Origin of the sequence: Actinomadura bangladeshensis (genome assembly GCF_004348335.1) — a bacterium.
GTDB lineage: Bacteria > Actinomycetota > Actinomycetes > Streptosporangiales > Streptosporangiaceae > Spirillospora > Spirillospora bangladeshensis.
The window spans coordinates 1-46,644 of record NZ_SMJW01000027.1 but is presented as its reverse complement, the minus strand read 5'-3'; the positions used below and the strand labels follow the sequence as shown (position 1 = coordinate 46,644).

The window sequence follows — 46,644 nt, the reverse complement described above, 5'->3', positions numbered from 1 at the left end:
GCGGCCCGTCACCGGAAGGAAGATCGTGGCTGGTCATCGTCACTCTGCTCAGTACCCGTTCTCGCCCTGTTCACATCAGTTAGGGAACTTCATTCCCTCGTGTCCCACCTGAGCCTGACACAGAGGGCCTCGGCCACACCAGCCCGATCAACTACGAACAACAGACCGATAAGGTGGCTCAAGCCGCATAACAACCGGTGTCCACACTTCGGGGGGAACCCCCGTCTGGGTGGAGGCCAGGTCAGGTGCTGTTGTCGACGACGCGTGAATACTGGCTCTGGCACACATTCCGTGATCTGGGCATCAGTCGGTCAGCAGGATGCGTTTGCGGAGAAGGTCGAAGCCTGCGCGGCCGAACATCTGCCTCTTGATCGTTTTGATGCGGTTCACGTGTCCTTCGACGGGGCCGGAGCTGTAGGGCAGGGTGAGGCCGGCGGTGACGGCGTCCTGGTCGCGGCGCAGGCCGGTGACGAAGGAGTGCAGTTCGGGCAGGTCGTCGCCGAGCACACCGGTCATCCAGGCTTCGAGGTGCCGACCGCCGCGGTTCATCATGATCTCGGCGAAGTGGCTGACATGCGTGCGCAGGGCATTCAGTTGAGGGGATGCGGCGCAGAGCGCGTCGAGCCGGTGTTGGTCGCCCGGGTCGAGGTGAGCGGGGTGGCGCAGGAACCAGCCGGTGGCCTGCCGAACCGTCGTTGCACGGTGCCGGACGGGAGCGGCAGGCGGTGTGGTGGATGGGGCGGCGGGCGGTGCGGTCCGCCATGGCTGGAGGTATTGGCGGACGGTGGTCGCGGCGCCGCGGTACCCCTGGCTGCGTAGTTCCTGGTAGAGCTGTGCGGCATTGGTGCACCCCTGGCCCCAGCGGCGCCGCAGATAGGCGTCGTAGGCGGCCAATTCCTTGGTGCGCCGACCGGTCCCGGTGTGGACCAGGAGGTCGTCGGGATCTGCGGCGCGGGCGAACCGGCGGACGGTGTTACGACTCAATCCCAGCTCGCGGGCGATCTGCTGGCGGCTGCGGCCTTGGTCGATCAGGGCATGGACGGCGGCGTGCCGCTGGCGGGTGCGGGCCGCGACCCGGTCCCGCCTGGCCTGCGGTACCGGGATCGATGCCGATGCCGACGGCGGCGGCGACGGCGCTGACGGCGGCGCTGACGGCGGCGGGGCGCAGGCCACCGGGTCATCGTCGGCCTGGGCCGCTGGACCAGGGACGAGAGCATGCAGCTGCCGGCGGTGTCGGGTGACGGTTCGTTCGACGGCGTCACCGAGGTTGCGCCACAGATGCCACCGGTCAGCGACCTGGATCGCCTCGGGTGCGCCGCGGGAGATGCCGTCGGCGTAGGCGCCGGCGCGGTCTCGGCAGACGATCTCGACACCGGGATGGGCGCGCAGCCAGTCGGCCAGGGTGTCGGCGGTGCGGTCGGGCAGGACGTCCACGGGCTTGCCGGTGGTGATGTCGATCAGGATCGTTCCGTAGATTCGGCCGCGGCGCAGGGCGAAGTCGTCCACGCCTAATATGCGCGGTCCGGCCTGGTCAGCGAGGTGCTCTGAAGGTTCGGGCAGGCGGCGGATCAGTCGTAGCAGCGTCATCCGGCTCACCGCGGTCACCAGTCGTCCGGCCAGGCGGGCGCCCGGGCGTCCGGCCAACGCCAGCGCGATCGCTCGCAGGGCCTCAGCGGCCGCCACCGACCGGCGGCCGTAGCGCACGGTCAGCCCGGGGACCTGCTCGGCGAAGGTCTTCTTGCCGCAGCCGTCGTTGCGGCACAGGAACCGGTGAACCTGCAGGTCGATCAGCAGCTCACTGCCACCGACCGCGGTATCGGACAGACGTCGCTCATACCGGCTGTGCCGGTGCCGTGACCACGTCCCGCAACCCGGGCACGCCGCCTCGGCCGTCGCGGTCCTGGCTTTGAGCCGCACCGCCGCACCGGAACGAACCACCTGGTCAACGCACACGCCGGCCAGGTGAGGAAACAGGACGGCAAGCAGCTCCTTGATCGACACACCGGCCGATACTCATGATCGCTTCCCGCCCTACGGGCAAGAACGCCCAAACCGTGACCTACCCCAACAGCCCGATCACGGAATGTGTGCCAGAGCCAGAATTCGGCCGTCGTTGACAGCTGTGACGGCCGGGATCCGTTTGAGTTCCCATTGACAGCGGAGGGTTCTGCAGGCAGCCAGCTGCCGTACAGCGGGAATACCGCAACAGAGGCTTACGACTGCTGACGTCGGCTACCACCCGTAGACAGGTCTACCTGCGGTGATGGGGTTGGCCGCAGGATGGCCGGTCTCTTGTAAACAGGTTGTCCGCATCTCAGCTCTACGATCGCCACAGTTTCTCTGAGGTGTGCTGTGTGGTTGGGGGATCGCAGCCGCACGGCTTCCGGTGCTCGGGCCGTGGCCGGCCCTGCGCTGCGGGTCGGCTTGCCCTCGGATGATCGAGTGCTGTCGCCGTTCCGATCTGGGCAAGGGAGCGCAGGTCAGGGGCTACCGCGGCGGGCCATTAGCGGGCCATTAACTGGGGTGACCGAGGGGCAATCACGGTCACCTGCGGTCCGGCGCTACGCCAGGTCAGGGGTACCAGCAGGCAGGTTCGGGACTATTCCCAAGCTGACAGCGCCCGTTCGGCTGCTCGATGTTCGTGTGCCGAATATGTGCTGAGACTTGGCAACGTGAGAGAGAATTCGCAGGTCAGAGCGGTTTGGCGGCGGGACTGTAAATCCGTCGGGTCGCTACGGGCTGAGGTCAAGGGGCTGACGCGCCGCTTCTGGTGCTCGGGCCGTGGCCGGCCCTGCGCTCCGGGTCGGCTTGTCCTCCGACTACGGGCTGGCGGCCAGCGCGAGCTACAGGCAAGACGCGGACGGGGCCGCACCCTACGCGGGGCGCGGTCGACCTGCTGACAGGTAGGCCAGTCTCGGCGATCATGGATGAGTGGTCCGCCGGGAGCAGTATGAGAGGTTAGAGCGGCATCTTCGCTCAGACGGCCAGGAGCGAGTCGACATGACGTTCGCAGAGGTCTCCACGGTGATCGGCGCACCGTTGCCGCGTAGCGCATTTGTCCATCAAGCTTGGTGGGCAACCGACCCGAAGCACGCACAAGCCGTCTGGCTAGATGCCGGCTATCAGGCCCGCTCCAACCTGACCGCGCAGCGCGTGACGTTCATCCAGACCGTCTGAGACAGGTCACCGGCCGGGTAGGCAAGAAGTACAGCACGGAAGTACCGCAACAGAGGCTCACGACTGCTGGCACCGGCGACTAGGCGCACATGGGTTTACCTGCGGCGTGAGTGGCGATCTTGGGGCGGCCGGTCTCTTGTAAACAGAAGGCTATGGGTTGCCGGCCCCGCGCACGCGGGGATGGTTCGGTCTCCGACGCGTTGGCCGAGGCACTCGCACGCCCCGCTCGACAACCCGGACGCCGTCACCACCCTGCCGGGCTCGTTGCGGGAGGCCAGGGCTGGCGACCGGGTGGCCGCCATGGCCGACCGGTTGCCTCAGCCCAAACCGGCCCAGCCGCGCACCTAGGACGGCCGTCCATCTGGTCCTGGTGGAGGATCTCAGCGAACATCTCCCGCAGGTGCACCACCGTCAACTCACCCAGCAGCAGTCCACCCGGACGCGTAACCGGCCACCGTCGACGCCGCACCTGGATGGTTCGCCAACCACCGCCCCAGCCACTGCGCCACCGTCAACGCACTGCCCGTCGGCGCACGCAACCGACGCAGCTCCTCCTCAGCCGCCTTCCGGGTGGGGAACCCGCCCCGCCGGACCCGCCGACGGATCCCGTCCGGACCGCTGCCCAGTTCCAGCCGCAGATACCAGCTCCCGTGGCTCCGCTCCCCCGCCAGCCGGGGGCATCTGCCACCCACCGCCCGACCCGAAACCCGATCTTCACACCCACACCGGCGGTACACGCCACCAGCACCACTAACACGTCCCATCCGACCATCGTGAGCTCCACCCGAACACCCCGGGCGAGACAACACCACCCTCAACCAAGCCAGACGTCACCAACGCCACCCGCCACGTCCACTCCTGCAGACAGCCTTAAACCTCGTCACAGAGACCGGGACGGCTCACTTGGCGGTCACAGTTAGGGATGCCGAGGCGCCGGGCTGAGTTGTACCGAGTACGGGCTGAGCCGGATGTGGCCAACAATGCAGGTGTGACCGCTCAGCGACTTGATGAAGTCCGAAAAAGCGCTCACGGTGAGGAGGTGCCGCTCTTTTCTGGAGGTGGGCGTGGCACCGTCCCCCAAACCCGAGACCAAGGCCGCACAAGCGATCGTGGCAGAATTCGGCCGGACGGTGTCCCAGAAACGGGGGCTGGGCGGAGCCGACGAGGACCAGCTGCGAGGCCCCCTCGAGATACTCCTGCGGAAGCTCGGCACATTCATCGGCGTGGAGGCCGTTCCCTATGGCGAGGTGAGGCTCGGCTCACTCCGTGCGCGGCCGGACTACGCCGTCAACATCGGGCAAGTACGGGTCGGCTATGTCGAGTTGAAGAAGCCTGGCAAGGGTGTGCCAGGGGCGGCGGAGTGGCGTCCAGGGAGAGGTGACCAGGAACAGTGGAGTAAGCTCTGCTCGCTCCCGAACGTGATCTATACCGACGGCGTGACGTGGGCGCAGTACTCGTACGGCGAGCGGATTTCGCCAATCATCAGGCTCGCCAACACGATTTCCGACCTGCGCCGCCCCTCGGCGCCTGACGTCGCCGCCCTGGTGGGCGTCCTTCGACGGTTCCTGCTCTGGGAGCCGGAGTCCCCTCGAACGTTGACCTCGCTGGTGGGAATTCTCGGAGGCTTGTGCGGCCTCTTGAAGGACGAGGTTTACGCTGCGATCACCGGCCCGCCGAAGAAGCGGTCGCAGATGCAACTGGCATTGCTCGCCGACGACTGGCGGGACCTGCTCTTCCCTGGTCTCGACAACGAGCGGTTCGCTGACGCTTTCGCGCAGACAATCACGTTCGCGCTGCTTCTAGCCCGTGTCGACGGCATCGACCTCCTAGGCGAAAGCTACTACGAGATCGCCCAGAAACTCGGGAAGCGGCACCTGCTGATGGGGCAGGCGTTCGCCGTGCTCACCAGCGGCGTGGACGACGAACTGGACACGATCGAGACCCTCCGCCGCGTCATCGACGTCGCCGACCTCAATGATCTGGACGTCAACCCGGCGGACGCCTACGCCTACCTCTACGAACGCTTCCTCGCGACCTACGACCCCGCGCTGCGCAAGGACACCGGCTCCTACTACACCCCCATCGATGTCGCCCGCCATATAGTCAGATTTGTCGACGAGGTACTGCAAGAACATCTCGGCAAGGAGTGGGGCTTCGCCGACGACGACGTCGTGATCGTGGATCCCGCCATGGGAACTGGGACCTTCCTGGTCGAGGTCATCAGCGCCGTGGCCGACCGCGTCGGCGACCAGCTCGGTCCTGGGATGCGCGAGGATTTCGTCCATGATCTGGTCTCGAAGAGGCTCATCGGGTTCGAGATCCAGGTCGCCCCGTATGCCGTCGCCGAACTTCGCATTCATGGCTCCTTCAAGACCCGTTTCCAGGTGGAGACGCCCCCCAAGGCGCGACGCTTTCTCACCGACGCGCTGGCCAACCCGAGCCAAGTGCAGCGGAAGCTTGGCGCCCCGTATCGGGTGATGGAGGAAGCACGCGACGAGGCGAACGACATCAAGCTCAAGGTTCCGGTGATGGTGGTCATCGGCAATCCGCCACACGTGGAGAACGCGAAGGGCCGCGCCCCATGGATCGAACAACCACGCCAGGGCACACCAAGGCCCCCGTCCGTCGCCGCGCGCCCCTCCATCGACGAGTTCCGAGCCGAGGGTCTTGGCCGCTACGAGTCCGACCTGCACGGCATGCCCTGGTACTTCCTACGCTGGGCGACCTGGAAGGTGTTCGAGGCCGAACAACGCATGCCGGCGGGCGTAGTCGCCTTCATCGTCCCGTCCAGCGTGACCAGAAGCCGAGCCTTCAGCGGTCTGCGTGAATATCTGCGACGCAAGTGCAAAGTGGGCTGGGTCATCGAACTCACCCCGGAGGGCAACCGCCCGCCAATGCCCACGCGCATCTTCGGACCCGATGTAGGTCGGAAACTCAGCATCCTCGTCTTCGCTAACGCTGCCGCCGATTCCGATGACAGAGAAGCAGCCGACGTCCGGTATATCGCGTTGACCGGAACGAGCGAGGAGAAGCGCTCGGCGTTGAAGGAACTGAGGACGACAGGTCCATACTGGCAGCTCTGCAGCAGCGAATGGCAGGCCGCCTTCCTCCCTGCCGGCGACCCGATATGGACGTCCTCCCCCTCACTCAGCGATCTCATGCCTTGGCGCTCCAGGGGAATCACCCCGGGCCGGACCTGGGTCTACGCCCCAACGGCCGACCTGCTACAAGACCGGTGGCGTGCGCTTCTCTCCGCGCCCGTCAGAGAGCGCCGCGAACTCTTTCGAGAAAGTCGGGACCGAACTTTGCACAGCAAAGTCAAGCCGCTGCCCGGCTTCCCGCCAGCCCTTCGACCGCTGACCGAAGAGTTCGGTCCCTGTCCCGAGCCTATCCACGTGGCCTACCGCTCATTCGACCGACAGTGGCTCATCCCTGATAACCGGCTCCTGGTCATGGCCCGCCCCCCGCTCTGGCAGGTCCGATCCGAGCACCAAATCTATGTCTCTGAACAGGACGCCCACGAGATAGAGGACGGCCCGGCATTGACGTTCACCGGACTCATACCAGACCTCGACCACTTCTGCGGCTGGGGTGGCGGCGGGGTGCGCCCCCTCTGGCGCGACCCCACAGGCAACGTTCCCAACATGACCGACAAGTTACTCAACCACCTCAGCGGTGTACTGGGGCTCTCCATCACCGCGCCCGATGTGCTGGCCTACATCGCGGCTGTGACCGCACATCCCGGATACACCCACCGGTTCAAGCAAGAGCTGCAGCAGCCAGGCGTCCGAGTTCCGATCACCGCGGACTCGACTTTGTGGAACAACGCGTTGACCATCGGCCACGAGGTCCTCTGGCTCCACACATACGGCAGCCGCGTCACTGACCCCGCCATGAGCCTCAAACGCTCAGAGCGCGCTGTCGTCGAGCGCTTCGGCATCAAATGTCTGGCTCCCGTGAGATCACTCCCCGAGCAGCTCCCCGAACGCCTCCACTATGAACCCCACACCCAAACGCTTCACGTCGGCAGCGGAGCTTTCGCACCCGTGCGGCAGGAAGTCGTCGACTACACCGTCTCCGGCCGGCGCGTCATCTGGCGCTGGTTGAACGACCGGACCACCCGGCCCCGGAACAAGCGGAGATCGTCAGAGCTCGACGACATCACGCCGACCGCCTGGAGCCGTAACTTCACGTTAGAATTCCTGGCCCTTCTCTCCGTCTTGACAGGGTGTGTGCTTCTGCATCCGGAACAGGCACGACTCCTGGACGAGATCTGCGCAGGTCCGCTGATCAGCACCAGCGACCTCAACGACGCTGGAGTCCTTCCCGTCCCCCTCGCCGCCACAAAGCCGCCGTCTCAGCACCATCTAACTTCTCTTCCCTTTAAGGAAGCTGACCTTTGACCTAGCCTCCCCGCCAGGTCTTTTCCCGCTCCCGCTGCCGTTGCCGTTGGCCATGTCGGCTCGTTGTCGGCTCGGCGGTTCCGAACCGGACCGGCACGCGGCGGCATTGTCCGACATGAAAATCGGGCTCGACGCGGACGAGCTGATACAGAATGGCCCCCAGAACACCATCCTGATACGACAATTTCGGACTTTTAATCCGTAGGTTGTGGGTTCGAGTCCCACGCGACCCACCACCCTGACCAAGGAAAACGCGAGATTGCCCGGCTTGTCCACCGCCCGGCATGCCCCACTTCCACCCGTCGGGGTCGTCCAGTGCCTGAGTTCGACAATGTCGACCAGGCGGTCAGCGCCCGCCGCGGCGGGCGACCCCGATGGGTGGCGCGGTCCGGTCCGCTACCTCGAACACGCAGGTGGGCGACTGCGCCATGCGGGGGGACGATCGGGCGGTGTTGTCGAGTTCCAAGCCTGGTTCACTTGTATGTCGGCGCCGCTGGAGTCGGTGCAGCGGACCGCAGCCTCGCCGCGAGCCGCTCTCCCATCAGTGCGATGGTTTCGGCCAACAGTTCCATGTCATCGGCCATCGAGCGGCCCTCCTCAGCCTGAACCGCGAGGAACGTGCCGTCGATCCCGGCCATGCCGATGTACTCGAGTCTGTCGGCGACCGCCCGGGCGATCTCCGGGCCCTCGTCGTGGAAGGACTTCCGGATCATGTGATTCATGTGGCGCCTGCCCTCGCGGCGCACCTTGTCGATCGTCTCCTTCACCTCGGCCTCGGCGTCGGCCTCGTCGTTGTCCTCGCTGAGGATCAGGAACATGTGCAGGCGGAGGAACTCCTCCCGCTCGGTCAGCACCCCGGCCGCCCGGCCGAGAAACCAGCTCAGCCGTTCCTGGGGGGTGCCCCCGGCGGGCGGGTCGGCGTGCGCGGCGCTCATGGCCCTGAAGAAGTCGTTCATGCCGCGCTCCATCACCGCCGCGAGCAGTCCGCCCTTGGTGTGGAAGTGGTGGAAGATCACACTCTTCGCCAGCCCGATCTCGCTGCTGACGACGGAGAGCGGTGTGGCTGCGTAGCCCCGCTTCCCCATGATGCGTGAGGCCGCTTCAAGGATGTCCTCGCGTGAGCGTTTCCCCCGCCGGTTGCTGACCCGCTGCCTGTCCACCCCTGAAGCATACGGCGGCGAAACACGTCGCACGGCAGGGCGGACAAGCCACATACGGGCCCGCTTGCCAAGGGGATTCTGCAAACCAGAAACCCCGATCTGGCGGTTGACCGGAACCTGCTGCGGCCGTGACACTCCTCACCAAGAAATCGACCGCTCGGTCGAACTCTTGGAGGAGCATCGCATGCCTGAAGACTTCGACGCCGACGTCGCGATCATCGGTTACGGTCCGACCGGTCTGGTCGGCGCACTGTCGTTCGCCACCAAGGGAGCGTCCGTGATCGCCTTCGAGCGGGACCACGACATCTACGCCCGCGCCCGAGCCGTCACGATCAACGACTGGACGATGCGGATCTTCCAGGACCTGGGCATCGACGAGCAGATCGAGAAGGTCATCGAGCCGCAGGACCAGCTGCGCTGGAAGACCTACGACGGCCAGGAGATCCTCCGTGCCAAGCAACCGCCCTCAGCGCTCGGAACGCGCAACACCAAGCCGCGCTTCTTCAGCATCTACCAGCCGACGATGGAGGCCGAGCTGCGCCGCTGCGCGGAAGAGGCCGGCGGCATTGAGGTCCGCTACGGCGCCGAGGTGATCGGCGTCGAACAGGACGACACTGGCGTCACGGTCACCGCTCGTGATGGCGCGACCGGTGTGGAGACCACCACCCGGGCCCGTTACGCGCTCGCTGCGGACGGCGGCTCCAGCCTGACCCGGAAACTGCTGGGCATTCCGATGCTGGGCGACACCGATCCGCAGCTGTGGATCGTGATCGACTGCCGCGTCAAGCGCTGGTGGCCGGACCGCGACCTCCTCACCTTCTGGAGCGACAAGGAGCGGCCGGTCGTCGACATCGCGCTGTCCGCGGGCAACCACCGCTGGGAGATCCCGCTGAGGCCGGGCGAGACCGAGGCCGACTTCCAGACCCCGGAGCAGGTCTGGCCGCTGCTCGACGCGATGGGGATGACGCCCGACGACGTGGAGATCCACCAGCACGCCTTCTACCGACACCATGTCCGCGCGGCCGAGACCTGGCGCCTGGACCGGGTCTTCCTGGCCGGCGACGCCGCCCACCTGATGCCGCCGTGGGCCGGTGCAGGGATGCAGTCCGGCATGCGCGACGCCCACAACCTCGCCTGGAAGCTCACCCGGGTCCTGCGCGGGGAGATGGACGTGGCGATTCTCGACACCTACGAGGCCGAACGCCGCCCCAACGTCGAGTTCTTCACGCAGATCGCCGTCCAGTTCGGCCGCGTGATCAAGCAGCAGGTCTCACCCGAGGAACTCGAGGCGATGAACGCGGTGCCGGAGAACACCGTGACGCCCTACGAAGAACCGATGATGGCGCCGCCCGTCCTCGACGCCGGGGGCTGGCTGCGCGGCGAGGTGGAGGACGCCTCCATCGTCGGACGGATGATCCCGCAGCCGGTGGTCGGCGACACGGTGGGCCTGATGAGGCGGCTCGACGAGCTCCTCGGTGACGGCTTCGTCCTCCTGGGCGCCGACACCGACCCCCGGACGCTGCTCAGCGCCGGGGAGAAGGCGGAGTGGGACGCGCTGGGCGCCCGCTACCTCACCATCCGGCCGAAGACCGCCTACACCCAGGGGCCCGACGAGCTGGTCGATCTCGAAGGGGTGCTTCTCGGCTGGTTCGCCCGCTACGGCGTCCAGGCGATCGCCCTGCGACCGGACAAGTTCGTCGCCGCGTCCGACAAGGCCGGGCTCGCGGTTCCGGCGCTCTGACCCCCACACCCGAGAGAAGGAACAGATGTCTGGAGTCAAGGAGCTCGCCTACGTCGTGTACGAGGTCAGCGACCTCGCCGGCTGGGAGCACTTCGCCGCGGACCTGCTGGGGATGCAGGTCGGCCACAAGGACGCCGGCTCGATCAGCTTCCGCACCGACGAGAAGGCGTATCGCTGGCTCTGCACCGAGGGGCCGGCCGACGACCTGGCCGCCACCGGCTACGCGGTGGAGAGCGGCGGCTCGCTCGACCGGATCGTGGAGAAGCTGCGCGGCGCCGGCGTCGAGGTCACCGAGGGCGGCTCCGCCCTCGCCACCGCCCGGCAGGTCGACCGCATCGTGATCACCGCCGACCCCCTCGGCAACCGGCTCGAGCTGGTCACCGGCTTCGCCGACGCCGAGACTCCCTTCCAATCGGACGCCCTGCTCGGCAAGTTCGTCACCGGTTCCGGCGGCGCGGGCCACGAGGTGCTGGTGTCCAAGGGCGTCGGCCGCGAGGAGTACCTCGCCTTCTACATGGACATCCTCGGCTTCAGGATCAGCGACTTCATCGTCGAAGAGGTCGCTCCCGGGATCGTCGCCGACGTCGTCTTCCTGCACTGCAACCCGCGCCACCACTCCGTGGCCTTCGGCAACATGCCGCACCCGAAGAAGATGCACCACTTCATGGTCGAGGTCAGCGACATCCGCGACGTGGGCATGGCCTACGACCGGTGCATGGACGCCAAGCAGCCGTTCGAGATGACGCTCGGGATGCACCCGAACGACCGCATGTTCAGCTTCTACGTCCGTACCCCCTCCGGTTTCTCCGTCGAGTACGGCTGGGGCGGGCTGCTCATCGACGACGAGACCTGGCAGGTCGAGACCCTCGGCAAGCTCAGCAGCTGGGGCCACCGTCCGCCGGAGATGGTTCACGGCCTGCTCGGCCAAGCCCCCTTCACCAACATGCCCCCGGAAGGTGCCCGCTGATGGCTCTCACCGAAGCGGACGTCGCCAGGGACGTCCGGACCAAGAGCTGGAACATCCACTACAACCAGGCCGGCCCGGCCGACGGTCACCCCGTCCTCCTGCTGCATGGCGGCGGTCCCGGCGCCACCGGCTGGAGCAACTACAACCCGAACATCGAGCCCATCGCCGCGGCCGGCTTCCGGGTGATCGCCCCCGACCTCCCGGGCTGGGGCCAGTCCGACGAGGCCGACTTCGCGACCTACGACCACGTCGAGGTGATCTGCGAGCTCCTCGACGCGCTCGGCATCGACAAGGCCGCCTTCGTCGGCAACTCGATGGGCGGCCATGCGTCGCTGCGGATGGCGATCGAGCGGCCCGAGCGCGTGTCGCACCTGATCACCATGGGCGCCCCGATCCAGATGAAGCCCATCCTTTTCGGTGCCGGCGGCGGCCCGACCGAGGGGCTCAAGGTCATGGCCAGGACCTACGCCGACCCCAGCCCCGAGCAGATGATGCGGCTGGTCGAGATCATGGTCTACGACAAGGAGCGGTTCGCCACCCCCGAGCTGTCCGAGCAGCGCTCGGCCGCCGTGGCCAAGCGCCCGGAGCATCTCGCGAACGTCGCCAAGCACGCGCCCAAGGCGCCGATCACGATCTGGGCCGACCCCGGGCGGCTCCCGGAGATCTCGGCGCCGGCGCTGCTGATCCACGGCCGCGACGACCGGGTCGTCTCCTTCGAGACCGCGCTCCTGCTGGCGGCAAGCATCCCCGACTCGCGGGCACACATCATCAACCGCTGCGGCCACTGGGCCCAGCTCGAGCACGCCGACGAGTTCAACCGGCTCGTGGCTGACTTCGTCCGCAATCACTGAAGGGGCCCAGAGGCGGGCCCCGAGTCCCCCGGGGCCGCCTGTGAAGGAAGGTCTCCCGGCCACCGCCGTGCGCCTTTCCGCAGAGCCCGAACCGGAGGCTTCCCATGGTCCGTGTGCAGACCCTCAACAACATCGCCCTAGCGGTGCCCGACCTTGACCGGACGGAGGACTTCTACGTCGATCGCTGGGGCTTGGCCCTCGTCAACGGCGACGGCGACTCCCGGCGTCGGTACTTCCGCACGCTGACGTCCCCGCACCACGGCCTCTCCCTGGAACAGGCGCCCGCCGGGGCGGAACGGGGCGAGCTCGTGCATATCTCCTTCGACGTCGCGACCCGTGCCGACCTCGACGGGGCCGTCGAGGCGGCCGTGGCCGCGGGCGGCCGGGTCGAGCGTGAGCCCGGGGAGGCCGTCGGACCCGGCCACCAGGCCGGTGCGGCCGTCCGCGACCCGGACGGCAATGTGGTGCAGTTGCTGTACGGGGCGGAGTTCACCGAGGAGAGCCACCGGGCGCGGATCGTCGCGCCCCGCAAGCTCGGCCACGTGGTCCTCAACTCCCCCCAGCGAGCAGTACTGGAGCGCTTCTACGCGGCGCTCGGGCTGAAGGTGAGTGACCGGACCGCGCGCGGCATGTCGTTCATGCGCTGCAACCGCGATCACCACAGCCTCGCCGTCTGCGACTCCGAGCGCACCGGCGTTCAGCACATCGCCTTCGACGTCGTCGAGATGGACAGCGTCATGACGGCACTCGGCGCGCTCACCCGTGAGGGAACGGCCTGCGTGTGGGGTCCCGGGCGTCACGGGCCCGGCCGCAACATCTTCACCTACTACGCCGACCCGGCAGGCGTGTTCATCGAGTACTACGCCGAGCTCGAGCAGGTCGAGGAGGAGATGGAAGGCCCGCTTGAGGCGAGGTTCTGGGGCGAGGAGTGGAAGGGCGACACCTGGGGGTACGCCGGCCCGCCGCCACCGAACTTCACGAAGTGACCTGGTCGCTCTGTGAGCGACCGAAAGAACAGGTGCGAAACACGCCTCAGGGCGTGTGAGAAGGAGTGTCGATGTTGACGAAGCAGCAGACGGCCCGTCCGGCCGCCGGGCAGGGAGCCCGACCGTGATCACCGCGGCGGAGATCACCGGAATGTACGGCATCATCCCGACCCCGGCGCTGCCCGGCGCCGAGCGGCTCGACGCCCGGAACACCGTCGATGTCGACGAAACGGCCCGGGTCGTCGACCAGCTCGTGCGCGACGGAGCCTCCGGGATCATCGCCGTGGGCACGACGGGCGAGTGCCCGGCCCTGAGCGAGGAGGACTTCGACGTCGTCGTCGACACGGTCGTCGAGGCGGTCGCCGGCCGGGTGCCCACGTTCGTGGGCGCGACCGGTGCGGGCGGCCATGGCACGGCCCGTCGGCTGCGGAAGGTGGCGGGCTCCGGCGCCACGGGCGCCCTCCTCGGCCTCCCCATCTGGCAGCCGCTGACCACCGAGATGGCGGTGGACTACTTCGCCCAGGCGAGCGAGGCGTTCCCCGATCTCGCGCTCATGGTCTACGCCAACGCCCGTGCCTTCCGCTACACCTTCCCCGTCGAGTTCTGGCAGGGGGTGTCCGCCGAGGCGCCCACCGTCACCTCGGCGAAGGTGTCCCGGGCGCCGCACCTGGACCGCATGCTGGAGGCCACGGGGGAGAAGGTGAACTTCGTCCCGAGCGACATGGTCGTGCACGACTTCGCCGCACGTGCGCCCAAAACCACCACCGCCTGTTGGGCCACCGCCGCGGCGATGGGACCCGAGCCCTCGATCGCCCTGATGGACGCGCTGGCGCGTGGCGACGCGGAGGCCGCCGGCAAGGCGGCGGCCGACATCGCGTGGGCCAACGAGCCGCTGGCGCACCTCTTCGCCGACCAGGAGGTCTTCGCCTCCTACAACACTCAGATCGAGAAGGCCCGCATCGCCGCCGCCGGCTACTGCCGGCCCGGCCCGGCCCGGTCCCCGTACCACCACCTGCCGGAGGAGTACGCCGCCGCGTCCGCCCAGTGCGCAGAGCGCTGGCGTGAGCTGCGCGCGCGGCTCACCGGGGTCGGGACGAACACCCAGAAGTGACGAGGAAGCCCATGTCAACCCCTGCCACGACGCCCTACTCGGACGAGTACGCGCCGCACCGGGCGACGCTCGCGGCGATCCGCTCCCGCGATTGGGGTCTGCTCATCGACAACGAGCTGCTCCCGGCCGCGAGCGGAGCGACTTTCACCACGTTCGACCCGGCCACCGAGCTCCCTCTGGCGGAGGTCGCCGACGGCGGTGAGGCAGACGTCGAAGCCGCCGTACGGTCGGGCCGGCGCGGCTTTGAGAGCTGGCGCCGCTACTCGCCCCAGGGGCGGGCCTCGGCACTCCGCGAGCTTGCCGCGCACATCAGGGCCAATGCCGACGAACTCGGCCTGCTCGACGCCCTCGACGGCGGCAGCTCGGTCACCGCGATGCGCAAGGACGCGCTGTGGGCGGCCGACCATCTCGAGATGTTCGCCGACTGGGCGTTGATGATCAAGGGCGAGACCTACCCGGGCGCCGGGACCGGTCTCCACTACTCGCGGCCCGAGCCCTACGGGGTCGTCGGCCGGATCATCCCGTTCAACCACCCGATCTTCTTCGGGGCGGGAAAGCTGGGCGCGCCGCTGATGGCGGGCAACGCCGTCATCCTCAAGCCGCCGCCGCAGGCACCGCTGTCGGCGATTCGGCTCGGCGAGCTGATCGCGGAGGTGCTGCCTCCCGGCGTGGTCAACATCGTCAACGGCGCCGGCCCGGCCCCGGGCGTGGCGATCGCCGCCCACCCGGAGATCGAGCGGATCGCGTTCATCGGCAGCGAGCGCACCGGGCGGGACATCCAGCGGGTCGCCGCGGGGGTGGGCGTCAAGCACGTGAGCCTGGAGCTCGGCGGCAAGAACGCCATGGTGGTGCTGGAGGACGCCGACATCGAGGCGGCCGCCCAGGGCGCCGTGTTCGGCATGAACTTCACCGCCACCCAGGGCGAGTCCTGCGGATCGAATTCGCGGCTCCTGGTGCACCGGTCGATCGCCGACCAGATAGTGGCGCGCGTCGTCGAGCTCGTCGAGCAGATCAAGGTCGGCGTGCCGGTCTCCGAGTCCACCCAGATGGGCGCACTCGTCTCCCGCGAGCACTTCGAGCGGGTCAGCCGCTACATCGGCATCGGCCGTGAGGAGGGAGCCGTCGTCGCCATCGGTGGTGGCCGCCCCGCTCACCTGCCCGAAGGCCTGTTCATCGCGCCCACCGTGTTCTCCGGCGTCACGCCCGCCATGACGATCGCGCAAGAGGAGATCTTCGGTCCAGTGCTCTCGGTGCTCACCTTCGACACCGACGACGAGGCGGTCGAGATGGCCAACGGCGTCCGCTACGGCCTGACCGCCAGCGTGTGGACCCAGGACGTCGACCGGGCGCACCGGTTCGCCGAGGATCTGCGGGCCGGATACGTGTGGATCAACGACTCCTCGCGTCACTTCCCCGGACTGCCCTTCGGCGGTGTCAAGGCCTCGGGCCTCGGCAAGGAGGAGAGCCTCGAGGAGATCTTCTCCTTCACACAGTCCAAGACCGTCAGCATCCCGCGCAGAGGTCGACAATGCTCCACCACGTGATCTCCCTGCGTTTCCACGAGGGCACCACAGACGAGCAGATTCAGCGGATGGCCGACGGCCTCCTGGCCCTGCGGAACCAGATCGGCACCATCCGGTCGATGCGGATGGGCAGGGACCTGCGGATCCGGGCGGACAACTTCGAGTTCTCCTCGCTGACCGAGTTCGACGACGAGGCCGGCTATCTCGAGTTCCGTGACCACCCTGCCCACCAGCAGGTGGTGCGCGAGCTCATCCAGCCCATCATGGCCGAACGCGCCGGCGTGGTGTTCCTCAGCTCATGACCGCACAGCTCATGACCGCACGCAACGAACCACCCGGAGTACCGACCTCATGACCACGCTCACAGCGGCACAAGCAACGGACCTGGTCGCCGCGAACCGCATCCTTGTCCGCCAGGGCGTCCTCGACGCCTTCGGGCACGTCAGTGTGCGGACCGCCCCGCACGCCGACACCTTCTGGCTGTCACGGAACCTGGCTCCGGGGTCGGTGACCGCGTCCGACCTGCTCGAGCACGATCTGGACGGGCGCACCGACGACCCGCGCCGCCCCTACCTGGAACGCTTCATCCACGCCGAGATCTACCGCCGCCGTCCGGACGTCATGGCGGTCGTGCACAGCCACTCGCCCTCGGTCGTGCCGTTCAGCGTCATCGACACCGGATTGCGGCCGGTCCTCCACATGGCCGGGTTCCTCGGGGGACGGACGACACCGGTCTTCGAGATCAGCGACGTCGCCGGAGACGCCAGCGACCTGCTCATCACCTCGCCGTCGCTCGGTGCCGCACTCGCCAGGACGCTCGGGGACGCGGCCGTCGCGCTGATGCGCGGCCATGGCTCGGTCGCCGTCGGCGGTTCGCTGCAGGAGGTCGTCTACCGGGCGGTCTACACCGAGGCCAACGCGCATGCCCAGGCCACGGCGCTCGCTCTCGGGAACCCGCGGTACCTCTCGGCCGGCGAAGCGGCGGCGGCGAACGCGACCATCAGCGGCCAGGCCGTCCGAGCGTGGGACGTCTGGTGCGAGCAGGCGCGCCCTGGCATCCCGGCAGAGGACCAGGCGCCCGGCACCGGGCAGGAGTGAGCCCGGCATGCAGTTCCATCACTTCGGATACGTCTCGGGCGATCCCCGCGTTCAGCCTGCCGCCGGTGTCGGGCTGAACCGTCCCGACGGCCTCCCCGACGAGGTCGACGTTCTCATCGTGGGCACCGGACCGGCCGGAATGATCACTGCGGCCCAGCTCTCGCAGTTCCCCCGGATCAGCACGCGTATCATCGAGCGCCGTGCGGGGCGCCTGCAGACCGGTCATGCCGACGGGCTCCAGGCGCGGAGTGTCGAGACCTTCCAAGCGTTCGGCTTCGCGGACCGGCTGGCCGCCGAGGCGCACCACGTCACCGAGTTCGCCTTCTGGCAGCCGGACCCGGACGATCCCACGCACATCGCCAGGGTCGGCCGGTCGCCCGACGACCCCAAAGGTCTGAGCGAGTTCCCGCACATCCTCGTCAACCAGGCGCGCGTACTCGACTACTTCGCCGAGTTCATGGCGAACTCGCCGACCAGGATGCGCCCGGACTTCGGCGTGGAGTACGTGAGCCACCAGGTCCTCCCCGGAATCGAGCACCCGGTGCTCGCCACCCTGGCCTACTCCGTGGGAGAGACCGCCGGCAAGGAATTCCAGGTCCGTGCGAAGTACCTCGTCGGGGCCGACGGCGCGCACAGCAGGGTGCGCCAGATGATCGGCTGCCAGTTCGAGGGCCACAGCGCGAACCATGCGTGGGGCGTTCTCGACATCCTGGCTGACACCGACTTCCCCGACATCCGCCTGCTGTCGACCATCCAGTCGAGCAGCGGCGGCAACATGATGGTCATTCCCCGCGAAGGCGGGTTCCTGTTCCGCCTATACGTCGACCTGGGTGAGGTCCCCGCCGACGACGCGGGAAAGGTGCGCGGTACGCCGGTGGAGGCCGTCATAGCGAAGGCCGCCGCGATCCTGCATCCGTACTCGCTGGACGTGAAGAAGGTGGCCTGGTTCAGCGTCTACGAGGTCGGACACCGGCTCGCCGATCAGTTCGACGACGTGCCGCCGACGGAGACCGGCGATCGTCTGCCGCACGTGTTCATCCTGGGCGACGCCTGCCACACGCACAGCGCCAAGGGCGGCCAGGGAATGAACGTCTCCCTGCAGGACGGATTCAACCTCGGCTGGAAGCTGGGCCACGTCCTGGACGGACGGGCGCCGGAGGCGCTGCTCACCACGTACGGCGCGGAACGCAAGGTCATCGCGAAGAACCTGATCGACTTCGACAAGGCGTGGTCGTCGATGATGGCCAAGAAGGCCGACGAGTTCGCCGACGCCGCGGAGTTGCCGGAGTACTTCAAGTCCACGGAGGAGTTCCGCACCGGATTCCGGACGGAATACGCCCCATCGATGATCGTCGGCCGCCCGATGCACCGTGACCTGGCCAAGGGCTTCCCGATCGGGCAGCGCTTCGCCTCCGCGAGGGTACGACGCGTGGCCGACACCAATCCCGTACATCTGGGGCATCAAGCGACGGCCGACGGGCGCTGGAGGATCTACGTGTTCGCGGACGAGGCGGCACCCGGCGGTGACGGCTCCGCAGTCGCCGAACTCGCGGAATGGCTCACCACGTCCTCCGACTCGCCGCTCACCGGGCTTCCGGAAGGCGTCAGGCCCCACGACTGGTTCGACCTTGAGGTCGTCTACCAGCAAGACCACCACGCGATCGAACTCTCCCAGGTGCCCGAGGTCTTCAAGCCGAGGGTCGGTCCGTTCGCCCTGGCCGACCTCGAGCGGGTCCACGCCACGATGCCGGAGGACGACATCTTCGAAGCGCGCACGATCGACCGTGGTGGTGCCGTTGTCCTCGTGCGACCAGATCAGTATGTCGCGCATGTCATGCCTCTGGCGGCGACCGGCGAACTGGCCGACTTCTTCACACGGCTGCGCAGGTGAGCCCCCGGTGCAGCCCGAGCAGGGCGCTCTGGACGGGATCGGTCAACTGCCCCAGTGCGTCGATACGCCCGCGCAGGAAGTCTTCCGCTGCGGTCAGGAGGCTCGTGCCCCACTGTTCTTGGCTGGCCTCGCTGGTGTCGATGACCTCTTGCCCCTCGTCACCTGTGAGAGCACCCTCGTCGGCCATTGTTTCCTCCGGCGCAGAGCAAGTCCTCCACGCCGCCTTCCCACGTCGCTCGGTTCAGTTCGACCCAGCCGAAAGCCGACAGCCTCACAGCCACCTGGTCTAGAACCTCGTCGGTGTACTCGTCCATTTCGCTGGTGCCGTACAGTCGTTGGAAGGCTTCCTCGGCCCAGCCTTCGCTCGCGTCGGCCACAGCTGCCGTGTCCCCGGCGGCGATGACCGGCTCCAGCAGCGGTGCAACGTCCAGGGAACCGGCGTCGGGGCAGCCGCCACCGTGGCACCAGTACTCGCCCGGGCACGACAGGTGCACACGGTGAACGGTGTCGACGGTGTCCGTGCCGTCGGACGCCCGAGTCACGCACAGCAGGTAACTGTGCAGCGGGCTGGGGACACCGACCAAGCCCTCGACCGCATGCAGCGCCCCGCAACTCGCTCGCCACGCCCGGATCCGCCGCGGCGGACAGCGGCGGATCCGCCCCCTCGGCCACCACCGCGTGCCTTCCGGAACCAGGGCCTCGTTAGAGTAAGCGTCCCCAAGCGGACGGTCGTGGCAGGTCCGCGCTCATGAGTGAGGCCCAGCACCGCGTGCAGGGCCGCCCCCCACTCCCCGATCCCACCAGGCATCATGGCCAACTCCGGCCGCTCCCAGTCCTCGGCGGGCAACAGGACCGGCACCTCACCGAGTTCAGACAGAGCCGTGATCGTCAGAGGACGCGCGGGGTGCGTCCGGCCAGAAGACTCTTCGGTCTTGGGCATCGGTATGCGGTTGCCGTCCATGTCCAGGCGCGGAATCCAGGGAGGCCGGCGGTCTTGCCTTCGCCGGATCTGGTGGGCCTGGCTCACCAATTCGTCCTTTGACGGGTACGAGCGAAGGAAGCCTTCAGCCACCGGTCGCACCAAAGCGTCCAGATCAGCTTTGCGAAGCTCCTCCGGACGCTCAGGGACGTCGATGAACACCTCTGGGGGTACCAACTGCGCGAACCGCGCCTCTAAAGCAACGACGAACTTCGCGGTGAAGTCCCCTTTGGTCGACTCGAACGCTGCCTGGACCGGCGCCCAGTCACCGTCCCTGACCAGGGTCTCCATCATCGCCAGCAACAAATCATTCTGACCGTACGGGCGGAACATGACCACCCCCTAACCACCGACACAGACACGACAGGGCAGTTCAGCCCGAGAAGGCAACGGCACCACCTACAGTTCGGCACCATGGCCGACAACAAAGCCCCGGCAGTTCAAGAGTCCTGCTAGAGCCCGCAGTGTCCATGCGCCGGCAACGGTGATCTGGTGTGGGTTTTCTGGGCGACTCCCCTCACGGACACGAACTCCCATGGTTGTCAGGCGTGTTCGGTGGCCGTCCATGTTCGCTCGTTGTCTGCTCGGCGGTTCCGAAACGGACTGGCACCGAGTGGAAGGTGGCGGCACGGGGATGGTGCTGGACGTGGACGAAGCGGCACAGTCTGAGACTGAGAGCACTGTTCTGATACGAGAGCAGCCGACTTTTAATCCGTAGGTTGTGGGTTCGAGTCCCACGCGACCCACCACCCCTGACCAGGGCAAACACGGCTCTGACAGCCCACCGGTGATCACGCCTGGGGCCGGGATGAGGCCGCTCTGGGGCCCGCGGTACACGCAGGCCAAGCCCAACACTCCCGCGTCCTCCCCCATTCTGATGGGGGCAAGGCCGCACAGGCCGAGCCCGGGTGCGGGGCCACGCCGCTTCGGGGCGCGGGGCGGTCGACCGGCGCCGCACCAGGCCCGCCCTGGTATGACTCGCCGCCGGCCGTTGACGCCGGGCCGGAGCACGGCCCCGGCGCCGGGTGGTCCCAGGCACCACATCGGGACCAGGTTCTGCTCCTCCAGGGGCAGGACGGTGTAGGCGTTCTCGACGACCTTGCCCAGCGCCGGGTCGCACGGCTCCCATCCGGTGTACGGCCCGGCCTGTGCGGCCCCGGCGGCCACCAGGTCCTGCGAACCGGCGGCCTCCTTGCGGGGGTCGCCGGTCAGCGCCGCCAGGATCGACCGCGCCGACGGGCGCGTGCCGGTGGCGGCGAAGACCATGATCGCGCCCCAGGCGAACACGTCCGCCTCGGCGCCGGCCCGCTGCCCTGCGTACACCTCTGGGGGCATGTACCGGAGCGTCCCGACCAGCCCGCCGCCCTGGGAGGCCGAGCCGGTGTCCAGCACTCGCGCGATCCCGAAATCGATCAGCCGGGGACCGTCCGGGCCCAGCATCACGTTGCCGGGCTTGAGGGTCGCGGTGCACCACCTTGGCCTGGTGGATGGCCGTCAGCGCGGTGGCGATCCCGACTCCGAGGCGGTGCAGATCGTCCGCGGCGAACAGGCGCGGTGCCCGCTCGCCGGTGCCGGTGACGGCGGCCTGCAGGCTCTGCCCGTCGATGTACTCGCTGACGATGTAAGGCTGCGGCGGTTCCAGGCGTACCTGGATGATCCGGGCGGTGCAGAACGAGGCGACCCGCTGCGCCGCACGTGCCGCATCCCCGAGCGGGCGGTGTACGACTACCTGCGCGACGCCTACGAGCGCAACCAAACCACGTGACAAGGTTGATACTGGCAGGAGTCGTTGATCAAGTGATCTGTATTCGAAGCGGCGGTCTCAGAGGTGGTCACTTGGAGTGGTCGTCGGGGGCGTAGTGGTTCCACGTTCCGCCGGCGTCGGCGGCGACTCGTGTCGTGGTGACGTGGTGGCAGCCGAGGGATTTGGCGATGACGGGGGCCGGGGTCTGGAGAACGAGCTGGCGGAGGGCTGCTGGCCGGGCGGCGCCGGTGAGGAAGCCTGCGCGGCGTAGGTGCTCGCGGATGCCGCTGGGGTTGGCGGGTTGACCCGCGCGGCGGCCGGGGAACAGCCACCGAGTGCCGGTGTTGGTCGCGGTGTTGAGGTGGGGTCGGTCGTCGGCCAGCTTGAGCAGGAGGGTGGCGAAGGGTTCGGGCACCGGGGTTGGTGGGTTGCCGAGGCGGAGGTGTAGTTCGCCGTCTTGGTGGGTGAGGTCGTCGAGGGTGAGACGAACGATCCGGGTGATGGGCTGGGCGTAGAGGAGCGTGAGACAGGCCGCGACCCGGGTGGGCAAGGCTAGGCGCTCGTCGGTGAGAGCTCGCCGGAGGAGTTGAAGGCGGCGGCGTTGAGACATAGGTGCTGCCTTGGCGACCGTCGGGGTCGGAACCCGCAGCTTGGGCATGTGGCCGTCGTGCATGGCCCAGCGCAGGAAGACCCGAAGCGTGTTGTGCTGGTGCTGTGGATGAGTGGCGTGCCAGGCGTCGAGCAGGGCTTGTGTGCAGGAGGCCAGGGTCTGGCCTGAGGTGTCGAGCCAGGTCAGGAACCCGTGGGCCGCCTTGAGCTGTTCGCCGGCGAAGTTGCGGGAGCCGGGTGTGAGTGGCTTGATCGCGGCGCGGGCGCGCATGCGGGGTAGCTGGTGCCAGGTGGCGAAGGCGCGCAGCAGTCGTTGGTGAGGGTCGTCGTGGAGTTCGGCGAGTCGGTGAGCGAGCCAGGTCTCGTGATGAAGGAGCTGCTTGTCGATCATGGGCAGTGCCCCGCTGGCCATGAGCAGGTCGCGCAGGTGAGCGACGGTTCTCCAGTTCGGGAGTTGGTGGAGTGCCTCGTGGGTGAGCGGGGTAGTTCCGCGCGCGAGGTCGCTGATGAGGCCGCGAACGTGGGAGCGTCGCAGCCAGGTCCAGGTCGATTTGGGGTTGGGTGAGGCGATCAGCCGGTCGGCGAGTATCCGGAGCGCCGGGGTGATCGCGCCGGTTCCGTCGTCGAAGACGGCGTGGACCAGGTCGGTCAGGGTGCATCGGGTGCAGAGCCGACCTGAATAGAGCTGGCCCTCGAATCCGCAGCGGGAGCAGAAGAAGTCACGCGTGATGCGTGCGCAGTCCCGGTAGATCTCGGCGCCGTGGCTGTCGCGGCCGGGCAGGAGCCGGTCGGTTCCGCAGCTCGGGCAGGTGCCGTAGGTGTTCTCGGCCCGGTGCAGGCAGGTCCTGCAGATCGGCCCGTCAGACCAGTTCGCGGCCTTGGCGGCTCTTCGGCCGCAGCGGGCGCAGTCGCGGATGTGGTGGCGTTCGTAGCGTTCTCGGGCGAGGCGGCGGGTGGAGCTCACTGGTCGGGGCGGATCCGGGCTCGCTTGGGCCTGATCGGGGCGATCTGCGCTGAGGTGCCGCTGGTCTCGCCGGTGGCGGTCCGGCGGGGCGCCGCGTTCTCCGCCTTGGTGGCGATCAGGTCGGAGGGGGTGCAGTCGAAGATGTCGCAGAGCGCGGCGAGGATCGCCAGGGAGAGCCGTTCGGGCGTGTGGGTGACCAGCCGCCAGGTCTGGACCGAGGACAGGGTGATGCCGCGGTCGGCGAGTGGCTGGGCGAGGTCGGTGGCGGTGAACATGCCGTGGGCGGCCATCGTCTCTCGCAGCCGCCATTGGTAGCTGACCTGGCGTTTCATCGGTTCGTCCTTCTGGTGCTGAGGGCGGCGTTCACGGTCGATTCCATCGCTTGGCGCAGGGTTCGGGTGCGGAAGTCCGAGGACACGCAGGTGTAGAGGGAGGTGGTGCTCGCGTGCTCGTGGCCGACCTGCTCCTGGACGAATCTAGGGTCCCAGCCGTCCTCGATGAGGTGGGTGACGTAGGAGCGGCGGAAGGAATGGAAGTCCAGGCCAGAATCGAGGCCGAGCGCGTCGCGGTAGGCGGCGAAGCGGGTGTTGATCTGGGAGAACCCGATCCGGGGGCTGCGTTCGGATGGCCAAAGAGCCGTCGAGGTCGCCGCATGGGTGAATCCCGGCCGGGCTTCGGTGACCCATTGGTCGAGGTTGTCGATGATCCAGTCCATCCCGCCGATCCCGTCGCGCGGGCCAACGGTCAGGACACTGCGTCGTTTGGGTGGCGAGCCCTTCATCGCCTTGCCCCAGCGGACGTAGCAGACGCCGAAGTCGCCGAAAACGTGGGCGTGCGGGTTGGGGCCGAAGTCGACCACGTCCAGCATCCGGGTTTCGCGGCGGCGCAGCCCGTAGGCGTAGGCGGTCTTGAACAAGGTGGCGTCCCGGAACGCCGGGAGCCAGCCCTTGCGGCCGGCGCCGCTGACCCGGTGGATCTGATCATCGGCGTGGTCGAAGAAGGCTTGCAGCTCATCGCGGGTGAAGGCGCGCTTGGCGGGATCAGCTTCGTTTTCTTGCAGGTGGACGGCGGTGTTCCACTCGTGGCAGACCTGGATCGGGTGGGTGCCGAACCGGCGCTGGCACTCGCCGGCCCAGCCGTAGGCGGGGTCGGTGAGGAAGGCACAGAACGAGCGGACGGCCTCGGCGTAGTTGCGCAGCGTTGAGTGCCGCAGGTGCCGGACGGCCCGCAGATCACCCAGCCACTCGTCCACCATCTGCGGCGTCCAGTTCCACGGGAACGCGTCGGCGTGACGGGAGAACGCCTTCACCGCGTTCTCCCGTCCCTCGATCGTGGAGAATGCGAGGTTGCGGGCGAGCTGCTGATTGCGCCATCCCTCCAGCATCGCTGCGGCGACCTGTTCCTCGGGACGCAACAGCACCGCCCCACCGACCAGATGCAGGCCCGCCGCACCCGGCGCCGTCCCGTCATGGCTCACGCTCCGCCACCCTCCACCGATTACATCAGACGAAAGGTTATTTCATCCGAAGTAATCGTCTGGCAAGTGTGCAGGTGGGAGCATAGATCGGTGATCAAGGATCTGACCGAGATGAGCGAGCGCGAGTACTTCGCCAACGTCAGACGCCGACCGGGGATGTTCGTGGTCGGCGGCCGGCTTGCGGGCCTGGAGGCATTCCTGACCGGCTACGACCAGCACGCCATCCGCCATGGCGGGCCCGGCCTGCAGGGGTGGACGGAATGGCTCATCGCCCGCCGCGGCGAGACCTGCAATCACGGCTGGTCAGGACACGTGCGCCACATCGCTCTCCCCGACGGCTGGGAACACTGGGACCTACCTCCAGAACAGGAAGAACGCGTCATCGACGTCCTCTTTAACCTCCTCGACGAGTACCTCGCCGAACGCGAGACAGACTCCACGGCTTGATCCCGATCCGGCCCCCCTGGATAAGCGACGTGTCGGATGATCGCAGATTCCATCAGCCGCAATAGCAACTACTTCCAGCATCGGAACGAAAATCCGCGCTAAGCCGGACCCGCCGGGTCGGGCTAGCGCGGAAACTCGTTCCGATGCGCGTGAGCTAGGTGTTCGTGCTGAAAATGGGTGGTCGGCGATTGGATCGGGTAACGGTCTGATCTTTGGGGCGGGCGCTGGAGCGCAAGTACGGCCGGTCAGGCGTTGAAGACGGCCTCGGAGCGGTCGCGGTTTTCGTGCAGGTCCCAGTACAGGGGGGCGATCTGCTCGGGCGTGGCGGTCGGGCCGGCTTCCGGGGCGGCCACGACGCCCGCGCCGATCCAGACGTTGATCGCCACGTGCCCGGCGTACACGCCGGTGCCGGCCAGTTCCTTGTTCAGGTTGATCACCCAGTTGCGCAGAGCCGCCTGGGCCGCGTTGGCGTTGCCGAGCATCGGCACCGGGTCCACCGAACCGCCACCGGTGGTGAACAGCAGGGTCCCGGCGCCCTTCTCGCGCATCGCGGGCAGTACCGCCTGGACGGCCGTCACGGCGCCGTAGAAGCCGTACTCGATCATCGGCTGCAGATTGTCGACCGTGACCTGCGAGGGAGCGGCCAGGGTGAGACCGGGCACCGGAGAGTGGGGGGCCGGTGAATACTCCAGTACGTCGATGCCGCCGAAGCGGGCCTCGGCCGCGGCCAGGGCATCGGTCAGTGAGGCGGGGTCGAGGATGTCGGCGGGGAACCCGGCGGCCGTGACGCCTTCCTGGCCGAGCTGGTCGACCAGCGTTTCCAGCTTCTCCTTGGTGCGGGCGATCAGGGCGACGTCGAAGCCGCGGCCGCCGAAGGTGCGGGCGATGGCCAGGCCCATGCCCGGGCCGGCGCCGACGATGGCGAGAGTGGGCACGTGAGACCTCTTTCGTGTCGTGGCCGCCGGGACATGCGGAGACCCGATGCCCGGTCGGCGTGTGGATCAGCTGTGCAGATCGGACGTGTGGCTCAGATGCGGGCGGCCTGGTCGGTGGGAACCGCGCAGCCGTCCGGGCCGCGGGTCGCCGCGCCGTACTTGGCCAGCGCGAATTCGCGGACGCTGAGCGTGCGGTCCTCGGGGAGGCCACTGCCCAGAGGGAACGAGCGGTGGACCACCTCCATGCGGCCGCTGTGCTCGACGCACTCCACGGCCCGAGCCAGCCGATGGCCGCCCAGACCGCACCAGGGCCAGGCGATCTCAGCCCAGATCTCTGCCTTCACGGCCTGACCTCCTATTCCTACTGTTTGTGCGTAACGTCATTGTGGGCCAGTACGGAAGGCGATACAAAAGGCACATCGGTGTGCGCGACGGAGGGGAACGGGCGCTATGCAGGACAGCGCGGGTGTCGGGATGGCGGCTTCGGTCGGACCGTGCGCGAGCATCCCCGCCGAGCACATGGACTTCATCCGCCAGGTGCTCGACCGGGTGGGCGACAAGTGGAGCATGTTGATCATCGCTGTCCTGGAAGGCGGCCCGATGCGCTACACCGACGTGCAGCGCCAGATCCCGGGCATCTCCCAGCGCATGCTGACCCACACCCTCCGCCAGCTCACAAAGGACGGGTTGATCAGCCGTACCGCCTACGCCGAGGTGCCACCGCGCGTCGAGTACGCGCTCGCCCCGCTCGGCGGCGGCCTGAACGACATCGTCAAGCAGCTGATCAATTGGGCGGCCGACCACCACGACGAGATCCGCGCCAACCGTTCCCGGGCCGGCACCACCGCCTCCTCCGCGTCCCGGTCCTGAGTCGCGGGCCCGCCAAGGCCCACCGCCTCCAGCGACCGGGCCACACCGCTTTCCACTGCGAAGTTCAGCAAGCGGCGCTCAGCGTCCTATCTCCCCCGCTTCTGGATCCGGCGTGGAGCTTGGAGACGATGTTCCTTACCCATCGTCACGACGGCCAAGGAACACCTCCGTCACCGAGAATTACCTTTTCGGCGGTGCGAAGCTGCACGTCACTGGGCCAGCCCCACAGCCGGAGTCTGAATGACACCGAAAGCACTGCTCTGATACCAGAACGTCGGACTTTTAATCCGTAGGTTGTGCGCGGGCGGCTCCCCGGCCCTGCGGCTGCCGGTGCGCGCCGTCCGCCAGGGCGGCGCACTTGAGCTGGCTGGGGGGCGAGGTCGCCGTCATCGTCCGCGCCGGCACTCCCCACGGGCTGCCGACACGCTGCCGCTTCGCGATGCCGACCGTGACACCCGCGTGTCGTTGCGGTTATCCGTGGAGCGTCGATTGCGCGGGTTCGGGCCCTCTTGGAGAAACCCGGGCATAGGGGAGCACCCATCGTGCCCAACGGCAGCCTGACCACTAAACAGGGCCGAGCGGCGGCCGGGCCGCCGGTGCCCGCGATCGGAACGGTCAGGCGCGTTCCGACGCCGCGGGCCGGCGTCCCTCCGGGCCGGCGGTGCGGCGGGCTTCGTGCGCGGCGGCCAGCAGGAGGTAGGCGCTGGCCGTCCAGGTGTAGGCGCGGTCGCGGAGGCCCGCGCCGGTGAGGGCGTCGAAGTTCTCGGCGAAGCCGGAGCGTTCGCACAGGGCGCGGAAGCGGGCGCTGATCTCGTCGGCGAGCGCGGTGCGGCCGGCGCGGCGCAGGCCGTCCTCGATCAGGACGGTCGCGGGGGCCCAGATGGGGCCGCGCCAGTACCCGTCGGAACGGTAGTGCGGCGACGCGGGCAGTTCGGTGGCCAGGCCGAACTCGGTGAGGTGCGCGGAGATCCGGTCGGCGAGGGCGTCCGCGGCGGACGGCGGGAGGTCGGCGCCGAGGACGATCGGCATCAGGTCGAGCAGGCCGTCGGTGTGCCAGGTGTCCCCGGAGCCGACGCCCCGCGTGGCGAAGCGGTCGCCCTGCCAGAGGCGGGCGAAGAGCTCGGCCTGCAGCTCGTCGGCGGTGGCCGTCCAGTGGGCGGCGGGACGGCCGAGTTCGGCGCCGAGCCGCGCCAGCTCCCGCATCTGCAGGATCAGGAACGCGCTCAGGTCTGCGGTCTCGACGACCCGCTCGGGGTCGAAGGCCGTCGCGTTGTCCCAGCCGCTGTCGTTGCCGTGCTCGTAGTGCGGGAACGGGCTGCCCTGGGCGCGGCGCGCGGTGAGCCAGAACTGCGTCCACTTCTCAAGTTGGGCGTAAACGCGTTCGAGCTCGGAACGGTCCAACCGCAGGCGGCGGCGCAGGTGGCCGAACGCCCAGCCGTGGATCGGCGGCTTGACGTAGTTGAAGAGGACCTCCGAATGCGTCACCGAGTCGGGCAGGGCACCGGACGGGTCCTGGTGGTCGAACAGGATCTGGTACTGGTCCCAGGCCAGTCCGGGGTCACCGGCGGCCAGGGCGAGGGCGTTGAAGCAGTGGTCCCAGCTCCACACCTTGTTCATCCAGTGCTTGGACATCAGGACGCCCGGACGTCCGAGGAAACCGGCGGGCCGGACGGTGGCCGACCACAGGACGTAGGCGGCCAGGTCGGCGGCGGGGGTGTCCGGGTTGCGCCAGGGCGCGATGGCGTCCGCGAAGGCCGCGAAGGCCGACCGGGACGCCGCGGCGACGGCGTCGAACGGCGCGGACGGGGAGTAGGGCGGACGGGCCGTGCCGTACTCCTCGATCGCCGCCTCCCAGTCCCCGCCGCCGGCACCGAACGTCAGGCCGCGTCCGGCCTCCCCGAGGGCCTGGGCGCCGTGCGCGGCGGCCTCGCCCGCGATCAGCGTCACGCGGTAGCGGCGTCCGGTCTCGTAGGAGGTGAAGACGTGGACGCCGGCGGCGTCGTAGAAGTAGGTCCCGGTGAACGGGGTCAGCTCGGTGATCGCGGCGTCCAGCCGCAGCGCGAGGCCGGAGCCGCGGAGCCGCACCGTGTCCGGCGACTCGAACGCCGCCTCGATCGTGCCGGACGGATGCGCCCAGGCCAGCCGACCGGGCGTGGCGGTGATCGCCGTGGCGGCCCGGGCGCCGTCCTCCATCGGGGTGAGGCGCAGCACCGGGTTCAGCCCGCCCTGGTGCGAGATCAGGTGGAGGTCTTCGGCGTAGGTGGCCAGCGCGGTGACGGGCGAGAGGGCAAGCCAGGAGCCGAAGGTGCTGAACGGGATTTCCTGGACGGAGAAGGAGGGTCCGGGCGTCATGGAGAAGCGAACTCGTTTCTGAAGAGGGGGAAGGGAGTCAGTCCTTGACGGCGCCGGCGGTGGCCCCCGCGGCGATGTAGCGCTGCGCGCCGATCAGGATCAGCGTGGTCGGGACCGACGCCACGACCGCGGCGGCCATGATGGCGTTCCACTGCTGGTTGTTGTTGCCGATGTAGTGGTAGATCCCGAGGGTGATCGGCCGGTACCGCCCGCCGCCGTCCAGCGTGCTGGCGAAGATGAAGTCCGACCACGACCACAGGAACGCGAACAGCGAGACGGTGACGACGCTGTTGCGGCTGATCGGCAGCACGATCGACCAGAAGGTGCGGAATGTCCCCGCGCCGTCCACGCGGGACGCCTGCAGCAGCTCCCGGGGGATGCCCGCCATGAAGGCGGTGAAGATCAGCACCCCGAACGGGACGGCGAGCGTGGAGTCGGCGAGGATCAGGCCGGGCAGCGTGTTCAGCACACCGAGGTTCAGGTAGATCGCGTAGAACCCCATCGCCATGATGATCCCGGGGATCATCTGCGCGGCGAGCAGCAGGAAGCTCAGCGCCCCGGAGCCGCGGGGGCGCAGCAGCCCGAGCGCGTAGCCCGCCGGAGCGGCGATCACCACGGTCAGCAGCACGGTGCCGAGCCCGACGAGCAGGCTCGTGCCGAGGTAGGGGAGCTGCTGGTCCAGGACGGCGCGGTAGCCGTCCAGGGTGGGGTGCGCGGGGAAGAAGGACGGCGGGGTGCGCCGCATGTCCTCGTCCCGGGTGAGCGAGTTGTTGAGCATCCAGTAGACCGGGAACAGCATGATCGCGGTCAGCAGCAGCGCGATCGCGGTCTTCCACCAGGATCTCGTCGCGTTCACGGTGCCGCGCTTCACAGGGCCTCCCGCTGCCGGCGCTCGAAGCGGATGTACAGCAGGCCGAACGCCAGGGCCGCCAGCACCAGCAGGTTGCCGACGGCGGCGCCGGGCCCGAAGGACGGCAGCGGGTTGGCGAACCCGAGCTGGTAGGACCAGGTGGCGAACGTCGCGGAGGAGTCCGCGGGCCCGCCCCGCGTCATGATCCAGATGAGGTCGAACACCTTCAGCGTGTAGACCAGGCCGAGCATCAGCGTGATCGCCGATACGGGGCGCAGCAGCGGGAACGCGATCCGCCAGAACCGCTGCCAGGCGGACGCGCCGTCCAGCGCCGCCGCCTCGTACAACTCGTCCGGGACGGACTGCAGCCCGCTGTACAGGATGACCAGGTTGAACGGGATCCCGATCCAGATGTTGGCGATCGTCACCGAGGCCAGCGACCAATGCGGCGAGGTCAGCCAGTCCACCGGCCCGATCCCGCCCAGGCCCAGCAGCCAGTTGACGGCGCCGGCCTCGGAGTTCAGCAGCAGCGTCCAGGTCGACGCCGACACGATCAGCGGCAGCAGCCACGGCACCAGGAAGAGGGCCCGCAGCACCACCGAGAGCTTGAAGTGCCGGTTGAAGAACACGGCCAGGCCGAGCCCGATGAAGAACTGGAACACCAGCGACACCAGCGTGAACACCGCGGTGTGCCACAGCGCGGGCCAGAACGTCGCGTCGCGCACGACCTCGGCGTAGTTGTCCAGCCCCGCGAACGGCGCCCCGCCGTGGACGAACGACCGGACGTTGTAGTCCCGCAGGCTCAACTCGACATTGCGGTAGAGGGGATAGGCGTAGAACAGGACGAGGTAGGCCACCAGCGGCAAGAGAAAAGCCCAGGCCGTCCAGTGCCCCGAGCGGCGATGCGCCGCCTTCGGCCGAGCGCGGGAGGCGGCGCGGCCCGCCGCTTCCGTGGCCCTCCCTGCGTGGCGGGCGCGCTGCGTCGTGTCGTTCATCGCGTCACTTCACCGACGTCTGGGCCTTCGCCATCGCCTCCTGGGGCGTGGCCGATCCGCTCAACGCGCTCTGCACGGCCGTCCACATCTGCTGGGAGATCTTCGGGTACTTGGTGCCGAGGTTGTCGCTCGTGCGCCCCTTCGCCGCGTGCACCGCGTCCACCCAGACCTTCAACTCGGGCTTGGCCTCGACCTGCTTCTGCTGGATCTGGGTCGTCGGCGCGATGTAGGAGAGCGTGCTGACGGCGGTGTAGGAGTCGTCCCCGCTGGTCAGGCAGTCGCCGATCTTCTTGGACGTGCCGTAGCGGCCGGTGTCGTCCTGCACCGGGACGGTCACGAACTCGCCCCCGGTCGGGGCCGGGGCGGTGCCGCCGTCCTTCCCGGGGAGCGGGATGATCCCGTACGGGAAGCCCGCCTTCTTGACGTTCTCCAGTTGCCAGGTGCCGTTCTCGGCGAAGGCGTAGTCGCCGGTCGCGAACTCCTGCCAACTGGTGGTCTGCGTGTTGTTCAGGACCGACTTGGGCGCGTAGCCCTTCTTCACCCAGTCGGACCACAGCGTCAGGGCGTCGACCGACTGCGGCGCGTCGAGGCCGGTGAGTTGCGCGCCCGCGCCCCAGAACCAGGGCAGGAACTGGAAGCTGCCCTCTTCGGTGCCGATCGCGGAGAAGGTGATGCCCTTCTTGCCGGCCGCCTTCACCTTCTGCAGCGCGGCGGTGAGGCTCGTCCAGTCCTTGATCGTGGAGACGTCGACGTCCGCGGCCTTCAGGACCTTCTCGTTGTAGAAGAGCGCGAGAGTGTTCGCGCCGATCGGGATCCCGTAGGTCTTGCCACCGGCCTGCCCGGCCGCCAGCAGGTTCGGCTGGATCGTCGACGTGTCGGTGCCGGTCTCGGCCGTCGTGGTCAGGACGCCGGCCTCGGCGAGCGTCGACACCACCGGGTTGTCCACGATGAGGACGTCCGGCGCGTTGCCCTGCTGCGCGGCGAGCAGCGCCTTGTTGGTCAGGTCCGTGGTGTCGTAGGCGGTGCGCTTCACCTTGACCCCCGCGCCGGCGCCGCACTTGTCCAGCAGCTTCGCCCAGTCGGAGCCCGCCTGGTACTGGGGGTAGGGGTCCCAGACCGTGTAGCTGCCGGGATCGGCGGCGTCGCCGCCGGACGAGCAGCCGGCGGCCGAGGCAATGGCGAGCGCGGCGACGCCCGCTGCCAGGACGCGGGTCCTGTAGCGGGGAAGAGGGTGGGTCATCGCGGATTCCTTTCCGGCGCGGATCCCAGCGCGCGGGCTGGGTCGAACCGGTTCGCCGAACCGGTTCGATGCACCATAAACGGCTGCGCGCCGCCGGTCAATGGCGGCGGGCGCATCGATTCCGCAGTCCTACGAAGGGCTCCCCTCGACGAACCGGTTCGCTCATGCGTGACAACCGATATCGTGAGCGCACGGGTTGGAGGAACTTTGTCGAATCGGTTCGATGACGCGGCGTCCGTGACGATCGGGGAGATCGCGCGGCGGGCGCGGGTGTCGCGCAGCACGGTGTCCTACGCGCTGAGCGGGAAGCGTCCGGTCTCGGAGGCCACCCGGCTGCGCATCCAGCGGGTCATCGATGAGATGGGGTACCAGCCGAACGCCAGCGCGCGGGCGCTCGCACGCGGCGAGACCCGGACGCTGGGCCTGGTCTTCCCGCCCGCGAGCACGCACTACACCGACATGCAACTCGACTTCATCGGCGGCCTGGTCGACGCCGCCGCCGTCCGCGACTACGACGTCCTGATGTCGCCGGGCGGGGCGGAGGACCGCACCTTCCACCGGCTCATCGGCGAGCGGCGGGTCGACGGCGCGATCCTGATGGAGATCAGGCTGCAGGACGCCCGCGTCGACAGGATGCGCGCGACCGGCTTCCCCTTCGTGACGATCGGCCGCACCGCGCAGCCCGACGGGACCAGCTGGGTCGACCTGGACCACGGGCGGCTCGTCCAGCACTGCGTCCAGCACCTGGCGCAGCTCGGCCACCGCCGGCTCGCGCTCGTCAACCGGTCCGAGGAGCTCATCCGGGCCGGATACGAGTCGGCACGGCGGGGCCAGGACGGGTTCGAGCGGGCCCTCGCGGAACACGAGCTGACCGGCCGCTCGTACCAGTGCGGGGACGACGCCGCGTCGGGCGAGGCCTGCGTGGAGCGCATCCTGTCGGACGACCCGGGCGTCACCGGAATCGTGACCCTGAACGAGGCGGCGCTCGGCGGGCTGTACCGGGGGCTCGGCACCGCCGGCCGGGAGATCCCCCGCGACATGTCGGTCACCGGCATCGTCGGCAGCCGGTGGGCCGAAGCCGTGACACCCGCGCTCACCGCGGCCGACGTTCCCTCCCGCGAGATGGGCCGCATCGCCATCGACCTGCTGCTGGAACGCATCGGCCCCTCGGCGGCGCCGCTCCGCCACCGGCTGCTGACGCCGCCGATCTCACTGCGCGCCAGCACCGGCCCCGCCGCCCCCTGATCAGGCCGGTGCGGGGTCAGGCGTCTGGCGATGGCGCTTAGCGGGCTTATTCCGCGGCCTTGCCGGTCGCCGTGAAAATTTTCACGCCGAGGGTGATTCCGTTTCATGCTCCCTGGCCTGGGTGAATTCGGCTGAGCAGCGAGACGGAAACCGCGGCGGCTATCCGGCCATTGATGTCAGGGCTAACGTCGGCGGCGCGATCACCGGGTGGTGGACACCTTGGGGCCGCCGCCCACGGTTGGAGGCTCGGATGATTTTCGTTTCCCATGTTCGGTTCCGGCAGAGCTCCCGTGCTCGGTGGCGGCGGTCCCTCTCCCGGCAGGCGCGGTGGGCCGGCGTCCTGCTCGCGGCCGTCCTGACCGCGGCGCTTGTCGTGCCTGTGGGCGGCACCGCCCACGCCGAGTCCAACGGGGGCGTACGGGTGATGCCGCTGGGTGACTCGATCACCGACGGGATCACGGTCCCCGGCGCGTACCGGACCGGCCTGTGGCACCGGTTCGTGGACGGGGGCCACCGGGTGGACTTCGTCGGGTCGCTGTCCGGCGGGCCCGCCGAGCTCGGCGACCGCGACCACGAGGGACACTCGGGCTGGCGCATCGACCAGATCGACGCCGGCGTCGTCGGCTGGCTGCGCACGAGCACCCCGCACACCGTCCTGCTGCACATCGGCACCAACGACATCCTGCAGAACCACGACCCGGCGGGCGCACCCGCCCGGCTCTCGGCGCTGATCGACCACATCACCGCCACCGCACCGACCGCCGAGGTGTTCGTCGCGACGATCATCCCGATCGCCTGGTCGGCGCAGGAGACCGCCGTCCGGACCTACAACGCCGCGATCCCGGGGATCGTCCGGAGCAAGGCCGACGTCGGCAAGCACGTGCACCTGGTGGACATGCACGCCGCGCTGACCGCCGCCGACCTGGCCGACGGCGTCCATCCCAACGCCACCGGATACGACAAGATGGCCGCCGCCTGGTACACCGCGCTGCGGTCCGTGCCCGGAAGCATCGGCGACCCCGACGGCGGTACAGACCCCGGGACACGCGCCTGCACCGCCACCTACACCATGGCCGGGCAGTGGTCCGGCGGGTTCCAGGCGTCGGTCAAGGTCACCGCCGGGAGCGCACCCATCACCGGCTGGACCGTCACGTGGCGGTACGCCGGCGGCCAGAGCGTCACCCAGGCGTGGAACGCCACGATCACCTCCTCCGGGCCGGAGGTCACCGCACGCAACGCCGACTTCAACGGCTCCCTCGGCGCGGGCGCCGCCACCGAGTTCGGGTTCCTGGGCACCTGGACCGGCGCCAACGAGATCCCCGCGCTCACCTGCACCGCGTCCTGAGCGGAACACCTCCGGGAGAACATCATGAAGCTGGGAGAACAGACCACACGTCCACGACCTCGCCGCGGGCGCCGGAGCCTGGTGCTCGGCCTGTCGGCCGCCGTCGCGCTGCTCCCGGCGCTCCTGCCCGGCACGGCGCAGGCGGCGAGCACGCTGGGCGGGCAGGCGGCCGTGTCCGGGCGGTACTTCGGCACCGCGGTGGCCGCCGGCAAGCTCGGCGACTCCGTCTACTCGACGATCCTCGACCGGGAATTCACCATGATCACCCCGGAGAACGAGATGAAATGGGACACCACCGAACCGTCCCGCGGCTCGTTCAACTTCGGCCCGGCCGACCAGATCGCCGGCCACGCCGCGTCGCACGGGCAGCGCCTGCGCGGCCACACCCTGGTGTGGCACTCGCAGCTGCCCGGGTGGGTGAGCTCCATCGGGGACGCCAACACGCTGCGCAGCGTGATGAACAACCACATCACCACCGAGATGACCCACTTCAAGGGCAAGATCTACGCGTGGGACGTGGTGAACGAGGCGTTCGCCGACGGCAGCACCCAGCACCGCTCCTCGGTGTTCCAGAACGTCCTGGGCAACGGGTTCATCGAGGAGGCGTTCCGTACCGCCCGGACCGCCGACCCGGCGGCCAAGCTCTGCTACAACGACTACAACATCGAGGACTGGAACGCCCCCAAGACCCAAGGCGTCTACGCCATGGTCCGCGACTTCAAGGCGCGCGGCGTGCCCATCGACTGCGTCGGCTTCCAGAGCCACTTCGGCTCGGGCGGTCCGCCGGCGAGTTTCCAGACCACGCTGTCCAACTTCGCCGCCCTCGGCGTGGACGTCCAGATCACCGAGTTGGACATCGCACAGGCGCCGTCCACCGCGTACGCCAACACCGTCCGCGCCTGCATGAACGTGTCACGCTGCACCGGCATCACCACCTGGGGCATCCGCGACAGCGACTCCTGGCGCAGCGGGGACAACCCGCTGCTGTTCGACGGCAACGGCAACAAGAAGCCCGCCTACGACGCGGTTCTGTCCGCGTTGGGCGGCGGAGGCACCACCCCTCCCCCGCCCACCGGTAGCTGCTCGGTCGAATACACCGTGACCTCGCAATGGCCGGGCGGATTCACCGCCAATGTCGAGGTGACCAACCTCGGCACTGCCGTCAACGGCTGGACCCTGACGTGGTCGTTCGGCGCCGGGCAACGCGTCACGCAGGCATGGAACTCCTCCATCACGCAGAACGGCGCGGACGTCACGGCTCGCAACGTCGACTGGAACGGCGTGCTGGCCGCCGACGGCAGCACGAACTTCGGGTTCAACGCGTCCTGGAACGACAACGCCAACCCCGCGCCAACGAGCTTCGCGCTCAACGGCACCGCTTGCACCCACGGATGATCACCATGCATCGGAAACCTCCGGCCAGGCGGTGGCACGCCGCCGCGCCGGCCCTGCTCCTCGCGCCCGTGATCGCGCTGGCGTCGCCCGCCGCAGCGTCGGCGCGGGACGCGACAACGTCCCCGGGCGCAAGCCGGGCCCTGGGCAACGGGCTGGCCTCGACACCCCCCATGGGCTGGAACGACTGGAACGCCTACGGCTGCAACGTCAACGAGCAACTGGTACGGCGGACCGCGCTGGCCATGCACGACAACGGCATGCAGGCGGCCGGATACCAGTACGTCAACATCGACGATTGCTGGATGACCCGCAACCGGGACGCGAACGGCAACCTGGTCGCCGACCCCGTCAAGTTCCCCAGCGGGATCGCCGCGGTCGCCGACTACGTGCACTCGCTCGGCCTGAAGTTCGGCATCTACGAGGACGCCGGCACCGCGACGTGCGCCGGATTCCCCGGCAGCTACGGGCACGAGCAGCAGGACGCCGGGCTCTTCGCCTCCTGGGGAGTCGACTACGTCAAGTACGACTGGTGCAACGTCCCGTTCAGCGGCTTCCCGGGGCAGTCGCACCAGCAGGTCGCCCGGACCCTGTACACGCGCATGCGGGACGCGCTGGCGGCGACCGGCCGCCCGATCGTCTTCAGCATGTGCAACGGCTGGGACGGCAGCGTCCAGCCGTGGACCTGGGCCGCACCGGTGGCGAACCTGTGGCGTACCACGGTCGACATCCAGCCCAGCTACTCCAGCATGCTGTCCAACTTCCGCACCAACGTCGGATTGGCCCGCTACGCCGGGCCCGGGGCGTGGAACGACCCCGACATGCTCGAGATCGGCAACGGGATGAGCGCCGTCGAGGACCGGACGGAGTTCAGCCTGTGGGCGGAGATGGCCGCACCGCTCATCGAGGGCTCCGACGTGGCCGATCCCAGCCCGGCCACGCTGTCGGTCCTGACCAACAAGGCCGTGATCGCCGTGGACCAGGACCCCCTGGGCGAGCAGGGCACCCAGGTGTCCTCGTCCGGCGGCCTCCACGTGCTGGCCAAGCCCCTCGCCAACGGGGACGTGTCGGTGGTCCTGTTCAACGAGACCGGATCCACCGCCACCATCTCCACCACGGCCGCCGCCGTCGGGAAGTCGGGGGCCTCCAGCTACACGCTGACCGACCTGTGGACCGGAGGCACCTCGACGACCACGGGCACGATCAGCGCCTCCGTCCCCGCGCACGGCACCGTCATGTACCGGATGGCGGGCGGCACCACCACACCCTCCGGGGCCGTCCGCGCGGTCGGGGCGGGCAAATGCCTGGACGTGCCGAACTCCACCCAGGACAACGGCGCCCAGGTACAGATCTGGGACTGCAACGGGGGCTCCAACCAGAGCTGGACCCGCACGTCCTCCCGCCAGCTCACCGCGTACGGCGGTACGAAATGCCTGGACGCCTACGACAACCAGACGTCCCCCGGCACGAAGGTGGAGATCTGGGACTGCAACGGAGGAGCGAACCAGCAGTGGCAGGTCAACGCCAACGGCACCATCACCGGCGTGCAGTCCGGGTTGTGCCTGGACGTGACCGGCGCCGGGACCGGCAACGGCACACCGGTCGAGCTGTGGACCTGCAACGGCGGCTCCAACCAGCAATGGGCCTTTGACTGAGTCTCGTTCATACGCGCCCGTACGTCACGGACTCCGCAGCGACCGGGCCCTGCCGCGCGGCTTTCACACCGCGGGCAGGGCCCGTTCGCTGCGCTATCCAAGGTCCACTGCTGATGTGGCGTCGTGCATGGTGGCAGGGCCGTGCCCGGCGAAGGTGCGGTGGGCGGCACCGTGGCCGCCGACGCGATCGCCGCTCGACGCCTGGCGGGATCCGGCATCCGGCCTCCCGGTGATCGAAGGCATTGAGGAGCGCTCCCACTCCTCGAATCGATTCGACGCGACCGTAGTCCGGCCCGAGGGGCGGTGGAGAGCCCCCTTTCACGGCTTTCACGCCATCGGCGAGCGGTGACGCGTCCGGCGGCGGCGCCGCCCCGGAACTGCCCGCCGGCCGCGTCCCTCGCGTGACCCTTGACACACGGACGCGTCGAGCTGAGACTGGGAGCGCTCCCACTCCCCGCGCCCTGGCCGGTCCTCGACGGCCGGGGTTCCCGAAGGGAGTGCCCCGTGACGATCATCGAACCCTCCGCGGCGCCGTTCGCCGAGGAACCGCGCGGCCGCACCGCGACCCTCGCGCAGGTCGCCAGCCTCGCCGGCGTGTCACCCGCGACCGCCTCCCGCGTGCTCACCGGCTCGGTCCGGGTGAGCCACCAGGCGCGCCGCCGGGTAGAGGCGGCCGTGGAACGCCTCGGCTACGTGCGGCGCCGCTCGCAGCCGCCGGACGGCCGGTCCTCCGGCGCGGTCGCGGTCGTGGTGTGCGACGACAGCTCCCGTGTCTTCGGCGACCCGTTCTATGCCCGGCTCCTGTGGGGCGTGCGGCGGGAGCTCGCCGGCCGCGGGCCGATCGTCATCCTGACGGTCGGCCATCCCGGCGAATGGGAGGTCACCGCCGACTACCTGCGCAGTGAGTGCCTCGACGGGGTCCTGCTCGTCGGCGCGCACCGCGGCCGGCCCGTGTCGGTGATGCGCGCGGTGGCCGGAGTCCCGGTGGTGGTGGCGGGACGTCCCCTCGACGAGGTGGCCGTGCCGTACGTGGACGCCGACAACCGGGGCGGAGCGCTCGCGGCCGTCAGCCACCTGCTGGCCACGGGCCGATCCCGGATCGGCACGCTCGCCGGTCCGGCCAGGCTTGCGGCCGGCGTCGACCGGCTGGCGGGTTACCGGATCGGCGCGCGGCAGGCGGGGATGGACATGACCGGCCTGGTCGGGTACGGCGACTTCGGCCGCCTGTCCGGTGAGCTCGCCATGCAGCGGCTGCTGGACCGCCGCCCCGACCTCGACGCGGTGCTGGCCGCCTCCGACCTGATGGCGGTCGGCGCGTTGCGCGCGCTGCGGCGGGCCGGCCGGCGGGTGCCCGACGACGTGGCGGTCGTCGGGTTCGACGACGCCCCGGTGGCCCGGCAGGTGCGGCCGCGCCTGACCACGGTGCGCCAGCCCGCCGAGGACCTGGGCATCCGGCTCGCTCGCGAACTGCGCGCCTGCGAAGGCCGACGGGCATCCGAGGGACGCGGTGTCGTGCTGGCGACCAAGCTGATCGTCCGCGAGTCCGCCTGAACCGCCCCGGCCCCGCCGCCACCGGACCGGGTCATGAAAAAAATCCACCGGACGAGGCCGTTCATTGACTTATCGAATCGGTTCGATCACGCTCGGATCGTCCCCCTCGAAAGGCTCCCCTCATGACTTCGTCGTCATTCCAGTTCAGCCGCCGCCAACTGATCGTCACGGCCGGAATCACCGGGGCCGCCGCGGCCACCGGCCTGTTGAGGCCGGGAACCGCGCGGGCAGCGGCGCCGAGCGGCTACGCCCCGACGTGGGCGTCGGTGGACCAGCATCCACCGGCTCCGGAGTGGTTCCAGGACGCCAAGTTCGGCGTCTACTACCACTGGGGCGTCTTCAGCGTCCCGGCGTTCGGGAATGAGTGGTACCCGCGCAACATGTACATCGCCGGCTCCAATGAGAACAACCATCACAGGAGCGTCTACGGCGATCCCGCCGTGTGGCCGTACCACAACTTCATCAACGGCGCCCGGGACAGGGCCGGAGGCTGGGTGCAGTTCGCACCCAAGCTGAGATCCGCCGGCGGCGCCTTCGACCCCGGCGAATGGGCGCAGCTCTTCGCCGACGCCGGAGCCAGGTTCGCCGGACCGGTGGCCGAGCACCACGACGGCTTCTCGATGTGGAACAGCACCGTCAACGAATGGAACTCGGTGGCCACCGGGCCCCGGCTCGACCTGCTGCGGCAGCACGCCGACGCCATCCGCGCCAAGGGCCTCAAACTGTTCGTGTCACTGCACCACGCGTACAACTTCACCGGCTACTACGACCACGTGCCGCAGCAGTCGACGACCTCCCTGCGGAAGCTGTACGGCCAGCTCGACTGGGGCACGCAGGTCCAGCTCTGGTACGACAAGCTCCGCGAGGTCATCGACGGCTACCAGCCCGACATCATCTACCAGGACTTCAACCTCAGCCGTATCGACGAGCCGCAGCGCCTCAATTTCCTGGCCCACTACTACAACCAGGCCATCGCCTGGAACAAAGAAGTGGTCGCCACGTACAAGGACGGGTTCAACAACCGGGGCGAGGTCTACGACTTCGAGCGCGGTGGACCGGCCGACATCCAGACCCCCTACTGGCTGACCGACGACAGCGTCTCCAGTTCCAGCTGGTGCTACACCGTGGGCATCGGCTACTACTCGACCAACGCCCTGCTGCACTCGCTGATCGACCGGGTCAGCAAGAACGGCAACATGGTGCTGAACATCGCGCCGATGGCCGACGGCACCATCCCGTCCGGGCAGCGGGACATCCTCCTCGGCATCGGTGACCACCTCAAACGCTTCGGCGAATCCATCTACGCGACCCGGGCCTGGACGGCCTACGGCGAGGGCCCCACGAAGATGGGCGGCGGCTCGTTCACCACGCCGCGGGAGGGCACCGGCAAGGACATCCGGTTCACCCGCAGCAAGGACAACACCGTCCTCTACGCGACGGTGCTGGGCTGGCCGGGCGGCACGCTGAACATCGCCACGCTGAGCTCCAACCGCATCAACCTGAGCTCGCTGACCTCGGTGCGGCTGCTCGGCCCCGCCGCCGGGGAGTCCGTCGACCTGCCCGACCACGGCCAGGACGGTTCCGGCCTGCACATCTCGATGCCCTCGGCCACCGCCCCGTTCGGCGCGCGGGCGTACGTGGTCAGGCTCACCTTCTCCGGCCAGATCCCCGCGCTGGGCTCGGGCCCGGCTCCGACCGGCTGGGTACGGATCGCGAACGTCACCAGCGGCCTGGTCCTGGACAGCGGCGGAAACGTCGCCTCCGGGTCGGTGCTCAAGCAATGGAACTACGACGGCAGCACCAACCTGCAATGGCAACTGGTCGATGCGGGCGGCGGCTACTACCGCATCGTCAACCGCACCAACGGAATGGTCGCCGACAGCTGGGGCGACGCCGCCAACGGCGCCTCCGCACGGCAAGCACAGTGGAACGGCGGCGGCAATCAGCAATGGAGGCTGAACAGCCTCGGCAACGGCCGCTACCAGATCATCAACCGGGGCACCGGAACCGCCCTCGACGGCGCGGGCGCCACCGCGATCGGCTCCACCACGGTCCTCTGGGCGCCCAACTCCAGCACCAACAACCAATGGACCATCACCGAGATCTGACCAAGAGACCGTCGTCAACGTGAACTGGTGGCAGTTCACCGCCACCGCCCGCTGACAGCGGTCGACGAGAGGCGCCGGCCGGACGTCTGGTACGTCCGGCCGGCGCAGATCGCGGGTACTGATCCTCGGGTCACAAGGTCAGGTACGACTCCACTTCTGGCTGTCGCCGCCGCTGCACGTCCCCAGTTGGACGAGGGTGCCGTTGGCGGCCCCGGAACCGGTCGGGTCGAGGCACAGGCCCGACTGCACGCCGGTGACCGTGCCGTCGGCGTTCACGTTCCACTGCTGGTTGGCGCCGCCGTGGCAATCCCAGATGATCACCTTGGTGCCGGGTGAGGTGCCGTTCGCATACGCGTCCAGACACTTGGAGCCGTACACCTGCAACTCTTTGGACGAGGTCAGGGCCCATTGTTGGTTGGACCCGCCGTTGCAGTCCCACAGCTCCACCTGCGTCCCGTTGGTCTGCGACAAGCCCGGTACGTCCAGGCACCGGCCGGAGCCGGCATTCACCAGGGTCGACGCCGGGGGCGGCGGCGGGTTGCCGCCATCGAGCTGGGTGAAGAAGTCCCACACCACGCCCGAGGTCCAGGTGCGCCAGCCGCCACAGGCGCACCCGTCGATCGGGCCGGGGTCGTGGCCCGCTCCGTCGAACGCGGCCCAGACGACCGGATATCCGGATGTGCAGCCGGAGTAGGCGGTCACGATGTGCGTCAGGCTGCCGTACGCGGGTTCGGGCGGGTTCTGGGGGGCGCAGCCGTTGTTCCTCACGAACGCGTCGCGCAGTCCCCGTCCCAGCGAGATGTTCAGGACGTTGTCCCTGATGCCGTGCAGCCCGATGTATGCGACGGGCTGGGTGCCGCCGCTGCATCCGCTGAGGTTCGCGCCGGAGTAGACCGCGACCGCGCGGAAGACCGTCGGCCGGGCACAGGCGAGGGCGTACGACATCGCGCCGCCGTAGCTGAAACCGGAGGAGAAGATCTGCCCCGTGTCGACGCACAGGCCGGCCTCGATCTGCCGGAGCATGTCGTCGACGAACATCACGTCCCGGCCGTTGGAATTGGCCCAGCCGTTGTTGATGCCCTGGGGCGCGACGAAAATGGTCGTGTCGCCCGCGCTGTCGGCGAGCCGCCTGAGTCCGTAGTAGGACCAGTTGTACCCGTCGGTCCCGCCGGAGTCGACATCGTTGGCGGTGCCGCCGTTCCAGTGGAATCCGAAGATCAACCGGTACGGGTGGCCGCTGTCGTAGTTCGCGGGGACGCGCAGGATGTAGCCGCGGTTCTGGCCGCTGCTCGTGATCGAATGGCTGCCGCTCGCCAGCGTTGGGGCCTTGCCGCATCCGGAACTCGGCGCGGGGGCGGCCGACCTCACGGTTGAGCCGCTGATGGGGCCGCTGCCGAACGCCGTGCCGCCCATGGGGCCGCTGCCGAACGCCGTGCCGACCGTGACCAGGGCGAGGACCGCCGCGACCAGGGCCGGCAGGAACAGCATTCTGTGCCGCAATTCCTCCTCCTTCACAAAAGGCCGCAGAGGAAATGTCCGGCATGACCGGTGACAGTTCTCGGCGCCGGGTGGATCAAGGACCTGACAATGAGCACAGGTCGCCATCTGGACGCTTCCTCATAGCGGCCGACGCCGATGGACATGACTTCTACTCGCAAATATTACCCGCGGCCGCATGACACATCCATATTCCATGAAAACACCGACCTTGTTTCACAGGAAAATGGATCGAAGCGGCTCATCGAGAAGCCCCCATGCGCTATTGGTCGCCAATCGAGAAGTCACCGATCGCACGGAGCGGCGGCTGCGCGCCGGCATTCCGCCGCCCTTCGAGGCGGCCCGCCGGTCAGGCGAGCGGGTGCCGGAGGCGCGCGGGCGCGGTCGTGCCGCGCAGCGAGATGGGCGGGGCGACGAGGACGTGGTGGTGCGGGGTGGCGGGCTCGGCGATCCGCTGGACGAGCATCTCGACGGCCTGGGCACCGAGGTCGTCGGCGGGTACATCGGAGGCGGTGAGGGGCGGATGGAGGTTCTCCGCCAGGTCCCGTGCGGCGACGCCGGTGATGGAGAAGTCGCCCGGCACCGCCCGCCCCGCCTGCGCCAGCGCGTGGTACATGCCCGGGATGGCGGCCTCGTTGATGGTGGCGACGGCGGTCAGGTCCGGGTGCTCGGCGAGGAGCCCTTCGAGGCAGGTCATCCCGGACTGGGCGTCGTCGGCGCAGCAGGTCTGCACACCCGCGAGGCCGCGTTCGGCGACCGAGCGCGCAAAGCCGGCCTGGGCGCGGTGGCCGGGACCGTACCCCGCCGCCACCAGTTCCGCGGAGCGGTTGATCAGGGCGATGCTGCGGTGTCCCAGGTCGGCCAGGTGGTGGACGCATCGGGCGATCAGCGCCTCGTAGTCGAGATCGACCCAGGACATCTCCTCCGGGCGGGCGGTGCGGCCGATGCCGACGAACGGCAGCCCGGACTCCCGCAGGCGGGTGACCCGGTCGTCCTCCAACCGGATCTCCATGAGCACGACGCCGTCCACCCGCCGGCCACCGAGCACGCGCTCGAACGAACGGTCGTGCTCACCCCCGGACGGCGACAGGAGGACGTCCAGGTCGGTGCGTGCGGCGGCGTCGACGACGCTGGCCACGAAGCCGAGTTGCATGTCGGTCAGGGACCGGCCGGCCGGGGGGATGACCAGGCCGATGGTGTGGGTCCTGCCCTCCTTGAGCGCCTTGGCGGCGGCGTTGGGCCGGTAGCCGAGTTCGTCGATGACGGCCTGGATGCGCCGCCGGGTCGCCTCCGACACCGGGCGCTTGCCGCTGAGGGCGTAGGAGACGGTGCTGCGCGACACCCCGGACCGCCTGGCGATCTCCCCGATGTCCACCGGCGCCCCCTCACCTGATCCGGCCGATTCGACCGGCTGGCCGCATCGTAGGTCGAATCGAGAGCGCCAGAGGAGCGCCTTCGGACTCCACCGTCCTAGGCCAAGGCCCATTGACCTGTGCCGTAGGCGGTCCCACGGTTGTGCGAACCGATTCGACAGATGATGGAGAGCCGCCTCGCGCGGCGGCGGCGAGGGTCGCCTCACCGCCGCCCACGAAATGCCGTGCGGGCTAGGCCCCCCGGCCCCAGAGCCGCCACGTCTGGTTGAGGGGGCTGCTCTGGCCGACGGGTTTGCAGGTCCACTGGATGACCGGGGCACCTGCGGACGTGGATACCCCGCTGACATCGACGCACTTGCCGCTGTGCCGGGCGACGAGTTGGTAGTCGTGGGGATCGTTGCCGGAGTAGGTGACTCTCCGCAGGGTGAACTGCTGGTTCGTCGCTCCGCTCAGGCAGGTCCACTGCTCGACGGCGGCGCCGTCGGCCGTGGAGGCGCCGGTGATGTCGAGGCACTTGCCCGTCTGCTGGTTGACGACGGTGTAGGTGCCCGTGCTCCCCGGGACTGGGTGGAAGTTCCACAGCTGCTGATCGCCGCCCTCGCAGTAGAACTGCTGCTGCCGGTTGCCGTCGGCGGTGCTCAGGTCCGTGTTGTCCAGGCACTGCTGGGAGTGCTGGACGACCGCGACGGACTGGAAGCCGCCGTCGCCGGGAGGCAGGAGTGTGATGGTGAAGGCGTCGTCGGCGTTGCCGTGCGGCAGGTTGATCGTCGTACCGTCGCCGGACAGGGTCACGACGGTGTCCTGAACGGTGACCGGGCCCTGGACCGCGCCGCCGCCGTTGTGGGGGACGCGCTGGGCGACGACCCGTACCCGGTTGTTCTGCACGATGCCGCTCGTCGTGTCGAGGCGCCGCAGGCCGACCGCGATGTTGCCCGTCGTGCCCCCTCCGCCGACCAGGACCTTCGCGACTCCGTCCGCCTTGGTGGCGAACGCGTCGTAGGCGGGGCTGGGCGTCACACTGACGATCCGGCCGGTCTGCGACCCGTAGAAGCGATAGACCCACCACTCCCCCTTCGGCAGGTGCCGGCCCGCCGAGTTGCGGACGAGCAGGTTCGCGAGGTCGTTGTGCAGGTTGCCGCCGCCCGCCCAGTTGGCGCGCAGGCCGTCCGCACCGGCCCGCTCCAGCCGCGCGATGTACCAGGCGCCGTCGCCCGGGTTCTGCTCGTTGGACGCCCCGTACTCGTTGATCTGGTACGGGCGCGGGTGCGGGATGTTCCGGGAATCGAGGGTGGTGTTCGCCGCCGCGACGTTGGCCACCGGGTCGCCCGGCAGCGCGTGCCAGCTGACGATGTCGGGCACGACGTTGCCGGCGCGGACGAAGTCGAGGAACTGGTTCCACCACGCGTACGTGGTCGACGGGACGCACGCGCAACTCGGGCCCACGATCAGGTGCGTCGGGAACGCAGCCCGGACGCGCTGGTACGCGCGCCGCCACATCTCGAAGTACTGGGACTGGGGACGGTTCCAGAAGAGCGTGATGTTGGGCTCGTTCCAGAGGTCCCACTGCACCGGCACGCCCGTCGCCCGCACGTCGTCGATCACGCGGGTGAGGAAGCTGTCGTAGTCGGTCCAGTCGCCGTTGTCGCCGGGGAAGCGGGAGATCGGGTAGCCGTCGGCCCCCCACAGGTCGTGGACGAGCAGGACGAACCGGCCGCCGAGCGACCGGGTGCGCAGCATCTGCGCGCGGGTCGCGTTCCACCGGCGGTCGTACTTGCCCGACACCCAGCCGCCCGGACTGTCGAGCTGCGCCCCGCCGGCGCGCATGTACTGGAACTCGACGTCCCGGTAGAAGTGGTCGGCGGGCGCAGACGCGTCCTCCGTCATCCCGTAGATCCAGCCGGACGCCCGGTAGGTCGGGGTGCCGCCCGCCGTGGAGAAGTCGACGGCGATGGACTCGTCCGCGGCGCGGGCCGGGGCGGTGAGAACGGCGACGGAGGCTGCGACGAGCGCGCAGATCGCCAGGACGACGGCGAAGCCGCGATGCCGTCCGAGGAGTGCGGTGTCCACGCGGGTGACTCCTTTGCGAAGGGACGGGTGGGGGATCAGGG

Annotated in this window: 37 protein-coding genes; 20 read left to right on the top strand and 17 right to left on the bottom strand. The window is 68.9% G+C overall.

The window, feature by feature from the left end; genetic code table 11:
• Positions 1 to 303: 303 nt before the first annotated feature.
• Entirely contained in the window at positions 304 to 1,917 is a 1,614-nt protein-coding gene (locus tag E1284_RS08100) for an ISL3 family transposase (protein WP_131938381.1), read from the bottom strand.
• A 1,014-nt stretch (positions 1,918 to 2,931) separates the two neighbouring features.
• On the opposite strand from E1284_RS08100, the gene E1284_RS41290 reads away from it, so the two are divergent.
• Both E1284_RS41290 and E1284_RS08095 read left to right on the top strand, forming a co-directional pair.
• On the top strand, positions 2,932 to 3,177 hold the full coding sequence (locus E1284_RS41290; protein ID WP_424923475.1) for a DUF7662 domain-containing protein: 246 nt from the start codon (positions 2,932 to 2,934) through the stop codon (positions 3,175 to 3,177).
• Positions 3,178 to 4,184: 1,007 nt separating this feature from the next.
• Positions 4,185 to 7,580, top strand: a complete 3,396-nt coding sequence (locus E1284_RS08095; protein ID WP_243714334.1) for a type ISP restriction/modification enzyme — start codon at positions 4,185 to 4,187, stop codon at positions 7,578 to 7,580.
• A gap of 473 nt (positions 7,581 to 8,053) precedes the next feature.
• On the opposite strand, the gene E1284_RS08090 is transcribed toward E1284_RS08095, so the two are convergent.
• The gene (locus tag E1284_RS08090; protein WP_207923629.1) at positions 8,054 to 8,740 is read right to left on the bottom strand and encodes a TetR/AcrR family transcriptional regulator; all 687 of its coding nucleotides are present in this window, start codon (positions 8,738 to 8,740) and stop codon (positions 8,054 to 8,056) included.
• Between the two features lie 184 nt (positions 8,741 to 8,924).
• Here E1284_RS08090 and E1284_RS08085 point away from each other — a divergent pair, with 184 nt between their 5' ends.
• From E1284_RS08085 to E1284_RS08045, 9 genes are all read left to right on the top strand, one after another.
• Positions 8,925 to 10,481, top strand: a complete 1,557-nt coding sequence (locus tag E1284_RS08085) for a bifunctional 3-(3-hydroxy-phenyl)propionate/3-hydroxycinnamic acid hydroxylase (RefSeq protein WP_131938372.1) — start codon at positions 8,925 to 8,927, stop codon at positions 10,479 to 10,481.
• Between the two features lie 25 nt (positions 10,482 to 10,506).
• Positions 10,507 to 11,448, top strand: a complete 942-nt coding sequence (locus E1284_RS08080; RefSeq protein WP_131938371.1) for a VOC family protein — start codon at positions 10,507 to 10,509, stop codon at positions 11,446 to 11,448.
• Positions 11,448 to 12,299 (top strand): alpha/beta fold hydrolase, encoded by an 852-nt coding sequence (locus tag E1284_RS08075; RefSeq protein WP_131938370.1) that lies wholly within the window; start codon positions 11,448 to 11,450, stop codon positions 12,297 to 12,299. The genes E1284_RS08080 and E1284_RS08075 overlap by 1 nt, the downstream gene beginning before the upstream one ends.
• A gap of 104 nt (positions 12,300 to 12,403) precedes the next feature.
• The gene (locus E1284_RS08070) at positions 12,404 to 13,285 is read left to right on the top strand and encodes a VOC family protein (RefSeq protein WP_131938369.1); all 882 of its coding nucleotides are present in this window, start codon (positions 12,404 to 12,406) and stop codon (positions 13,283 to 13,285) included.
• A 124-nt stretch (positions 13,286 to 13,409) separates the two neighbouring features.
• Positions 13,410 to 14,396 (top strand): dihydrodipicolinate synthase family protein, encoded by a 987-nt coding sequence (locus E1284_RS08065; protein ID WP_131938368.1) that lies wholly within the window; start codon positions 13,410 to 13,412, stop codon positions 14,394 to 14,396.
• Positions 14,397 to 14,407: 11 nt separating this feature from the next.
• Positions 14,408 to 15,940, top strand: a complete 1,533-nt coding sequence (locus E1284_RS08060) for an aldehyde dehydrogenase family protein (protein ID WP_131938367.1) — start codon at positions 14,408 to 14,410, stop codon at positions 15,938 to 15,940.
• Positions 15,937 to 16,221, top strand: a complete 285-nt coding sequence (locus tag E1284_RS08055; protein ID WP_165965171.1) for a Dabb family protein — start codon at positions 15,937 to 15,939, stop codon at positions 16,219 to 16,221. The genes E1284_RS08060 and E1284_RS08055 overlap by 4 nt, the downstream gene beginning before the upstream one ends.
• A 49-nt stretch (positions 16,222 to 16,270) precedes the next feature.
• Positions 16,271 to 17,017, top strand: coding sequence for a class II aldolase/adducin family protein (locus E1284_RS08050; protein ID WP_131938365.1), 747 nt, complete (start codon positions 16,271 to 16,273; stop codon positions 17,015 to 17,017).
• A 7-nt stretch (positions 17,018 to 17,024) separates the two neighbouring features.
• The gene (locus E1284_RS08045) at positions 17,025 to 18,908 is read left to right on the top strand and encodes an FAD-dependent monooxygenase (protein WP_131938364.1); all 1,884 of its coding nucleotides are present in this window, start codon (positions 17,025 to 17,027) and stop codon (positions 18,906 to 18,908) included.
• On the opposite strand, the gene E1284_RS08040 is transcribed toward E1284_RS08045, so the two are convergent.
• The 3 genes from E1284_RS08040 to E1284_RS43975 all read right to left on the bottom strand — a co-directional run bounded on the left by E1284_RS08040 (position 18,889) and on the right by E1284_RS43975 (position 21,327).
• Positions 18,889 to 19,095, bottom strand: a complete 207-nt coding sequence (locus E1284_RS08040; protein ID WP_131938363.1) for a hypothetical protein — start codon at positions 19,093 to 19,095, stop codon at positions 18,889 to 18,891. The genes E1284_RS08045 and E1284_RS08040 overlap by 20 nt on opposite strands.
• A complete protein-coding gene (locus E1284_RS08035; RefSeq protein ID WP_131938362.1) occupies positions 19,067 to 19,450 on the bottom strand; it encodes a hypothetical protein in 384 nt (127 codons plus the stop codon). Before E1284_RS08035 ends, E1284_RS08040 begins: the two co-directional genes overlap by 29 nt.
• Positions 19,451 to 20,286: 836 nt before the next feature.
• Positions 20,287 to 21,327: a protein kinase domain-containing protein gene (locus E1284_RS43975; RefSeq protein WP_424923476.1), complete on the bottom strand. Its 1,041-nt coding sequence runs from the start codon at positions 21,325 to 21,327 to the stop codon at positions 20,287 to 20,289.
• On the opposite strand from E1284_RS43975, the gene E1284_RS08025 reads away from it, so the two are divergent.
• Complete coding sequence (locus E1284_RS08025) at positions 21,269 to 21,652, top strand: hypothetical protein (protein ID WP_165965170.1); 384 nt, start codon at positions 21,269 to 21,271, stop codon at positions 21,650 to 21,652. The genes E1284_RS43975 and E1284_RS08025 overlap by 59 nt on opposite strands.
• 67 nt (positions 21,653 to 21,719) lie before the next feature.
• Here E1284_RS08025 and E1284_RS08020 read toward each other — a convergent pair whose 3' ends face one another.
• From E1284_RS08020 to E1284_RS08010, 3 genes are read right to left on the bottom strand one after another with little or no spacing between them, the layout of a single operon-like run.
• A complete protein-coding gene (locus E1284_RS08020) occupies positions 21,720 to 23,204 on the bottom strand; it encodes a hypothetical protein (protein WP_131938359.1) in 1,485 nt (494 codons plus the stop codon).
• Complete coding sequence (locus tag E1284_RS08015; RefSeq protein ID WP_131938358.1) at positions 23,201 to 23,536, bottom strand: helix-turn-helix domain-containing protein; 336 nt, start codon at positions 23,534 to 23,536, stop codon at positions 23,201 to 23,203. The genes E1284_RS08020 and E1284_RS08015 overlap by 4 nt, the downstream gene beginning before the upstream one ends.
• The gene (locus tag E1284_RS08010; protein WP_243714333.1) at positions 23,533 to 24,681 is read right to left on the bottom strand and encodes a tyrosine-type recombinase/integrase; all 1,149 of its coding nucleotides are present in this window, start codon (positions 24,679 to 24,681) and stop codon (positions 23,533 to 23,535) included. The genes E1284_RS08015 and E1284_RS08010 overlap by 4 nt, the downstream gene beginning before the upstream one ends.
• 90 nt (positions 24,682 to 24,771) lie before the next feature.
• Between E1284_RS08010 and E1284_RS08005 the strand changes: the two genes are divergently transcribed.
• Positions 24,772 to 25,128 (top strand): hypothetical protein, encoded by a 357-nt coding sequence (locus E1284_RS08005; RefSeq protein WP_207923628.1) that lies wholly within the window; start codon positions 24,772 to 24,774, stop codon positions 25,126 to 25,128.
• A 245-nt stretch (positions 25,129 to 25,373) separates the two neighbouring features.
• Here E1284_RS08005 and E1284_RS08000 read toward each other — a convergent pair whose 3' ends face one another.
• Positions 25,374 to 26,063: an SDR family NAD(P)-dependent oxidoreductase gene (locus tag E1284_RS08000; protein WP_131938357.1), complete on the bottom strand. Its 690-nt coding sequence runs from the start codon at positions 26,061 to 26,063 to the stop codon at positions 25,374 to 25,376.
• A 92-nt stretch (positions 26,064 to 26,155) separates the two neighbouring features.
• Positions 26,156 to 26,407: a thioredoxin domain-containing protein gene (locus tag E1284_RS07995; RefSeq protein WP_131938356.1), complete on the bottom strand. Its 252-nt coding sequence runs from the start codon at positions 26,405 to 26,407 to the stop codon at positions 26,156 to 26,158.
• Between the two features lie 130 nt (positions 26,408 to 26,537).
• Between E1284_RS07995 and E1284_RS07990 the strand changes: the two genes are divergently transcribed.
• A complete protein-coding gene (locus E1284_RS07990; protein ID WP_207923627.1) occupies positions 26,538 to 26,933 on the top strand; it encodes a winged helix-turn-helix transcriptional regulator in 396 nt (131 codons plus the stop codon).
• A 615-nt stretch (positions 26,934 to 27,548) separates the two neighbouring features.
• Here the strand turns inward: E1284_RS07990 and E1284_RS07985 are convergent.
• The 4 genes from E1284_RS07985 to E1284_RS07970 are packed head-to-tail and all read right to left on the bottom strand — an operon-like array spanning position 27,549 to position 32,370.
• Positions 27,549 to 29,285, bottom strand: coding sequence for an amylo-alpha-1,6-glucosidase (locus E1284_RS07985; RefSeq protein ID WP_131938354.1), 1,737 nt, complete (start codon positions 29,283 to 29,285; stop codon positions 27,549 to 27,551).
• A 37-nt stretch (positions 29,286 to 29,322) separates the two neighbouring features.
• Positions 29,323 to 30,156 (bottom strand): carbohydrate ABC transporter permease, encoded by an 834-nt coding sequence (locus E1284_RS07980; protein ID WP_243714332.1) that lies wholly within the window; start codon positions 30,154 to 30,156, stop codon positions 29,323 to 29,325.
• Positions 30,153 to 31,130 (bottom strand): carbohydrate ABC transporter permease, encoded by a 978-nt coding sequence (locus E1284_RS07975; RefSeq protein ID WP_131938353.1) that lies wholly within the window; start codon positions 31,128 to 31,130, stop codon positions 30,153 to 30,155. The genes E1284_RS07980 and E1284_RS07975 overlap by 4 nt, the downstream gene beginning before the upstream one ends.
• Before the next feature lie 4 nt (positions 31,131 to 31,134).
• A complete protein-coding gene (locus tag E1284_RS07970) occupies positions 31,135 to 32,370 on the bottom strand; it encodes a sugar ABC transporter substrate-binding protein (protein WP_131938352.1) in 1,236 nt (411 codons plus the stop codon).
• 207 nt (positions 32,371 to 32,577) lie between these two features.
• Between E1284_RS07970 and E1284_RS07965 the strand changes: the two genes are divergently transcribed.
• The 6 genes from E1284_RS07965 (at position 32,578) to E1284_RS42975 (ending at position 41,666) form a co-directional block, all read left to right on the top strand.
• Entirely contained in the window at positions 32,578 to 33,615 is a 1,038-nt protein-coding gene (locus E1284_RS07965; protein ID WP_207923626.1) for a LacI family DNA-binding transcriptional regulator, read from the top strand.
• Positions 33,616 to 33,865: 250 nt separating this feature from the next.
• Positions 33,866 to 34,960, top strand: coding sequence for a cellulose binding domain-containing protein (locus E1284_RS07960; RefSeq protein WP_131938351.1), 1,095 nt, complete (start codon positions 33,866 to 33,868; stop codon positions 34,958 to 34,960).
• Positions 34,961 to 34,984: 24 nt separating this feature from the next.
• The gene (locus tag E1284_RS07955) at positions 34,985 to 36,355 is read left to right on the top strand and encodes a glycoside hydrolase family 10 protein (RefSeq protein ID WP_131938350.1); all 1,371 of its coding nucleotides are present in this window, start codon (positions 34,985 to 34,987) and stop codon (positions 36,353 to 36,355) included.
• Between the two features lie 5 nt (positions 36,356 to 36,360).
• Positions 36,361 to 38,007, top strand: a complete 1,647-nt coding sequence (locus tag E1284_RS07950; protein WP_131938349.1) for a glycoside hydrolase family 27 protein — start codon at positions 36,361 to 36,363, stop codon at positions 38,005 to 38,007.
• Positions 38,008 to 38,511: 504 nt separating this feature from the next.
• A complete protein-coding gene (locus E1284_RS07945) occupies positions 38,512 to 39,558 on the top strand; it encodes a LacI family DNA-binding transcriptional regulator (protein WP_207923625.1) in 1,047 nt (348 codons plus the stop codon).
• Positions 39,559 to 39,680: 122 nt separating this feature from the next.
• Positions 39,681 to 41,666, top strand: a complete 1,986-nt coding sequence (locus tag E1284_RS42975; RefSeq protein WP_131938348.1) for an alpha-L-fucosidase — start codon at positions 39,681 to 39,683, stop codon at positions 41,664 to 41,666.
• Positions 41,667 to 41,804: 138 nt separating this feature from the next.
• Here E1284_RS42975 and E1284_RS07935 read toward each other — a convergent pair whose 3' ends face one another.
• The 3 genes from E1284_RS07935 to E1284_RS07925 form a co-directional block, all read right to left on the bottom strand.
• Positions 41,805 to 43,166: an RICIN domain-containing protein gene (locus E1284_RS07935; RefSeq protein ID WP_243714331.1), complete on the bottom strand. Its 1,362-nt coding sequence runs from the start codon at positions 43,164 to 43,166 to the stop codon at positions 41,805 to 41,807.
• A 346-nt stretch (positions 43,167 to 43,512) separates the two neighbouring features.
• Positions 43,513 to 44,538, bottom strand: coding sequence for a LacI family DNA-binding transcriptional regulator (locus tag E1284_RS07930; protein ID WP_131938347.1), 1,026 nt, complete (start codon positions 44,536 to 44,538; stop codon positions 43,513 to 43,515).
• Positions 44,539 to 44,767: 229 nt separating this feature from the next.
• Positions 44,768 to 46,603: an RICIN domain-containing protein gene (locus E1284_RS07925; RefSeq protein ID WP_131938346.1), complete on the bottom strand. Its 1,836-nt coding sequence runs from the start codon at positions 46,601 to 46,603 to the stop codon at positions 44,768 to 44,770.
• Between the last annotated feature and the right edge of the window lie 41 nt (positions 46,604 to 46,644).

What these genes read in the sequence shown, in the direction of transcription:
- E1284_RS08095 (WP_243714334.1), top strand. Translation starts at nt 4,185, where the DNA reads ATGAAGTCCGAAAAAGCGCTCACGGTGAGGAGGTGCCGCTCTTTTCTG.
- E1284_RS08085 (WP_131938372.1), top strand. Translation starts at nt 8,925, where the DNA reads ATGCCTGAAGACTTCGACGCCGACGTCGCGATCATCGGTTACGGTCCG.
- E1284_RS08080 (WP_131938371.1), top strand. Translation starts at nt 10,507, where the DNA reads ATGTCTGGAGTCAAGGAGCTCGCCTACGTCGTGTACGAGGTCAGCGAC.
- E1284_RS08075 (WP_131938370.1), top strand. Translation starts at nt 11,448, where the DNA reads ATGGCTCTCACCGAAGCGGACGTCGCCAGGGACGTCCGGACCAAGAGC.
- E1284_RS08070 (WP_131938369.1), top strand. Translation starts at nt 12,404, where the DNA reads ATGGTCCGTGTGCAGACCCTCAACAACATCGCCCTAGCGGTGCCCGAC.
- E1284_RS08060 (WP_131938367.1), top strand. Translation starts at nt 14,408, where the DNA reads ATGTCAACCCCTGCCACGACGCCCTACTCGGACGAGTACGCGCCGCAC.
- E1284_RS08050 (WP_131938365.1), top strand. Translation starts at nt 16,271, where the DNA reads ATGACCACGCTCACAGCGGCACAAGCAACGGACCTGGTCGCCGCGAAC.
- E1284_RS08045 (WP_131938364.1), top strand. Translation starts at nt 17,025, where the DNA reads ATGCAGTTCCATCACTTCGGATACGTCTCGGGCGATCCCCGCGTTCAG.
- E1284_RS08040 (WP_131938363.1), bottom strand. Translation starts at nt 19,095, where the DNA reads ATGGCCGACGAGGGTGCTCTCACAGGTGACGAGGGGCAAGAGGTCATC.
- E1284_RS43975 (WP_424923476.1), bottom strand. Translation starts at nt 21,327, where the DNA reads ATGCTGGGCCCGGACGGTCCCCGGCTGATCGATTTCGGGATCGCGCGA.
- E1284_RS08015 (WP_131938358.1), bottom strand. Translation starts at nt 23,536, where the DNA reads ATGAAACGCCAGGTCAGCTACCAATGGCGGCTGCGAGAGACGATGGCC.
- E1284_RS07990 (WP_207923627.1), top strand. Translation starts at nt 26,538, where the DNA reads ATGGCGGCTTCGGTCGGACCGTGCGCGAGCATCCCCGCCGAGCACATG.
- E1284_RS07985 (WP_131938354.1), bottom strand. Translation starts at nt 29,285, where the DNA reads ATGACGCCCGGACCCTCCTTCTCCGTCCAGGAAATCCCGTTCAGCACC.
- E1284_RS07975 (WP_131938353.1), bottom strand. Translation starts at nt 31,130, where the DNA reads ATGAACGACACGACGCAGCGCGCCCGCCACGCAGGGAGGGCCACGGAA.
- E1284_RS07970 (WP_131938352.1), bottom strand. Translation starts at nt 32,370, where the DNA reads ATGACCCACCCTCTTCCCCGCTACAGGACCCGCGTCCTGGCAGCGGGC.
- E1284_RS07960 (WP_131938351.1), top strand. Translation starts at nt 33,866, where the DNA reads ATGATTTTCGTTTCCCATGTTCGGTTCCGGCAGAGCTCCCGTGCTCGG.
- E1284_RS07955 (WP_131938350.1), top strand. Translation starts at nt 34,985, where the DNA reads ATGAAGCTGGGAGAACAGACCACACGTCCACGACCTCGCCGCGGGCGC.
- E1284_RS07950 (WP_131938349.1), top strand. Translation starts at nt 36,361, where the DNA reads ATGCATCGGAAACCTCCGGCCAGGCGGTGGCACGCCGCCGCGCCGGCC.
- E1284_RS42975 (WP_131938348.1), top strand. Translation starts at nt 39,681, where the DNA reads ATGACTTCGTCGTCATTCCAGTTCAGCCGCCGCCAACTGATCGTCACG.